Genomic DNA, 53,822 nt, shown 5'->3' with positions numbered 1-53,822 from the left:
TGAACGCCGGCGGCAAGAAGGCGGTGCTGTGGGGCACCGCGCTGGACAACCTCGCGAGCTGGAAGATGGTCACGCCGGAGGCGACCTGGCTCGAGGTCGTGCGGCTGGACCACAACCTGGGCAAGATCCACGACGTCGAGGTCGCCAGCTTCGAGCTGCGCCACTACGACGCCAGCGGCAGGACGTTGCAGCGCACCGAGCGCCTGGACATCCCCGGGCGCGTGTTCCGCAAGCAAGGGCTGGGCAAGGACGTCACCGACAAGTTCCTCGCCGGGCTGCCCGGCATCCAGAAGGAGGGCTGCGACGGCCTGATCACCAGCGCACGCTGGGTCGTGCACCGCATGCCGGCGCACGTGCGCAGCGTGTGCCTCGAGTTCTTCGGCAACGCGAAGCTGGCGGTGCCGAGCATCGTCGAGATCAAGAACCTGATGTTCGCCGAGGCGAAGAAGCCGAACGGGGCGATCCTGGCCGGCCTCGAGCACCTCGACGACCGCTACCTCAAGGCCGTGGGCTACGCCACCAAGAGCAAGCGCGGCGGCCTGCCGAAGATGGTGCTGCTCGGCGACATCGTCGGCGACGACGAGGCGGCGGTGGCGCGCGCGGCCAGCGAGGTCGTGCGCATCGCCAACAGCCGCGCCGGCGAGGGTTTCGTCGCCGTCAGCGCCGACGCGCGCAAGAAGTTCTGGCTCGACCGCAAGCGCACCGCGGCGATCGCGCGGCACACCAACGCGTTCAAGATCAACGAGGACGTGGTGATCCCGCTCGAGCGCATGGGCGAGTACACCAACGGCATCGAGCGCATCAACATCGAGCTGAGCCTGCGCAACAAGCTGCAGCTCGCCGAGCGGCTCGAGGCGTTCTTCGAACGCGGCTCGCTGCCGCTGGGGCGCAGCGACGACGCCGGCGAGATCCCCGGCGCTGAACTGCTCGAGGACCGCGTGCAGCAGGCGCTGCAGCGGCTGCGCGAGGTCAAGTCGCTGTGGCAGCGGTGGCTCGAGGGACTCGACGTGCCGCGCCCCGGCGCGCGCAGCTTCTTCGAGGACCTGCAGGACGGCACGCTGCGCGCGTCGTGGAAGACGCAGATCCGCGGCGCGCTGCGCGAGATCTTCTCCGGTGCCGCGTTCAAGCCGGTGCTCGACGAGTGCGAGCGCATCCACGCCGAGGTGCTGCGCGCTCGCGTGTGGGTCGCGCTGCACATGCACGCCGGCGACGGCAACGTGCACACCAACATCCCGGTCAACAGCGACAACTACGAGATGCTGCAGGCCGCGCACGAGGCGGTGGCGCGCATCATGGCGCTGGCGCGCAGCCTCGGCGGGGTGATCAGCGGCGAGCACGGCATCGGCATCACCAAGCTCGAGTTCCTCACCGACGACGAGATCGCCGCGTTCGCCGACTACAAGCAGCGCGTCGACCCGCAGGGCCGCTTCAACAAGGGCAAGCTGCTGCGCGACGTCTCGGGGCTGGGCGACGACGTGCGCGCCGCCGACCTGCGACACGCCTACACGCCCAGCTTCGGGCTGATGGGGCATGAGTCGCTGATCATGCAGCAGTCGGACATCGGCGCGATCAGCGACAGCGTCAAGGACTGCCTGCGCTGCGGCAAGTGCAAGCCGGTGTGTGCGACGCACGTGCCGCGCGCGAACCTGCTGTACAGCCCGCGCAACAAGATCCTCGCCACCTCGCTGCTGATCGAGGCGTTCCTCTACGAGGAGCAGACGCGCCGGGGCGTCAGCGTCGCGCACTGGGCCGAGTTCGAGGACGTGGCCGACCACTGCACCGTGTGCCACAAGTGCCTCAAGCCGTGCCCGGTGAACATCGACTTCGGCGACGTGTCGATGAACATGCGCAACCTGCTGCGCAAGATGGGGCGCAAGAGCTGGCGCCCCGGCAACGCGGCGGCGATGTTCTTCCTCAACGCGACGAGCCCGGGCACGATCAAGCTGATGCGCAGCGCGATGGTCGACGTGGGGTTCCGCGCGCAGCGCGTGGCCAACGACCTGCTGAAGAAGGTCGCGCGCCGCCAGACCGTCGCGCCGCCGGCCAGCGTCGGCGCCGCGCCGGTGCGCGAGCAGGTGATCCACTTCGTCAACAAGAAGCTGCCCGGCGGGCTGCCCAAGCGTACCGCGCGCGCGCTGCTCGACATCGAGGACCGGCACTACGTGCCGGTGATCCGCGACCCGCAGCGCACCAGCGTCGACACCGAGGCCGTCTTCTACTTCCCGGGCTGCGGCTCGGAGCGGCTGTTCAGCCAGGTCGGGCTGGCCACGCAGGCGATGCTCTGGCACGCCGGCGTGCAGACCGTGCTGCCGCCCGGCTACCTGTGCTGCGGCTATCCGCAGCGCGGCTCGGGCCAGTACGACAAGGCGGAGAAGATCATCACCGACAACCGCGTGCTGTTCCACCGCGTGGCCAACACGCTGAACTACCTCGACATCAAGACCGTGTTGGTCAGCTGCGGCACCTGCCACGACCAGCTGCAGGGCTACCAGTTCGAGGACATCTTCCCCGGCTGCCGCATCGTCGACATTCACGAGTACCTGCTGGACAAGGGCATCGTGCTGCCGCGCCCCGGCGCCTTCCTGTACCACGAACCGTGCCACAACCCGATGAAGCTCGGCGACCCGATGGCCACCGTGCGCGCACTGGTGGGCGACCGGGTGGTCAAGAGCGAGCGCTGCTGCGGCGAGAGCGGCACGCTGGGCGTCACGCGGCCCGACATCGCGACGCAGGTGCGCTTCCGCAAGGAGCAGGAGATCCGCCGCGGCGAGGCGGCGCTGCGCGCCCAGGGCCACCAGGGCGACGTGAAGATCCTCACCTCGTGCCCGAGCTGCCTGCAGGGCCTCAAGCGCTACGAGGACGACCTGGACAGCGGCCTGCTCGAGGCCGACTACATCGTCGTCGAGATGGCGCGCCAGATCCTCGGCGAGAACTGGCTGCCCGACTACGTCGCGCGCGCCAACGCCGGCGGCATCGAACGCGTGCTGGTGTGAGCCGATGAAGGTCGACGGCTGCGAGCTGTGCGCACACGACGGCGGGCGGCTGATCCACCGCGACGGCGACTGGCGCGTGGTCGGCGTCGACGACGCGGCGTTCCCGGCGTTCTACCGCGTGGTCTGCAACGCGCATGTCGCCGAGTTCAGCGACCTCGACCCCGCCGGGCGCGACCGCTGCATCGTGCTCGTCGACACCGTCGAGCGCACGCTGCGCGAACGCCTGCGTCCGACCAAGATCAACCTCGCGTCGCTGGGCAACGTCACGCCGCACCTGCACTGGCACGTGATCGCCCGCTTCGACTGGGACAGCCACTTCCCGCAGCCGGTGTGGGGCGCGGCGCAGCGCGCGGCCGACGCGGCCGCGCTGGCGCGCGTGGCCGCCGCGCTGCCCGAGCTCGACCAGCGCCTGGCCGAGCGGCTGCGCTATGCTTGACTCGACTTCGACTTCGCCTCAGGAACCTCGCCATGGCCGGCCTTGACCGCAACACCCCGAAACCGACCGAGGTCACCGTGCACCAGCAGTCGCGCGCGCTCGAGATCGCGTTCGACGACGGCGCGCGCTTTCGCATCCCGTTCGAGCTGATGCGCGTGTACTCGCCCTCGGCCGAGGTGCAGGGCCACGGGCCGGGGCAGGAGGTGCTGCAGACCGGCAAGCGCGACGTCGAGATCGTCGGCGTCGAGCCGGTGGGGCACTACGCGATCCAGCCCACCTTCTCCGACGGCCACTCGTCGGGCATCTTCTCGTGGGAGTACCTGTACCACCTCGGCGCGAGGCAGGGCGAACTGTGGCAGCGCTACGAGCAGCGCCTGTGCGACGCCGGCATCGACCGCGACGCGCCGATGGTCGAGAAGGCCGGCGGCGGCTGCGGGCATCACTGAGCGCCGTGGCGCGATGAGCCAGACCCACTTCGGCTTCGAGACCGTCGACGAGCGCGAGAAGGCGCGCCGCGTGCGTGGCGTGTTCGACTCGGTGGCGCCGAAGTACGACCTGATGAACGACCTGATGTCGCTCGGGCTGCACCGCGCGTGGAAGGCGTACGCGGTCGCGGTGGCCGACGTGCGCCCAGGGCAGCAGGTGCTCGACATCGCCGGCGGCACCGGCGACCTCGCGCGCGCCTTCGCGCGCAAGGCCGGCCGCGACGGCTGCGTCGTGCACACCGACATCAACCTCGCGATGCTGACCACCGGTCGCGACCGCCTGCTCGACGAGGGCCTGGCGCTGCCCACCGTGGCATGCGACGCCGAGCGGCTGCCGTTTCGCGACGGTCGCTTCGACCTCGTCAGCGTCGCCTTCGGCCTGCGCAACATGACCCGCAAGGAGCAGGCGCTGGCCGAGATGGGGCGCGTGCTCAAGCCGGGTGGACGGCTGCTGGTGCTCGAGTTCTCCAGGGTCGCCAAGCCGATGGAGAAGGCGTACGACTGGTACTCGTTCAACGTGCTGCCGCGGTTGGGCCGCTGGGTGGCCGGCGACGCCGACAGCTACCGCTACCTCGCCGAGTCGATCCGCATGCACCCCGACCAGGCGACGCTGAAGGCGATGATGAAGTCCGCCGGCTTCGGCCACGTCGACGTGCACAACCTGACCGGCGGCGTCGTCGCGCTGCACGTCGGCATCAAGTGCTGAACCGGCGCCGCGGCTGCGCCGCCGTGCCGGGCGAGGCGCCCTGGATGAACCCGAGGCCCGCCGCAGCGATGCGCCGCGCCGCGGCGTCTGCAGCACTGGTGGCGCTGTCGGTCGCGTCGTCGATCGGGTTGGTGGCCTGCGGCGACCCGGGCAAGCGCGACCGCGCCATGCAGGCCGCGGCGCGCGTCAACGGCGAGACGATCACGCTGCCGCAGATCCAGCAGGTGTTGCAGCAGCGCGCGGTGCCGGGCGAGCAGGCCGACGCCGCAGCCAAGGTCGTGCTCGAGCGGCTGATCCACCAGTCGCTGGCGGTGCAGCGCGCGCAGCAACTCGACCTCGACCGCGACCCGAAGGTGCAACTGCAGCTCGACCTGGCGCGGCGCGAGGTGCTCGCGCGCGCCTACCTCGAGCGCGTCGGTGCCGCCGCCGCCGCGCCGGACGCCGACGCGGTGCGCCGCTACTACGACGAGCACCCGGCGCTGTTCGCGAAGCGGCGCATCTTCCAGTTGCAGGAGATCGCGATCGAGGCGCGCCCCGAGCAGGTCGACGCACTGCGCGCGCGGCTGGGCGAGGGCGGTGGCGTCGATGCGTTCGCCGACTGGCTGCGCGCCAATGGCTACCGCTTCGCCGCGGTGCAGGCGGTGCGCGCGGCCGAGCAGCTGCCGCCGGCGCGCCTGGCCGCGCTGGCCGCGCTGCGCGACGGGCAGGCGCTGTTCACCGCCGCGCCGAACGGGGTGCTGGTGGCGATCGTCGCCGGCTCGCGCGAACAGCCGGTGACGCTCGAGCAGGCGCGAGCGGCCATCGAGCAGCGCCTGCTCGCCGAGCGCCGCCGTGCGCTGGTGCGCGACGACCTGGGCGCGCTGCGGCGCGAGGCCAGGGTCGAGTACGTCGGCCGCTTCGCGGAGTCGCCGCCGCCGGCGATCGACCCGGCGGCCAGCGATGCGGCGAGTGACGCTTCCGAGCCGGTGCGCTGACGCCGCGACGTGCCCGGCGCGCCCGGCGTGCGCCTACCGGCGCCCGTAGGTGTCCTCGAAGCGCACGATGTCGTCCTCGCCGAGGTAGCTGCCCGACTGCACCTCGATGATCTCGAGCGGCACCTTGCCCGGGTTGGCCAGCCGGTGCACCTCGCCGAGCGGGATGTAGGTGCTCTGGTTCTCGGCGAGCAGGATCTTCTTGTCGCCGACCGTGACCTCGGCGGTGCCGCTGACGACGATCCAGTGCTCGGCGCGGTGGTGGTGCATCTGCAGGCTCAGCGACGCGCCGGGCTTGACCATGATGCGCTTGACCTGGAAGCGCGCGCCGTCGTCGACGCTGTCGTACCAGCCCCAGGGGCGGTGCACCTTGCGGTGCAGCGCGTGCTCGCCGCGCTGCTCCTGGCCCAGGCGCTCGACGACCTTCTTCACGTCCTGGCTCTTCGCTCGGCTGGCCACCAGCACCGCGTCGGCGGTCTCGACGACCACCGCGTCGTCGATGCCGATCACGCTGACGAGCCGGCTCGACGCGTGCACCAGCGTGTTGCGGCAGTCGGCGACGATCGCGTCGCCGACGGCGGCGTTGCCGGCGCCGTCCTTCGGCAGCACCTGCCACACGGCGTCCCAGGCGCCGAGGTCGTTCCAGCCGGCTTCGAGCGCGACCATGCGGATGCCGATGTCGCTGCCCGGGCAGCGTTCCATCACCGCGTAGTCGACCGACTCGGCGGGCACCGCGGCGAACTCGGCCGCACCCGGTCGCACGAAGAGCGCGTCGCCGCGTCGCGCGTCCCACGCGGCGCGCGTCGCGGCGGCGATGTCCGGGCGGAAGCGCTCGAGCGCCGCCAGCCAGGTGCTGGCGCGCAGCACGAACATGCCGGCGTTCCAGTAGTAGCCGCCTTCGGCGAGGTAGCGGCGCGCGGTGTCGGCGTCGGGCTTCTCGACGAACGCGGTCACCGCCGGCGCGTCGCCGGCGTCGGGCGACGCGGCGCGGATGTAGCCGTAGCCGGTCTCCGGGCGCACCGGCGGCACGCCGAGGATCGCGATCTCGCCGTGCGCCGCGATGCGCGCCGCATCGCGCAGTGCGCGCGTGAACGCCGCCTCGTCGGCCACCGTCTGGTCGGCCGGCGTCACGGCGAGCACCGGGTCGCGGCCGTCGTCCATCGCCTGCAGCGCGGCCAGCGTGAGCGCCGGCGCGGTGTTGCGCCCGGCCGGCTCGAGCAGCACCGCCGCCGGTTCGAGCCGCTGCTCGCGCAACTGGTCGAGCACGAGGAAGCGGTGCTCCTCGTTGCCGACCACCATCGGTGCGCCGACGGCGACGCCTTCGCCGGCCAGCGCGGCCAGCCGGCGCGCGGCCTGCTGGAACAGGCTCTCGTTGCCGGCGAGCACGAGGAACTGCTTCGGGTAGCCGGCGCGCGACAGCGGCCACAGCCGCGTGCCGGAGCCGCCGGCCATGATCACGGGTTGCACGTCAACGGGGTTCATCGCGGTATCGGGGCCTTTGGAGAAAACGCCCGGCCGCCCAGGGTCTTTGCGACCCAGGCGCGGCGCGGCCCGGGTGCAGCCCGGCGCCGCGGGCGGTCAGGCGGGGGTGGCATAGCCGTCGGGGTTGCGCTGCTGCCAGCGCCAGCTGTCGGCGCACATGCGCGCCAGGTCGTGCCGGGCGCGCCAGCCGAGCAGCTGCTGCGCGCGCGTCGGGTCGGCCCAGCAGGCGGCGACGTCGCCGGCGCGGCGTGCCACCACGTCGTAGGGGATCGCCCGTGCGCTGGCCTGCGCGTAGGCGCGCACCACCTCGAGCACGCTGTGGCCGCGGCCGGTGCCGAGGTTGACGGTGAACGAGCCCGGCGCGTCGAGCAGCCGGTGCAGCGCGGCGACATGGCCTTCGGCGAGGTCGACGACGTGGATGTAGTCGCGCACGCCGGTGCCGTCGGGCGTCGGGTAGTCGGCGCCGAAGACCTGCAGCTTCGCGCGCCGGCCCACCGCCACCTGCGCCACGTAGGGCATCAGGTTGTTCGGGGTGTCGCGCGGGTCCTCGCCGATCAGCCCCGAATCGTGCGCGCCGACCGGGTTGAAGTAGCGCAGGCAGGCGGTCTGCCAACCGGGGTCGGCGACGCCGAGGTCGGCCAGCAGCTGCTCGCCGACCAGCTTGGTGCGCCCGTACGGGTTGGTCGCCGACAGCGCGAAGTCCTCGCGGATCGGCAGCGTCGCCGCCTCGCCGTAGACGGTGGCGCTGGAGCTGAACACGAAGCGCTTCACGCCGTGGCGCTGCATCGCCTGGCACACCGTGACCAGCCCGCCGACGTTGTTCGCGTAGTACGCCAGCGGCTTGGCCACCGATTCGCCGACCGCCTTGTACGCGGCGAAGTGCACGACCGCGTCGAAGCGGTGGCGGCCGAACAGGTCCTCCATCGCCGCGGCATCGCACACGCTGGCACGCTCGAACTCCGGGCGCTCGCCGGCCAGGCGCCGCAGCCGCTCGAGCACCTCGGGCGAGCTGTTGCTGAAGTCGTCGACGCCGACCACGTCGAAGCCGGCCGCGTGCAGCGCGAGCCAGGTGTGCGACGCGATGTAGCCGGTCGCGCCGGTGAGCAGCACGCGGGCGGACGGGGGGGCGGGCGGCATGGCGCGCATTGTCCACGCGTGCGGCGCGTGCCCTGCGCAGCCGCGGCGTGCAGCACCGCACACGCGGCGCGGCCGTGCACGGGGGCTGCCTACAATCCGCGCATGCTGCAAGCCCTCGCGTCGCTGGTCGCCCCGGCCATGATGGAACGACTGACGCTGGTGACGAACCACGTGCTGGCGGCCGAACCGGCGGCCACGCAGCGGCTGGCCGTGCACCGCGGCCGGCGGCTGCAGGTCGAGCTCGCCGGCTGGCCGGCGCTGCTGCCCCCGCCGCCGCGGCTGGCGTTTCGTGTCACGCCGGCGGGCCTGCTCGAGTGGAGCGCCGACGACGACGCCGCGACGGCCGACCTGCACGTGCGCGTCGACGCCGCGAACCCGGCGCTGCTGGCCGCGCGCGTGATGGCCGGCGACACCCCCGCCGTCGAGATCGCAGGCGACTCGGCGCTGGCCACCGACGTGCACTGGCTGATCGACAACGTGCGCTGGGACGTCGAGGCCGACCTCGAGCGGCTGTTCGGCGCGCGCGTCGCGCGCGAGATCGCCCGCGCCGGCTCGGCGCTGGCGCGCGCGCTGCGCGCGGCGCTCAAGGCCGGCGCCGAGGTGACCACGCGGCTGCGCCCCGGCGGCGCCGGGCGCGGCGGCCCATGAGGCAGCTCGCGCGGCTGGTCGTCATCGTCTTCACCGTCCTGCGCTTCGGGCTGGACGACATCGCGCTGTCGGGATTCCGCCAGCGCTGGGTGCGCGCGCTGGCGCGGGTCATGACCATCGGCCGGCGCCTCGACGAGCCGCGCGGCGTGCGGCTGCGCCGTGCGCTCGAGCGGCTCGGCCCGATCTTCGTCAAGTTCGGCCAGGTGCTGAGCACGCGGCGCGACCTGCTGCCGCCGGACATCGCCGACGAGCTGGCCAAGCTGCAGGACCGCGTGCCGCCGTTCCCCGGCCAGCAGGCGCGCACGCTGGTCGAGCGCGCGTTCGCGTGGCCGATCGACGCCGTGTTCGCGCGCTTCGACGCCGAGCCGGTGGCCAGCGCGTCGATCGCGCAGGTGCACTTCGCGCAGCTGCGCGACGGCCGCGAGGTCGCGGTGAAGGTGCTGCGCCCGGGCATGCTCGGCGCGATCGAGAGCGACCTCGCGCTGCTGCACCGGCTGGCGCGCTGGGTCGAGCGCGTGTCGGTCGACGGGCGGCGCCTGAAACCGCGCGAGGTGGTCGCCGAGTTCGACGGCTACCTGCACGACGAGCTCGACCTGGTGCGCGAGGCGGCCAACGCCGCGCAGCTGCGGCGCAACATGCAGGGGCTGAACCTGGTGCTGATCCCGGAGATGATCTGGGAGCTGTGCACCTCGGGCGTGATCGTGATGGAGCGCATGGACGGCATCCCGATCAGCCAGGTGCAGCGGCTGCGCGACGCCGGGGTCGACATCCGCAAGCTGGCGCGCGACGGCGTGACGATCTTCTTCACCCAGGTGTTCCGCGACGGCTTCTTCCACGCCGACATGCACCCGGGCAACATCCAGGTCTCGGTCGCGCCGGCCACCTTCGGGCGCTACATCGCTCTGGACTTCGGCATCGTCGGCACGCTCACCGACGTCGACAAGGACTACCTGGCGCAGAACTTCATCGCCTTCTTCCGCCGCGACTACAAGCGCGTCGCCGAGCTGCACGTCGAGAGCGGATGGGTGCCGCCGGCCACCCGCGTCGACGCGCTCGAGGCCGCGGTGCGGGCGGTGTGCGAGCCGCACTTCGACCGCCCGCTGAAGGACATCTCGCTCGGCCAGGTGCTGATGCGGCTGTTCCAGACCTCGCGGCGCTTCAACGTCGAGATCCAGCCGCAGCTGGTGCTGCTGCAGAAGACGCTGCTCAACATCGAGGGGCTGGGGCGCGAGCTCGACCCCGAACTCGACCTGTGGAGCACCGCCAAGCCGTTCCTCGAGCGCTGGATGAACGAGCAGGTCGGCTGGCGCGGCTTCGTCGCGCGGCTCGAGAACGAGGCGCCGCGCTACGCCCAGCTGCTGCCCGAGCTGCCGCGGCTGGTGCACCGCACGCTGCACGAACGCCGCGCCGACCCGGCTCCGCTGCTGCGCACGCTGATCGCCGAGCAGCGGCGCACCCGGCGCCTGGTGCAGGCGCTGGCGCTGGCCTTTGCCGGCTTCGTCGTCGGCGGGGTGCTGGCGCAGCTGTGGCTGCACTGGCCGCGCGGCTGAGCCGGTGCCGGCGCGCCCCGGGGCTTGAAAGCCTCGCGATGGGCCCCGAACTGTAGAATTTGCAGTTTTGCGCGGGGTGGTCGCGGGGGCGGGTGTGCCGGCCGCGTGCCGTCGCGCCGTGCCGTGCGCCGCGTCCGCCGGCCTCACGTTCAGGAGCTCGACCATGCCGATCTACGCCTACCGTTGCGCGTCCTGCGGCCACGCGAAGGACGTGCTGCAGAAACTGTCCGACCCGGTGCTCAGCACTTGCCCGGCGTGCGGTGCCGAGGCCTTCGCCAAGCAGGTCACGGCGGCCGGGTTCCAGCTCAAGGGCTCGGGCTGGTACGCGACCGACTTCCGCGGCAACGGCGGCGGAGCCAAGCCGGCCGACGGCGCGCCGGCGCCGGCCGTCGGCGACGCCAAGCCCGCGGCCAGCGACAGCGCGCCGAGCGCGGCGAGCGCCGCGGCCGGCGGCTGCGGCGCGTCTTGCGGCTGCGCCTGAGCGCGACCGCGCCGGCCCGCCCCCCGCCCACGTCCGAAGGCCGCAGGTGAAAAAGATCCTCATCGCCGGCCTGCTGGTGTGGCTGCCGCTGACCATCACGGTGTACGTGCTGCTGTCGCTGATCGGCCTGATGGACGGCGTGTTCGGCTGGCTGCTGTCGGCCGCCGCCGCGGTGGCGCCGCTCAGCGCGCAGTCGGGCATCGAGCGGCTGCGCGACTGGCCGGGGCTGGGCGTGCTGGTGATGCTGCTGGTGCTGCTGGCCACCGGCGTGTTCGCGACCAACTACTTCGGCCAGTGGTGGCTGCGCCAGTGGGACCGGCTGGTCGGCAAGATCCCGATCGTCAAGTCGATCTACAACTCGGTCAAGCAGGTCTCGGACACGCTGTTCTCGAGCAACGCCAACGCGTTCCGCGAGGCGGTGCTGGTGCAGTACCCGCGCGCCGGCGCGTGGACGATCGCCTTCGTCACCGGCCGCCCCGGCGGCGAGGTCGCCGAACACCTGCAGGGCGACTGGCTGAGCATCTACGTGCCGACCACGCCGAACCCGACCTCGGGCTTCTTCCTGATGCTGCCGCGCGCCGACGTGATCGAGCTCGAGATGAGCGTCGACGCAGCGCTGAAGTACATCATCTCGATGGGCGTCGTCGTGCCCACCGCGGCGGCCGCGGCGCCGCGGCTGCCGGTGGCGCGAGATCCGGTCGGCTGAGCGCGCGGCGCAGCGCTCGGCCCGCGCCCGCCCGCCGGCCCCAGCCGCCACCCCTTCCGCACGGCGCCGCGGCGCCCACCAAGCACATCGACACGGAGCGATCGACCCCATGAGAACCACCTACTGCGGCCTCGTCAGCGAGGCGCTGATGGACCAGACCGTGACGCTGATGGGCTGGGCGCACCGACGCCGCGACCACGGCGGCGTGATCTTCATCGACCTGCGCGACCGCGAGGGCGTCGTGCAGGTGGTGTGCGACCCGGACCGCGCGCAGACCTTCGCCACCGCCGAGGACGTGCGCGGCGAGTACTGCCTGAAGGTCGTCGGCCGCGTGCGCTCGCGCCCGGCGGGCACCGAGAACGCGAACCTGGTCAGCGGCAGGGTCGAGGTGCTGGCGCACGAGCTCGAGGTGCTCAACCCCAGCGTCACGCCGCCGTTCCAGCTCGACGACGAGAACCTGTCGGAGACCGTGCGGCTGACGCACCGCGTGCTCGACCTGCGCCGCCCGCACATGCAGAAGAACCTGATGCTGCGCCACCGCGTCGCGATGGAGGTGCGCAAGTTCCTCGACGCGAACGGCTTCGTCGACGTCGAGACGCCGATGCTGACCAAGAGCACGCCCGAGGGCGCGCGCGACTACCTGGTGCCCAGCCGCGTGCATGACGGTCACTTCTTCGCGCTGCCGCAGTCGCCGCAGCTGTTCAAGCAGCTGCTGATGGTGGCCGGCTACGACCGCTACTACCAGATCACCAAGTGCTTCCGCGACGAGGACCTGCGCGCCGACCGCCAGCCCGAGTTCACGCAGATCGACATCGAGACCTCGTTCCTGACCGAGGACGAGATCCGCACGATGTTCGAGGGCATGATCCGCAGCACCTTCGAGCACGCGATCGGCGTCGCGCTGCCCGCGTTCCCGGTGATGAAGTACGCCGACGCGATGCACCGCTTCGGCAGCGACAAGCCCGACCTGCGCGTGCAGCTCGAGTTCACCGAGCTGACCGACGTGATGGCCGACGTCGACTTCAAGGTGTTCAGCGGGCCGGCGACGACGCCGGGCGGGCGTGTCGTCGCCCTGCGCGTGCCCGGCGGCGGCGAGATGAGCCGCGGCGAGATCGACGCCTACACCGAGTTCGTCAAGATCTACGGCGCGAAGGGCCTCGCGTGGATCAAGGTCAACGACCTCGCGAAGGGCCGCGAGGGGCTGCAGAGCCCGATCGTGAAGAACCTGCACGAGCGCGCGATCGCCGCGATCCTCGAGCGCAGCGGCGCGGCCGGCGGCGACCTGCTGTTCTTCGGCGCCGACAAGGCGAAGGTCGTCAACGACGCGATCGGCGCGCTGCGGCTGAAGATCGGCCACAGCGAGTTCGGCCGCGCACGCGGCCTCGTGCAGGGTGACTGGGCGCCGCTGTGGGTGGTCGACTTCCCGATGTTCGAGTACGACGAGGAGGCGCAGCGCTGGAGCGCGATGCACCACCCGTTCACGAGCCCGAAGGACGGCCACGAGGACTGGCTCGAGACCGACCCCGGCCGCTGCCTCGCGAAGGCCTACGACGTGGTGCTCAACGGCATCGAACTCGGCGGCGGCTCGGTGCGGATCCACCGCGAGGAGGTGCAGAGCAAGGTGTTCCGCGCGCTGAAGATCGACGCCGACGAGGCGCGGGCGAAGTTCGGCTTCCTGCTCGACGCGCTGCAGTACGGCGCGCCGCCGCACGGCGGCATCGCGATCGGCCTGGACCGCTTCGTGATGCTGATGACGCGCGCCGAGTCGATCCGCGACGTGATCGCGTTCCCGAAGACGCAGCGCGCGCAGTGCCTGCTCACCGGCGCCCCCGGACCGGTCGACGAGAAGCAGTTGCGCGAGCTGCACATCCGGCTGCGCAACCCGCACAAGGGCTGACCCGCCTGGCTTGATGCGCATCAAGCCAGGCCCGGTGCGCCGCCGGCATGCTGCGCCATGCCTGCCGCGCGCACCCCGGTGACCACCTGGCTGGCGGCGGTGCGGCCGGGTTTCCTGGTGATCACGCTGGCCAGCGCGATGCTCGGCGTGGTCGTCGCCTGGTCGTGCGGCTGCGGCCGCGACCTGCCGGCGGCGGCCGCGACGGTGCTGCTGGCGCTGCTCGCGCACGCCGCGGTGAACCTGTACAACGACTATGGCGACGCGGTCGGTGGGTCGGACGCGGTCAACCACGCTCGCATCGCGCCGTTCACCGGCGGCTCGCGCCTGGTGCAGGACGGCGTGCTCGGCGCCGCGCAGATGCGCGAGGCGGCGCAGATGCTGGCCATCGTCGTGGTCGGCGGCGGGGTGTGGCTGGCCGCGCGTGCGGGCCCCGGGCTGCTGGCCGTCGGCATCGCCGGGCTGGCGCTGGGCTGGGCCTATTCGAGCCCGCGCGTTGCGCTGATGGCGCGCGGATGGGGCGAGGTGGCGGTGGCCGCCGGCTGGTGGCTGGTCGTCGTCGGCGCCGACTTCGTGCAGCGCCAGCGTTTCGACGCGATCCCGGCGGTCGCCGCGGTCAGCCCGGCGCTGCTGGTCGCCGCGGTGCTGTGGGTCGCCGAGTTCCCCGACGCCGAGGCCGACGCGCGTGTCGGCAAGCGCACCCTGGTGGTGCGCCTCGGCCCGGACGCGGCGGCCTGGACGTACGTCGCGCTGGTCGCCGCGGCGCATCTTTGGGCGTGGGCCTGGTGGCGCGCGCTGTGGCTGCCGACGCAAGCCGGCTGGGCGCTCGCGTCGGCGCTGCCGGCTGCCGGTGCGTCGGCGTGGCTGCTCGCGCACCGGCGCACGCCGTCGCGGCTGCGCCCGGCGATCGTGCTGACGCTGGTCGCCGCGGTGCTGCACCCGCTGCTGCTCGGCGCGGCCTTCGTCGCGGTCGCGGCGCTGCGCTGACCGCTCGACCGCACGCGGCCAAAATGGCGTGATGAACGCGAACCCGCTGCACAGCGATGCGGACCACGAAGATGGCTGAACCGCGCCGCCACAAGATCCCCGAGTCGGTGCTGGTGGTGATCCACACGCCGGCGCGCGAGGTGCTGCTGATCGAGCGCGCCGACAAGCCCGGGTACTGGCAGAGCGTCACCGGCTCGAAGGACAGCCCCGACGAGGCGCTGGTGCAGACCTGCGTGCGCGAGGTCGCCGAGGAGACCGGCATCGCGATCGGCGGCGACGAGGTGCCGCTGGCGGCGCTGCGCGACTGGGGTTTGTCGAACCGCTACGAGATCTACCCCGTGTGGCGCCACCGCTACGCGCCGGGCGTGACGCACAACACCGAGCACGTGTTCGGGCTGACGCTGCCGCAGCGCGTGGCGGTGCGGCTGAACCCGCGCGAGCACCTGCGCTTCGAATGGCTCGGGTGGCGCGAGGCGGCCGACCGCTGCTTCTCGCCGAGCAACGCCGAGGCGATCCTGCAGCTGCCGCGCTTCCTGCCCGACCCGACTCCCCGAGACCCGCGGTGACCGCCCTCAAGCCGCTGCAATCGACGCTGCTGCCGCCGGCTTCCGGCGACAGCCAGGTGCTGCGCGTGGCCACCTACAACATCCACAAGGGCGTGCGCGGCGTGGGCCCGCGCAAGCGCCTGGAGATCCACAACCTCGGGCTGGGCATCGAGGCGCTCGACGCCGACCTGGTGTTCCTGCAGGAGGTGCGGCTGCACCACGCGCGCGACGCGCGCCAGTTCGACCGCACCTGGTTCGGCTGGCCGCAGCAGGGGCAGGCCGAGTTCCTCGCGCCCGAGGGGTACGACGTGGCCTACCGCACCAACGCGGTGACGCGCCACGGCGAGCACGGCAACGCGCTGCTGTCGCGCTGGCCGATCGGCGAGCCCGGCCACCACGACGTGTCCGACCACCCGTTCGAGCAGCGCGGCCTGCTGCACGTGCCGGTGCAGTGGCACGGCGTCACGCTGCACACGGTGGTCGCGCACCTCGGGCTGATCCACGCCAGCCGCGTGCGCCAGGTGCAGCGTCTGGCCGCCTACATCGACGCGCACGTGCCGCGCGGTGCGCCGCTGCTGGTGGCCGGCGACTTCAACGACTGGGGCGAGAAGCTCGACGCGCCGATGGGCGAGGTCGGGCTGTCGCGCGCGCTGGCGGCGCACCTGCCGGCGACGCACCGGCTGACCTTCCCGTCGCGCGTGCCGGTGTTCGCGCTCGACCGCGTGTACATGCGCGGGCTGGCCTGCCGCTCGACTTTCGTGCCGCGCGGCGGCGCCTGGGCGCGCATGTCGGACCACCTGCCGCTGGTGGTCGAGCTCGAGATGCGATGAACACCGCCGGCAGCGCCACCTGCCTGCACGCGCCGTCGCGGGGCCCGGGCGGTCCGCGCGGCGTTCGCGTCGGCGCGGGCGGACCCTCGCGCGCACGCTCGCCCGGCGCGACGGGCGGCGCACGCCGCCTGGATCGCTGACGTGGACGTGCGCACCGGCGAAGCGCCGCCCGCGCCCTCGGGCCGGCCGGCACCGGCACTGCACCACGACCTGCGCTGGTACGAGCACCCGCGCGCGCTGTTCAGCGGCGGCAACCGGGTGCGCCTGCTGCGCGGCGGCGACCAGATGTTCCCGGCGATGTGCGAGGCCATCGCCCGCGCGCAGGCCGAGGTGTGGTTCGCGACCTACATCTTCCACCACGACGCGGCGGCCAAGGCGGTGGCCGACGCGCTTGCCGGCGCCGCGCGGCGCGGCGTCGACGTGCACGTCGTCGTCGACGGCTTCGGCAGCCTCGAGGCGCTGGACACGCTGCGGCGCTGGTGGGCCGGCAGCGGCGTGCGGCTGGCGGTGTTCCGCCCGCTCGAGAGCTGGCGCGCGCTGCTGCAGCCCGAACACCTGCGGCGCCTGCACCAGAAGCTGTGCGTCGTCGATGGCGAGGTCGGCTACGTCGGCGGCATCAACGTCATCGACGACCGCCACGACCTGCGCCACGGCCCCACCGACGAGCCACGGCTGGACTACGCGGTCGAGGTCGCCGGCCCGGTGGTCGCGCCGGTGCTGCAGACGGCGCAGGCGGTGTGGCATCGCGCGTCGTTCGGTCACGAGTGGTCGGACCAGATGCTGGCCGTCGCACGTAGCGGCGCGCCGCTGGCGCGCGTGCGTTCGATGCTGCGCGAGGTGCGCATCGTTGCCGGCGACAGCGTGCTCGCCGACAGCCCCGACGCGCCGATGCTCGCCGCCTTCGTGGTGCGCGACAACCTGCGCCAGCGCCGCGCGATCGAGCGCAGCTACATCGACGCGTTCCGCCGCGCGCGCACGCGCATCGACCTGGTCAGCCCGTACTTCTACCCCGGGCGCGTGTTCCGCCGCACGCTGCGCGACGCGGTGCGCCGCGGCGTGCGCGTGCGCCTGCTGCTGCAGGGCAAGGTCGACTACCGCATCGCCGGCATGGCCGCGCGCTCGCTGTACACCGAACTGCTGTCGCGCGGCGTGCACATCCACGAGTACCAGGCGGCGTTCCTGCACGCCAAGGTGGCGCTGGTCGACGACGACTGGGCCACCGTCGGCAGCTCGAACATCGACCCGATGTCGCTGCTGCTCAACCTCGAGGCCAACGTGATCGTGCGCGACCAGGGTTTCACGCGCGAGCTGGCCGGCGAGATCGAGCGCGCGGTGGCCGCGTCGCGCGAGGTCACGCACCCCGCGTTGCCGCGCGGCTGGTGGGCGGTGCTGCAGCGCGGCTTCGTCGCCTGGGTCGCGCGCACCTACCTGCGCGTGGCCGGGATCGGCGGGCGGTACTGACGCTGCGCGCGCCGGGCGCGCGCGTCAGCGGGCCCGTCGGGCCAGCGGGTCGTCGCCGTAGCGGTTCGGCCCCCGGGTGCCGCGCATCAACCCGTTCTCGATCAGCAGCCACAGTCCGCCGATCACCGGGATCAGGCCAACCAGCACCCACCACGCCGACTTGTCGCGGTCGTGCCAGCGCTTGATCGAGATCGCCAGCGACGGCCACAGCAGCACCAGCGTGACGACGGCGGCGGCCGGGTCGGGCGCCATGCCGGCGATGCGCAGCAGCGCGGTCAGCAGCACGCCGATGCCCAGTATCGCACCGACGCCGTACAGCCACCAGGTGCGCCGCGCGATGCGTCCGCGCGGGCTGAAGAAGATCTGCTCCGGCTCCAGCGGCGGGGGCGGTCGGTGGGGGTCGGTGGCGGACACGGTGCGATGCGGGCGGTGGCGAGACACGGCGAGCATAAGCGCGCCGACGCGCCCCGCCCGTACCATCAAGCGGTGCACGCGACCTCGACGGCTCCCGAGGCGCCTCGCGGCGACGACCTGGTGGTCGTTCGCCCGCAGGGCCTGTACTGCCCGGCGGGCGACTTCCACATCGACCCCTGGCGCCCGGTCGAGCGCGCGGTGATCACGCACGCCCACGCCGACCACGCACGCCGCGGTCACGCGCACTACCTGGCCTCGGCCGCCGGCGCCGGCGTGCTGCGCGCGCGGCTCGGCGAGGGCATCGCGCTGCAGACGCTGGCCTGGGGCGAGGTGGTCGAGCACCGCGGCGTGCGCCTGAGCCTGCACCCGGCGGGCCACGTGCTCGGCGCGGCGCAGGTGCGTCTCGAGCACCGCGGGCGCGTGTGGGTGGTCTCGGGCGACTACTTCCTCAGCGCCCACGACGAGGCGAACCCGACCTGCGACGCGTTCGAGCCGCAGCGCTGCGACGTGTTCGTCACCGAGTGCACGTTCGGGCTGCCGCTGTACCGCTGGCGACCGCAGGCCGAAGTGTTCGCCGACATCGACGCCTGGTGGGCCGCCAACGCCGCGGCCGGCCGCGCGAGCCTGCTGCTGGCCTACAGCTTCGGCAAGGCGCAGCGGCTGCTGGCCGGCGTCGACGCCGGCATCGGCCCGATCGTCGTGCACGGCGCGCTCGACGCGGTGAACGCGGCGTACCGCGCGCACGGCGTGGCGCTGCCGCCGACGCACGCGGTGCAGGTGCTGCCAGCGGCCGACCTGCGCCGCGCGCTGGTGGTCGCGCCGCCGTCGGTGCGCGGCAGCGCCTGGCTGCAGCGCCTCGGCGAGTTCAGCGACGCGTTCGCCAGCGGGTGGATGCACCTGCGCGGCGCGCGCCGGCGCCAGGCGCTGGACCGCGGCTTCGCCCTGTCGGACCACGCCGACTGGCCCGGACTGCAGCGCGCGATCGCCGCCACCGGGGCGCCGCGCGTGATCGTCACGCACGGCCACGAGGCGGCGATGGTGCGCTGGCTGCGCGAGCAGGGCCTGCAGGCCGGCGCGTTCGCCACCGAGTACGGCGACGAGGCGCTCGGCGACGCGGCACCGGCGTGAACGCGCGGCGCCCCGTGCGCGCCCGTGCGCTTCAGGGGGCGACGCGCAGCACCTCGCCGAGGCCGGCGGTGATGCCGTGGTTGGTCACGTACACCGTGCCGTCGCGGTCGACCGCGACCGACGTCGGTCGGTCGAGCCCAACGAGCACCGTCGTGCGGGCGCAGTCGGGCGCGACGCGCGTCAGCTGCCCCGAGTTGGGTGCAAAGAACATCCCGCCGGTGGCGTGTTCGACGACGTACAGGTCGCCACCCGGCGCGAACGCCAGGTCGGTGATCGCCTTGAACCCGGTGCAGTGCACCGCGGGCGCCTGCCCCGGCACGACGCGGTAGACGCCGGCGACGCCCTGCACGAACGGGAACCCGGTGAGCAGGCCGACGTACAGCGCGCCGTCGGGGCCGCGCGCGACGCTGGTGGGCACGGGTTCGATCATCGGCGGGCCGACCGGGGTCGGGTTGGGCAGCGCGGGAAACACCGCCAGCGTCTCGACCGCGCCGTCGGCGGCGACGCGCAGCAGCGCGTTCGCGCCGGCGTCGACGACCAGCCGGCCCCCCGGCTCGGCCAGCACGCCGTAGGGGTTCGAGTCGACCGCGCCGCCGCCCGGGTTCGCGGCCGCCTCGTGGGCCAGCACGTCGGCCACCACGCGCCACCGGCCACTGGCGGCCAGGTGCAGCAGCGTGCCACTGTAGGTGCCCCCCAGCGCCTGCTGGAACGCCGCGTCGCCGCCGAGCCCCATCGTGACGTAGGCGCCGCCGATGCCCAGGAACGAGACGTCGGTCGGGCCGCTGGCCGCCGAGCCGTCGGGCAGCGCGTGCGACTCGAATCCCTCGGCCACGCGCGACTGCTGGCCGCGCCACAGCCGCGAAACGGCGCCGCTGCGGCCGAAGCAGCGCAGCTCGCCGGGGCCGCCGACGACGCAGTTGCCGTCGCCGCCGCGGCCGGCTTCGGCCACGTGCAGCGCGCCGTTCGGCGCGAACGCCATGCCGCGCGGGTTGTCGAGCCCGCTCATCACCACCGTGTACGGCGACTGCGCGAGGGCGCCGCCGGCCAGGGCCAGCGCGGCGATGCAGGTCGCCGCGAACGAGACCACCGGGGAACGTTGCATGTTGCCTCCTGTGCGTGTGGCCGCGCCTGCCGAGCGCGGTGCCGCATTGGTGCCTGCGCCTCCAGGTCGGTCAATCCCCACGATGCGAAGGCTTGTGCCTTGGGGCGAACGGGCGAAGATCCGCGGCGTCGATACCGGCGAGGGGTCGCATCCTCGCCCGCGGCGACCCAGCCCAACGCGATGCGCAAGCGAGCCTGTCCGCTGTCCAAGGTCTACGGCCTGCTCGAACCGGGCCCGGTGCTGCTGCTGGCCACGATGCACCGCGGCCGCGCCAACGTGATGACGCTGTCGTGGCACACGATGCTCGAGTTCGAGCCGCCGCTGGTGGCCTGCGTGGTCAGCGACCGCGACCACAGCTTCGCGGCGCTGCGCCGCACGCGCGAGTGCACGCTGAACGTCCCCGCCGTCGACCTCGCGGCGGCCGTGGTCGGCTGCGGGAACACCAGCGGCGCGCGCGTCGACAAGTTCGCCCGGTTCGGCCTGACGCCCGTGCCGGCGTCGCAGGTCGCGGCGCCGCTGGTCGGCGAGTGCTGGGCGAACCTGGAGTGCCGCGTCGCCGACACCCGGGCGGTCAACCGCTACGGGCTGTTCGTGCTCGAGGTCGTGCAGGCCTGGATCGACCCGCGCGCCAGCGACCCGCGCACGCTGCACCACCGCGGCCGGGGGCGCTTCATGGTCGCCGGCGAGACGATCGCGCTGCCGTCGAAGATGCGTTGAGCGCGCCGGCCTCGACGCGCCGGCCTCAGCGCGGTGCGGCGAGCGCGCAGCGCGCGACCTGCTCGAGCGCCGCCGCGGGCGTGTCGACGTGCACGACGCCGTCGACGCGCGCCGCGCCCTCGAGCCCGACCACCAGCTTGCCGAACTGGCGGCCGAAGGCGACCTCGCTGAGCGTGCCGAAGTTGTCGCCGATCGCCACCAGGCACAGCGCGGCGCGCGCGATGACCGCGTTGCGCGCCTCGCCGATGCCGGTGGCAAGCACCACGGTGGCGTAGGCGTTGGCCTCGGCCGGGTCGGCGTCGGGCAGCACGCCGATGGCGACGCCGCCGACTTCGGCGGCGCCGCGGCAGGCGCCTTCCATCACGCCGGCGCGGCCGCCGCACACCAGCGCCAGGCCCATGCACGCGATGCCGTGGCCGACCGCGTGCGCCGCGGCCACCTGCGCCGGCGTCGCCGCGCGCGGGCCGATCACGCCCACCGGCACGCGCAGCGGGCGCTGTCGCTGGCGGCGCGCGACCTCGTCGACCAGCGCCTGCACGGCAGGCGGCAGCGGCGGCGTCACAGGTGCCTCTCGTGCCGCGCGCCGAACCAGGCGCCGACGGTCATGATCGTCGAACACGCCGCGGTGATCAGCAGCGCCAGCGCCGCCGCCGCGGGGAAGTCGGAGCCGGTCTCCGAGATCAGGCTGTACAGCTGCAGCGGCAGGATCTCGAGCCGCGTGCCCACCAGCGCCAGCGCGGTGCCGTAGGCGCCGAACACCACCGCGGCGATCAGGCAGCCGCTGGCGACGACCGGTGCCGCGAGTTGCGGCAGCATCACCTGGCGGAACGCCTGTGCCGGCGTCGCGCCCAGCGACTGCGCCACCTCGAGCTGCGCGCGGTCGAAGTTGACGAACACCGGCAGCACGCCCATCACCACACGCGGGATCAGGTAGTACGACGACGCGAACGCCAGGCCGGTGGGCGTGAACAGCGCCTTGCCGAGCACCGCGGCGTCGGCGCCGGCCAGCGCCAGCAGCTGCGTCACCAGGCCGGCGCGGCCGTAGGTCAGGATGAAGCCGTAGGCGACGATCAGCCCGGAGAAGGTCAGCGGCAGCGCGATCACGAACGCCAGCAGCGTGCGCCGGCGCTCGTCCATGCGCGACAGGTGCAGCGCCACCGCGACGCCGACCGCCAGCGACAGCGTCGACGCCACCAGTGTCAGCACCGCGCTGCCCAGCAGCGACGGCCAGAACGTGGGCATCGCGACGACGCGCGCGAACGCGTCGAGCCCCTCGCTCAGCGCGTCGACGACGACGGCCGCCACCGGCAGCGCGAAGAACAGTGCCAGCAGCAGCACCGCCGGCGCCGCGAGCAGCGCGAACGTGGCGCGGTTCATGACTCGTGCGCCGCCGCGTCGGCACCGAACCCGTCGGCCGCCCGACCCGCGTCGCCGCGCCCCGGCCAGGCCGACGCCGCGCATCCGGCTCGGCCGGTGCGCTGGCGTCGCGGCACGGGGTCCGCCAGGGCTCCTGCCCGACCCGTGGGGTAGGCGGCCGCCGTCCGCTTCGGGGGCGGGCTCATCGCACCCCGGTGGCCGTGACGTACCCCTGGTCGATCTCGGCCTTCTTCGCCGCCGCGGCGCGCACGTCGAGCGGGCGCACCTGCGGCGCGGCCGGCATCTTGTCGGCCACGCTGGCCGGCAGCGCGACGCCGGGCACGCTCGGGCGCACGAAGCCCTCGGCGAAGATGCCCTGGCCGAAGTCGCTCATCACGAAGTTCAGCCACAGCTTGCCGGCATTCGGGTTCGGCCCCTTGTCGACCAGGCTGATGCCGTACGGCGCCGCCGCCGACGCCTCCTTCGGGATCACCACGGCGACCGCGTCGCCGAGGCCGTCGGTGTACTTCGCCTTCAGGCCGTCGTTCTCGTACGAGATCCAGATCGGGATCTCGCCCTTGACGAACTGCGCGTACGGCGTGGTGCCGAGAACGCGCAGCACGTTGCCGGCCTGGTGCAGCCGGCCCAGGTAGTCGAGCCCGGGCTTGACGTTGTTCATGTCGCCGCCGTTGCCGAAGTTGGCGGCGAAGGTCAGCACCTGGCCGACGCCGGTCGAGCGCGGGTCGAGGTAGACGACGGTGTTCTTGTACTCGGGCTTGAGCAGGTCGGCCCACGACTGCGGCACGTTCTTCACCAGCTTGGTGTTGACGATGAAGGCGATGGTCAGCGAGTGGATCGTGAACCAGCGCCCCTCGGGGTGGCGGAACACGTCGGGCAGCTTGTCGAAGTTGACCGGCTTGAACGGCGCGACCAGCCCCTTGTCGGCGGCGTCGACCGCCGAGGCGGCGAAGTAGTACGCGGTGTCGGCCTGCGGGCGGTTGCGCGCCTTGTCGAGCGCGACCACGGTGGCCGCCGAGCCGAGGTCGTTGTAGACGATCTCGACCTCGGGGTAGCGGTTCTTGAAGGCGCGGAACTGCGCCGCCCAGTTGGCCCAGGTCGGCCCGGTGTCGAAGCTGACGACCATGCCTTCCTTGCGCGCCGCCTCGTACAGCGCCTTTTCGCCCGGGTACAGCTCGGGCGAGTTGGTCACGTTCTGCTGCGCCCACAACGGTGCGCCCACGGCGGCCAGCGCACCGGCCACCAGCACATGTCTGCGCGTGCTCATCACGATCTCCTTCGCTTCAGGGGTTGGACAGGAACTGAACCGCCGCCACCGGGATGCGCACCCGCGACAGCGCCGCGCGCGAGGTGGTCTCGAGCTTGAGCACCGCCTCGCCGATGGACAGGTCGAGCTGCCGCGTGGCGCCGAAGAAGCGATCCTTCAGCACGCGCACCTCGAACACGTTGGTGTCGTCGCCGGCGCCGTCGGCCAGCGGCTCGAGCCGTTCGGGACGGATCAGCGCCTTCAGCGGCGCGCCGTCGCGCAGCCCGTGCGGCGGTGTGCGCAGCCGCCCGAGCGCGAAGTCGCCGTGCTCGGGGCCGGCGGCGCGGCCTTCGAGCACGTTGGCGCGGCCGACGAAGCCGGCGACGAAGCCGTCGACCGGGCGGTCGTAGATCGCCGCCGGCGTGTCGCACTGCACCAGCCGGCCGTCCTTCAGCACCGCGATGCGGTCGGCCAGCGACAGCGCCTCGTCCTGGTCGTGTGTGATCAGCAGCGCGGCGATGTTCTGCATCTTCTGGATGCGACGCACCTCGTCGCGCATCGCCACGCGCGTGGCGGCGTCGAGCGCCGACAGCGGTTCGTCGAGCAGCAGCGCCTTCGGCTCGAAGGCCAGCGCGCGCGCCAGCGCGACGCGCTGCTGCTGTCCGCCCGACAGCTGCGCCGGCAGCCGCTCGGCCATGCCGGCCAAGCCCACCATCTCGAGCATCTCGTCGGCGCGGCGGCGGCGCTGCGCGACGTCGATGCCGCGCACGCGCAGCGGGTACGCGACGTTCTCCCACACGCGCATGTGCGGGAACAGCGCGTACGACTGGAACACGATGCCGCAGCCACGCGAGGCCACGCTGGTGTGCGTCATGTCCTGCCCGCCCAGCCGCACCACGCCCGACTCGGGGCGGAAGAAGCCGGCGATGAGCTTGAGCAGCGTGGTCTTGCCGCAGCCCGACGGGCCGATGCAAACCACCAGTTCGCCTTGCTGCAGCTGCAGCGTGAGGTCGAAGATGCCGGCCTTGCCACCGGGGTAGCGGTAGGTCACGCGGTCGAGTTCGACGGCCACGGGCATCGGTGGGTCCTCAGCGGGTCCTCAGCGCGAGGCGCGTCGCGCGCTGCGTCGACAGCGCACCGCCCACCGATGCGGCGAGCGCCAGCACCAGCAGGATCACCGTGGCCGCGCAGGCGAAGCCGGTGGCCCCGTAGAACGCCTGCAGCAGCACCACCGGGTAGGTGCGGTTGAGGAAGCCGGCGACCAGGTTCGAGAACTGGAACTCGCCGATCGACAGCGCCGCGACGACGATCAGCCCCGACAGGATCGAGTGCCGCAGCGACGGCAGCACGATGTGGAAGAAGCGCTGCACCCCGCTGCTGCCGAGCGATTCGGCCGCCTCCTCGAGCACGTGCAGCCCCAGGCGCTGCATGTCGGCCACGACGGCCTGCAGGAAGTAAGGCAGGCCGAGCACGATGTGGCCGGCGATCAGCAGCCACACGCTGCCCAGCCACGGCAGCTGGTCCGACGAGAACACGAGGATGAAGCCGAACGCCAGCACCAGCGGCGGCAGCGCCACCGGCAACTGGTACAGCGCGCTCGCGAAGGCGCGGATGCGCGGGCTGCGCGCGCGGAACACCGCGTACGCCAGCGGCAGGCCGATGGCCAGGCAGGCGGCGCAGGTGACGCCGCCGACGAGCAGGCTGGCGGCGAAGGCGCGGCGAAAGCTCGGGTCGTTGGCGACCTCGCGGTACCAGCGGCCGGTGAAGCCGGTGGGCAGCAGCGTGTTGAGCCACAGGTCGCCGAACGAGCCGACGAACAGCAGCGCGATCGGCGTGACGAGGTACGCCAGGTACAGAACGGTCACGACGCGCGGCAGCATCGTCGCGGTCAGCGGTGGAGGCGGCAGCGTGTCGCGATCGGGGCGATGCGCATCGTGCTTCTGTCGGCGTGGTCGGCGTGCGAACCGCGCGACTGTGCCATCGCCGCGTGACGCACCCTTGACGATGGTCAAACCGGTCGGATCGACCACCGGCGCCCCGCCGCGGGGGTCAGTCGCGCGCGCGCACCCGCTGCCCGTCGCGCATCGTGCTGCCGGGATAGAGCAGCACGGTCTCGCCTTCGCGCACGCCGCCGTCGAGCCAGGCGGCATCGGCGTTGCGTTCGCGCAGCGCGACCTCGCGCGAGCGCGCGCGACCCCCCTCGACGACGAACACGCGCCAGCGCGCGCCGTCGCGCACCAGCGCCGCGCTGGGCACCAGCAGCGCGCGGTCCTGCGCCGCGACGACGATGCGCGCGTCGACGCGGAAGCCGTCGCCCAGCGCCGGCGCGCCGCGCGCGGCGTCGGCGTCGAGGTCGACGATCACGTTGACGCGCTGCTCCTCGATGCCCAGCGCCGAGACCTTGGTGAACGCCACCGGCTCGATGCGCGCGACGCGCCCGGGCAGCGTCGGCGCGCCGGCGCCCAGCGACAGCGACACCGCCGCCCCGGGTGCGATGCGCAGCGCGTCGCCCGACAACACGTCGACCACCGCCTCGAGCGCGCCGGTGTCGCCGATCTCGAGCAGCGGCTGGCCCACGGCCACCGGCGCCGCGCTGTCCAGGTGCAGCTTCACGACGCGCCCGGCCACCGGGCTCCGCAGGTCCCAGCGCCCGGCCGCGGGCGCCGCGGTCGGATCGGCGCGGCCGAGCGCGGCGCGTGCCTCGGCGAGCGCGAAGTCGGCGGCGCGCAGCTCGGCGCGGCCGGCGTCGAGCGCGCGCTGCGCCGCCTGCTCCGCGAGCACCGCCTGGTCGCGTGCCGACGCGGCGATGAAGTTGTCGCTGGCCAGCTGGCGTGCGCGGTCGGCCTCGAGCCGCGCCTGCACCAGCGCGGTCTCGAGCCGCGCGACCTGCGCCGCGACGGCGCTGCGCGCCGCGCCGGCGCTGCCCACGCGCTGCTGCAGCACATTGCGCGTGCGCACGTCGATCATCTGCGGCGCCACCGGCACCAGCGTCGCGACGACCTGGCCGGCCTCGACCGCGTCGCCGACCTGGAGCGTCGGGCGCGCCAGCTCGGCGGCGGTCGGCGCGGCGACCAGGTAGCGTTCCTTCAGGCGCAGCCGGCCGTCCTCCTCGATCGCCTGCTCGAAGCGCCCGAGCGCGACGGTGGCGGTCTCGACGCGCAGCGGCCGCGGCTCGAAGGCCCACCAGCCCAGCGCCACCACCGCGGCGACCAGCGCCGCCGCACCGGCCCAGCGCGTGACGCGGGGCCTGCCGTTCTTCTTCATCGTCGCATTCATTCGCGCACCTTCAGCACCGCGACCAGGTCCAGGCGGTCGACGTGGCGGCGCACCAGCAGCGCGCTGGCCACGCCCGCCGCGAGCACCGTCAGCGCCGCCACCGCGTAGGTCGACGGTTCGATCACCACCGGAAAGTCGATGTTGTCCGACGACATCAGCCGCATCAGCAGCGTCGCCAGCGCCCAGCCCAGCGCCGCACCCACCGGCAGCGCCAGCAGCAGCTCGGCGCCGAGTTCGGCGAGCAGCAGCACCGAGACCTCGCCGCGCGTCATGCCCAGCACGCGCAGGCTGGCCAGCTCCCAGGCGCGCTCGCTCAGCGCGATGCGCGCCGCGTTGTAGATGATGCCCACCGCCATCGCGATCGCGAACACGGTGAGGATGCCGCTGAACACGCCCATGTTGCGCGAGGTCGTCTCGTCGAACGCGACCATCGTGCCGGCCTTGTCGAACACCGCGTTGATCGCCGGCGCGGCCTTCACCGCGGCCCAGAACTCGCCCATGCGGCGCGGGTCGACCTGCAGCGCCGCGTCGGCGACGCCGTCGCCGTCACGCGCCAGCCGGTTCATCGCCTCCAGCGCCATGTACAGCTGCTTGCCGAACATCGTGTGCACGACGTCGACCACCTCGACCTCGGCGCGCGTGCGGTTCCACAGCCGGAACTCGACCTCGACGCGGTCGCCGACGCGCGCGTCGAGCGCACGCGCCAGCAGCCCCGACAGCACCACGCCCTGCGCCGGCATCGCCACCGCACCGCGCTGCTCGTCGACGACGCGCATCAGTTGCGCGTCGGGCGCGAAGCCCGACAGCAGCGTGTCCTCGGCGCGGCCGCGCAGCCGCACGCGCACCGGCTCCATGCGGTAGCCCTCGGCGTCGATCACGCCCGGCAGTCGCCGCAGTTCGCGCACCACGGTGGTCGACACCGGCTGGTGGAAGTCGACCAGCACGTCGCCCTGCTGCACCTGGCGGAACTGCACGTCGACGATGTGCGCGATCGCGTCGAGCCAGAACGCGCCCGAGATCTGCAGCGCCACCGCCAGCGCGATGCCGGTGACGGTCAGCGCGGCGCGCAGCGGCCGGCGCTCGAGGTTGCGGATCACCATCAGCGCGGCGGCGCCGACGTGGCGGCCGAAACCCAGGCGCTCGACCAGCGTCGGACGGTACACCGGCGGCGCCGGCGGCTGCATCGCCTGCGCCGGCTTCAGGCGCACCACCGCGCGGATCGCGGTCCAGGCGCCGAGCGCCGCGGCCGCCGCCGAGATCACCGCCGACACGCCCACCAGCCAGGGCGTGGTCACGTAGGCCAGGCGGCCGAAGCGGAACACCTCGTCGTACAGCCCCAGCATCAGGCGGCCGATGACCACGCTCAGCGCGAGCCCGGCGACCACGCCGATGCCGGCGACGACGATCGCCAGCTTCACGTAGTGCCAGCCGATCGCGCCGTCGCCGTAGCCCAGCGCCTTCAGCGCCGCGATCTGGCCGCGCTGCGTCGCCACCTGGCGGCTGAGCACGACGTTGAGGATGAACATCGCCACCGCGAGGAAGATCGCCGGCAGCACCGTGCCCATCACCTTCAGCTGCGCCAGCTCGTCGTCGACGATCTGCGCCGACATCTGCTCGTCGCGCGCCACCGCGCCGATCGCGCCGTAGGGCTCGAGCAGGCGGTCGACCCGTTCGATCACCGCGTCGGCCGTTGCGCCGGCGTCCAGCCGCAGCGCGAGCTGGTTGAACGCGCCGTCCATGTCGAAGGCGTGCGCCATGCGCTCGGCGTCGATCCACCAGATGCCGAAGTACGCGTCGTCGGGCGCGCCGCCGCGCGTGGCGAACACGTACTCGGGCGTGGCCACGGTGCCGACCACGCGCACGCGCTCGAGCTTGCCGTTGAGGATCGCGCGCGCCGTGTCGCCGGGCGACAGGCCGCGCGCCACCGCGAAGCGGTCGCTGACCACCGCCTCGAGCGTGCCGTCGGCCTCGGGCCAGCGCCCGCTCTTGAGCGTCAGCGCGTTCAGCCCCTGGCGACCGGCGTGCACGCGCGCGAGGTCCAGCCCGATGAAGCGCCCGGTCACCGGCGCGTCGACGCCGGCGACGTCGACCTGCGCGTCGAACAGCACCTCGAGCTTGACCTCGGCGACGCCGTCGACCGTCGCCAGCCGCTCGCGCAGCGACAGCGGCGCACGTTTCACGGCGGCGAACACGTCGGCGAGGCGGTTGTCGCGGTAGAAGGCGTCGCGCGACGACTGCAGCGACGCGTGCACCGAGAACATGCCGACGAACCCGGCCACGCCGATCGCGACGACGACGGCGATGGTCAGCACCTGCGCGCGCAGCCGCGCGAGGTCGCGCCACAGCTTGATGTCGATCGCCTTCAACGGGCCCTCACCACGACAGCGTCTCGGCCGCGACCTTGTGCGCGTTGACCCGCTCCTCGACGATGCGCCCGTCGGCCAGCCGCAGCACGCGGTCGGCGATGCCGGCGATCGGCGCGTTGTGCGTGATCACGATCGTCGTCGTGCCGAGCTCGCGGTTGACGCGCTCGATGGCCTGCAGCACGACGATGCCGGTGGCGCAGTCGAGCGCGCCGGTGGGCTCGTCGCACAGCAGCACGTCGGGGCGCTTGGCGATCGCGCGCGCGATCGCCACGCGCTGCTGTTCGCCGCCCGACAGCTGCGAGATGAAGTGGTCGAGCCGCTCGCCCAGGCCGACCAGGCGCAACGCGTCGGCCGGCTCCATCGGGTCGTCGGCGAGGTCGGTGACCAGCGCGACGTTCTCGCGCGCCGTCAGGCTGGGGATCAGGTTGTAGAACTGGAACACGAAGCCCACGTGCTCGCGCCGGTAGCGCGTCAACTCGGCGTCGCCGGCCACCGTCAGGTCGTGGTCGTGCCAGCGCGCGACGCCGCCGCTGGCGTTGTCCAGCCCGCCGAGGATGTTCAGCAGCGTCGACTTGCCGCTGCCCGACGCGCCGAGCAGCACGACGAACTCGCCGCGGCGGATCTCCAGGTCGACGCCGCGCAGCGCGTGCACCGCGGTGTCGCCTTCGCCGTAGACCTTGGTCAGGCCGCGTGCGACGAAGACCGGCTCGGCGTGCGGCGCGGTGCCGGCCATCACAGCATCAGCTGGATCTCGCGCGTGTCGTCGCCGGGCACCGCGGCGCCGACGGTGAAGCCCAGCGTGCGCGCCAGGTCGAGCATGCGCACGTTCTCGACGAGCACGGTGGCCACCAGCCGGCGCGTGCCGTGCGCGCGCAGGTAGGTGATCATCTTGTGCAGCAGCCGCTCGCCCAGCCCCGCGCCCTTCAGGTCGGAGCGCACGATGATGCCGAACTCGGCGTCGACGTTGTCGGGGTCGGCGACCGCGCGCACGATGCCCAGCGTCTGCTCGTTGCCGTCGGCGTCGGGGGCGGTGGCGACGAACGCCATCTCGCGCGCGTAGTCGATCTGCGTCAGCCGCGCGAGCTCGCTGCGCTCGATGTTGCGCCGGCTGTAGAACACGCGCATGCGGATGTCCTCGGGGGCGAGGTGCTGCAGGAACTCCAGGTGCTGCGCCTCGTCCTCGGGGCGGATCGGGCGCAGCGTCAGCGTGCGTCCGTTCCACGCGATCGTCTCGACCAGCTCGGCCGGGTACGGGCGGATCGCGAAACGCGCCGCGCCGCCCGGCGTCTTGGCGCCGACGCGCACGCGCGCGTCCAGCGCGATCACCCCCTGCTCGTCGACCAGCAGCGGATTGATGTCGAGTTCGGCGACCTCGGCGTGGTCGGCCACCAGCTGCGACACCGCGACCAGCGCGCGGTGCAGCGCGTCGCGGTCGGCCGCCGGCGTGTCGCGGAAGCCCTGCAGCATGCGCGCGACGCGCGTGCGGTCGACCAGCGCGCGCGCCAGCGGCACGTTCAGCGGCGGCAGCGCGATCGCGCGGTCGGCGAGCAGCTCGACCGCGGTGCCGCCGGCGCCGAACAGGATCGTCGGGCCGAACACCTCGTCGACGCTGGCGCCGACGATCAGCTCGCGCGCGTGGCCGCGGCGCACCATGGCCTGCACCGTCACGCCGTCGATCGTCGCGTCGGGGCGCAGCCGGCGCACGCGCTCGAGCATCGACGCCAGCGCCGCGCGCAGTTCGTCGGCCGTCGCCAGGTTCAGCGCGACGCCGCCGACGTCGCTCTTGTGCGAGATCTGCGCCGACAGGATCTTCAGCGCCACCGGCCAGCCGATCGCCTCGGCGGCGGCAACGACCGCGTCGGGCTCGCCAGCCACGGCGCGCGTCTCGACCACCGGGATGCGGTACGCCGCGAGCACCGCCTTGGCCTCGGGCTCGGTGAGCATCTCGCGCCCGGCAGCGAGCGCGTCGGCGATCACGGCGCGCGCCGCGGCGACGTCGACCGCGGCGTCGCCGGCCTGCGCCGGCGGCGCCTCGATCAGCTGCGCCTGGTGGTGGCGGTACTGCACCAGCATCTGCCAGGCGCGCACCGCCTCTTCGGGAGTGTCGTAGCTGGGGATGCCGGCGTCGCGGAACAGCCGCCGCGCCTGCACCACCGCGGTGTCGCCGAGCCAGCAGCTGAGCAGCCGCGCCGGGTTGCGCTTGGCCAGCGGCAGCAGCGCGTGCGCGATCTCCGCGGCCGGCACGATCGCGGTGGGCGCGTGGATGAACAGCACCGGTGCGCCGGCGGGGTCGGCGAGCAGCGCCTGCAGCGCTTCGACGTAGCGCTGCGCCGGCGCGTCGCCGATGATGTCCACCGGGTTGCCGCGCGACCAGTTGGCCGGAAGCTTCGCGTCCATGCGCTCGATCGTGGCCGCGTCCAGCGGCGCCAGCCCCAGCCCGAGCTGCGCCGCGGCGTCGGCGGCCATCACGCCGGCGCCGCCGCCGTTGGTCAGGACGAACACGCGCGACAGGTGCTCGTCGGGGTCGGCGCCGAGCACGCGGCCGCGGAAGCGCGCCAGCGTCTCGGCGGCGAGAAACAGCTCGAGCAGCGTGTCCACGCGCAGCATGCCGGCGCGCGAGACGGCGGCGTCGAAAACCAGGTCCGACCCGGCCAGGGCGCCGGTGTGCGAGCGCGCCGCGGCCTGGCCCGCGCTCGAACGCCCGGCCTTCACCAGGATCACCGGCTTGTTGCGCGCCGCGGCGCGCGCCGCCGACATGAACTTGCGCGGCGAGCTGACCGACTCGACGTACATCAGGATCGCGCGCGTCTTCGCGTCGCTGGCCAGGTAGTCGAGCATGTCGCCGAAGTCGACATCGGCGCTGTCGCCGAGCGAGGCGAAATGCGAGAAGCCGATCTGGCGCGCGTGCGCCCAGTCGAGCAGCGCCGTCATCAGCGCGCCCGACTGGCTGACGAAGGCGATGTCGCCGGGCGACGCGCCCAGGTGCGCGAAGCTGGCGTTCAGCCCGATGTGCGGCGACACCAGCCCGATGCAGTTGGGGCCCAGCACGCGCAGCAGGTGCGGGCGCGCGGCGTCGAGCACGGCCTGCTTCTGCTGCGCGTCGAGCCCGGCGGTGATGACCACCGCGGCGCGCGTGCCGCGCGCGCCGAGCTCGCCGATCAGCCCCGGCACCGTGGCCGCCGGCGTGCAGATCACCGCCAGCTCGGGCGCGTGCGCCAGCGCCGCGACGCTGGCGGCCACCGGCACGCCGTCGAGCTCGGTGAGCTTGGGGTTGACCGGGTACAGGGCGCCGCGGAAGCTGCCGTGCAGGTTGCGCCAGACGGTCGCGCCGACGCTGCCCGGGCGTTGCGACGCGCCGATGACGGCCACCGAGGCCGGGTCGAACAGGGAATCGAGGTTGCGAATGCTCATGGCGGGCGATGCAGGATGTGGTCGCGATGGCGAGACCGGCAGTGTCGCCGCAGTGGCGGTCGCGACGATGTCGGTGCGTCGAGATGTTGCAGTGCGGTAACAGGATCGACTTGACTTCAGTCAACCCGTGGTCCGACGCCTCGGCGCCCCCGCGTTCCGCGGTCCGGCTTGACCTGGAGCAAGTGTCACGGGCGCGCCGGGCCTAAGGTTGATGGTGCTGCGCCGGCTCGCGCAGCGCAGGCCGGGCGATGCCGGCGGAGGGTACGACGTGGTCGCTCAGGGTGCGCATTCCGGGGATTTCGACTACCGCAGCCGCAGCGGCGCGCCGCGCGACGACCTGCCGGCGCACCTGGCGCAGCAGACCTTCGCGGTGGTGCTCGCCGGCGGGCGCGGCTCGCGCCTGAAGCAACTCACCGACTTTCGCGCCAAGCCGGCCGTGCCGTTCGCCGGCAAGCTGAAGATCATCGACTTCGCGCTGTCGAACTGCATCAACTCGGGCATCCGCCGCGTCGCGGTGCTCACGCAGTACCGCGCGCAGAGCCTGATCCGCCACATCGAGCGCGGCTGGGGCTTCCTCGAGATCAGCCTGGGCGAGTTCATCGACGTCGTGCCTGCGCAGCAGCAGCAGGGCGAGACCTGGTACCGTGGCACCGCCGACGCGGTGTTCCAGAACCTGGACCTGCTGCGCGAGTCGCGCGCGCGGCTGGTGCTGGTGCTCGCCGGCGACCACGTCTACAAGATGGACTACGCGCTGATGCTCACCGAGCACATGCGCCGCGGCGCGGCGGTCAGCGTGGCCTGCACCGAGGCGCCGCTGGAGTCGGCGAGCGAGTTCGGCGTGATGGCCGTCGACGCCGGACAGCGCGTGGTCGAGTTCGCCGAGAAGCCGGCGCGGCCCGCGCCGATGCCGGGGCGGCCGACGCATGCGCTGGTCAGCATGGGCATCTACCTGTTCGACGCCGAACTGCTGGTGGCCGAACTGCAGCGCGACGCGCTCGACGACACGTCGAGCCACGACTTCGGCCGCGACCTGATCCCGCGCCTGGTCGCGCAGGGCCGCGTGCACGCGCACCGCTTCGCCGACAGCTGCGTGAACATGGTCGGCGACGTGCCGTACTGGCGCGACGTCGGCACGCTCGACGCGTACTACGAGGCGAACATGGACCTCACGCACGTGGTGCCCGAGCTGAACCTGTACGACGACGCGTGGCCGATCCTCAGCCTGCAGAAGCAGCTGCCGCCGGCGAAGTTCGTGTTCGACGACCACGACCGCCGCGGCATGGCGGTCAGTTCGCTGGTGTCCAGCGGCTGCATCGTCAGCGGCGCGACGGTGCGCCGCTCGGTGCTGTTCTCGAAGGTGCGCGTCGGCGACGGCAGCCTCGTCGAGGACTCGCTGGTGCTGCCCGACGTCGTCGTCGGCCGCGGCGTGCGGCTGCGCCGCTGCATCGTCGACAAGCACTGCCGGCTGCCCGACGGCTTCGTCGCCGGCTTCGACGCCGCCGCCGACGCCGCGCGGTTCCACGTCACGCCGCGCGGTGTCACACTGATCAGCCTCGACATGCTCGGCCAGAGCGTGCACGCCCGCAACTGATCCGCCCGACCAGGAGCCCCGCCCTTGATGAAGATCCTGCTGCCCGTCGACGGCACCCCGACCTCGCTCGACGCGGTGCGCCACGCGCTGCGCCTGCGCGACGAAGGCCTGAACGCCAGCTTCGTGCTGGCCAACGTGCAGGCCACGCCGACGCTGTACGAGATCGTCACCGCGCACGACCCCGAGGTCATCGACGAGGTGCGCCGCGGCGCCGGCGCCGACCTGCTCGCCGGCGCCGCCGCGCTGCTCGACGCCGCCGGCGCCGACTACGACACCGAGGTCGCCAGCGGCGAGCCGGCCACCGTGCTCGTCGAGATCGCCGAGCGCCACGGCTGCGACGCGGTGATCATCGGCGCCGAACGTCACGGCGGGCTGCGCAGCGTGCTGATCGGCTCGGTGTCGCAGTCGCTGTTGCACGACAGTCCGGTGCCGGTCACCGTGGTGCATCGCACCGAGGCCGAGGAGGCCGGCGGCGAGGCGCCGGCCGATGACGCCGGCGACGCCGGGGACGGCGACTGAGCCGACCCGTCGCGGCCGGCGACACCATGGGTGCAGCGACCGCCGAACGCAGCGCGCCGGCGTTCGACGCGCTGCGGTCGGCGCGCGCGATGGGCGAGGTGCTGCGCGACGGCACCGCGAGCGCCGCCGAGCTGGCGCAGCGGCAGGCGCAGCGCCTGCGGGCGCTGCTCGACGCGGCGCGGCGCGGCTCGCGCCTGTACGCGCAACTGCACCGCGGCGCCGACGCGCACACGCCGCTGGCGGCGCTGCCGGCGGTCACCAAGCCGGCGCTGATGCAGCGTTTCGACGACTGGGTCACCGACCCCGCGCTGCGCCTGGACACGCTGCGTGCCTTCGTCGCCGACCCCGACCGCGCCGCAGACGCGTGGCTCGGCCGCTACACGGTGTGGGAGAGCTCGGGCTCGAGCGGCGAGCCGGGGCTGTTCGTGGAGGACCCGCAGGCGATGGCGGTGTATGACGCACTCGAGTGGCTGCGTCGCGCCCGCGCGCCCGCCGGCGGCTGGTTCGACCCGCTGCGCCTGGCGCGGCGCCAGGCGCTGGTGGTGGCCACCGGCGGCCACTTCGCGAGCCACGTGTCGCTGCAGCGGCTGCGGCGGCTGAACCCGTGGCTGGGCGCGACGCTGCGCAGTTTCTCGATCCTGCAGCCGCTCGACGCGCTGCTGGCCGAGCTGCAGGCCTGGCAGCCGGCGGTGCTGGCGACCTACCCGACCGCCGCGTCGATGCTCGGCGACGCGGTCGACGCCGGCGCGTTGCGCCTGACCCTCGCCGAGCTCGACACCGGCGGCGAGACGCTCGGCGCCGCGCTGCGCGCGCGGTTGACGCGCCAGTTCGGCTGCGCCGTGCGCGACCACTACGGCGCCTCCGAGTTCCTGTCGATCGGCTGGGAGTGCGCGCACGGGCGCATGCACATGAACACCGACTGGGTGATCCTCGAGCCGGTCGACGCGCGCGGCCGCCCGGTGCCGCCGGGACAGCTGTCGCACACCACGCTGCTGACCAACCTGGCCAACCATGTGCAGCCGCTGATCCGCTACGACCTCGGCGACCGCCTGCGCTGGCACGACGCGCCTTGCCCCTGCGGCAGCGCGCTGCCCGCCGCCGAGGTCGTCGGCCGTTGCGACGACGCGCTGCGCATGCGCGGCGACGACGGCCGGCGCGTCACGCTGCTGCCGCTGGCGCTGACCACGGTGCTCGAGGACAACGCCGGCGTGTTCGACTTCCAGCTGCGTCAGCGCGACGCGCGCACGCTGGTGCTGCGCCTGGGCGGCGACGCCGCGCGCAGCGCTGCGGCGCGCGAGCGCTGCCACCGCGCGCTGCGTGCCTACGCCGCGGCGCTGGGCCTGCGTCGGCTGGCCATCGTCGACGAGACGGGGCACGCACCGGCGCATGGGCGCAGCGGCAAGGTGCAGCGCGTGATCGCCGCGCGCTGACCACCATCGGCCGGCGCGCGGCCGGCCGGCGGCGCACAATCGCGGCCCATCGCAGCCGTCCCCGACGCCGCCCATGACCGACCCCGACGCCGTGCAACGCTGGCTCGACGAGCGCCAGATCACCGAGATCGAGTGCCTGACGCCCGACATGTCGGGCCAGGCGCGCGGCAAGATCGTGCCGCGCCACCGCTACGACCCCGCCGCCGGGCTGCGGCTGCCCGAGGCGGTGCTGACGATGACCGTCACCGGCGACTACCCGGAGAAGGACTACACCTCGGTCGCCGATCCCGACATGCGGCTGCTGCCCGACGCCGCGACGGTGCGCCCGGTGCCCTGGGCCAAGGAGCCGACCGCGCAGATCATTCACGACTGCGTGCGCTTCGACGGCACGCCGGTCGAGCTGTCGCCGCGCAGCGTGCTGCGCAGCGTGCTGCGGTTGTACGAACAGCGCGGCTGGAAGCCCGTGGTCGCGCCGGAGATGGAGTTCTACCTGGTGCAGATCGAGCCCGACGAGGACATCCCGCTGAAGCCGCCGATGGGGCGCACGCAGCGCAGCGAGGCAGGGCGGCAGAGCTTCTCGATCGACTCGGTCAGCGAGTACGGCGACATCTTCGACGTGCTGTACGACTGGTGCGAGGCCGAGGGCATCGCGCTGGACACGCTGATCCACGAGATGGGCACCGCGCAGATGGAGATCAACCTGGACCACGGCGACCCGCTGGCGCTGGCCGACCAGGTGTTCCTGTTCAAGCGCACGGTGCGCGAGGTGGCGATCCGCCACCAGATGTACGCCACCTTCATGGCCAAGCCGATGCAGGGCCAGCCCGGCAGCGCGATGCACCTGCACCAGAGCGTGCTCGACGCGGTGACCGGCGCGAACATCTTCAGCCGCGCCGACGGGGAGCCGTCGGCGGCGTTCTTCCACTTCATCGGCGGGCTGCAGCGGTACCTGCCGGCGGCCACACCGTTCTTCGCGCCGTACGTCAACTCGTACCGGCGGCTGTCGCGCTTCACGTCCGCGCCGATCAACCTGAGCTGGGGCTACGACAACCGCACCTGCGGCTTGCGCGTGCCGCGCTCGGACCCGCAGTCGCGCCGCGTCGAGAACCGCCTGGCCGGCGTCGACACCAACCCGTACCTGGTCACCGCGGCGACGCTGGCCTGCGGCTACCTCGGCATGGTCGGCCAGATCACGCCGAGCGAGCCGCTGTCGGGCAGCGCCTACGAGCAGCCGCACCAGCTGCCGCGCCACCTCGACGACGCGATCGAGCAGATGCGCCGCTGCGAGCCGCTCGCCGAGCTGTTCGGCACACACTTCGTCGAGACCTACGCGGCGATCAAGGACGCCGAGTACCGCGAGTACTTCGACGTCATCAGCCCCTGGGAAAGGCGCTTCCTGCTGCTCAACGTGTGACGTCGGTGCGCAGCGGGGCCGCCGACCGGCGGCCCCGCGTCCGGCCGGTCAACGCGGCCGCGGCAGCCCGATCACCGTGCCCTCGCGCCGCGCGTCGGCGGCGCCGTACTGCTTGCCGGTGCGCTGGTCGATCAGCACCGCCTGCACCGAGCCGATGTCGGTCAGGCCGACCGTGTAGCCGAGCGTCCGCAGCGCGTCGATGCTGGCCGACGGGAACCAGGGGTCGACCGAGATCGCGCTGCCGGCGCCGGTGACCGACAGCCGCGGCGCGTCGATCGCCTGCTGCAGCGTCATCCCGTGGTCGACCAGGTTCATCGTCACGTTGATCACCGAGTTGATGATCGTCGCGCCGCCCGGCGAGCCGTAGGCCAGCACCGGCTTGCCGTCGGGCGCGAACAGCATCGTCGGCGCCATGCTGCTGCGCGGGCGCTTGCCCGGCTGCACGTCGTTGAAGCCGGGCCCGCCGGTGAACGGGTTGACCGAGGTCAGCGGGTTGGTGTTGAAGTCGGTCAGCTCGTTGTTGAGCAGGAAGCCGTGGTTGCGGAAGCTGCCGTCGGGGCGCCTGTAGCCGGCGAACACGCCGATGCCGTAGCCGGACTCGATGGTGTTCGTGTACGAGACGACGTTGCCTGCCTTGTCGACCACCGAGAAGTGCGTGGTGCCGTTCTCGGGCCCGGTCTCGGGGTTGGACACCGCCAGGCGCAGCGGCGCGGCAGCACCGGCCAAGTCGTAGTCGCGCGGGTCGGAGGCCGGCGCCGGACTCGGCAGCAGCCGCACGCCGGGGGTGATCAGCGCGCTGCGCAGCCCGACGTAGGTCGGGTTCAGCAGCCCGCGGGCCGGCACCGGCACGAAGTCGGCGTCGCCCATCCACACCGCGCGGTCGGCGAAGGCCAGCCGCATCGCGTCGGCCATCACGTTCGCGGTCCACGGCGAGGCGAAGCCGAAGCCGGCGCCGGCGTCGCCGATCGGGAAGCGTTCGAGCATCTTCAGCACCTGCAGCACCGTCAGCGCGCCCGACGACGGCGAGGGCATCGACTTGATGCGCCAGCCGCGGTAGGTGCCCTCGACCGGTTCGCGCAGCGCGGCGTCGTAGGCCTCGAGGTCGGCCAGCGTCATGCTGCCGCCCTTGCCGTTCGGCGCCTGCGGCCGGCTCCAGGTCTGGCCCTCGACGACGCCGAGCGCGATGTCGCAGCCCTTGGCCAGGTCGACCTTGTAGAAGCAGTCGGCGCCGTGTTGCGCGATCAGCCGGAAGGTCTCGGCCAGCGGCTTGTTCGTCACCAGCGAGCCGACCTCGCGCGACTGCCCGCCCGGGCAGAAGTACTCCGACGACTCGGGCGAGTTGCGCGCGCGGCTGGCGGGGTTGGCGCAGGCCGTGCTCGAGACGAAGCGCGGCGTCGCGGCGAAACCCTGGTCGGCGAGTTCGATCGCCGGCTGCAGCACCTGCGCGAAGCCCATCGTGCCGTAGTCGCGCAGCGCCGTCTCGGTGCCGCGCACCATGCCCGGCACGCCGACCGCGACGCCCTGCAGCGAGGCGCTGGGCACGCCGACGAACATGTCCGGCGTCGCGCCGGCGGGCGCCTTCTCGCGGCTGTCGATGATCACCGTGCGGCCGCTCTTCGCGAGGTGGATCATCATGAAGCCGCCGCCGCCGATGCCGGCCGACTGCGGCTCGACGACGTTCAGCGCGTAGGCGATCGCAACCGCGGCGTCGATCGCGTTGCCGCCCTGCTCGAGGATCTTCGCGCCGGCCTCGGCGCCATAGGGGTTGGCGACGGACACCACACCCTGGCGGAACGCCTTGCCGGCCCACGACGGCGGCTTGCCCTGGGACTGCGGGGGCAGCACCACCGACGACTCGACGCCGGGCGTCTCGTTGCGCGCCGCGGCGTCGCTCCAGGCCAGTGGCCCGCAGGCGAGCAGCGCAGCCAGCGCGAGGCGCGACAGGGGTGCGCTCGGGTTCGGGTTCGGCAGGGTCATCTTCGGGTCTCCACGGCAGGGGGTTGTCGGGCCGGCGGCGCGGTCGCGGCGACGTCGGCGGGCTGCGATGCTCGCCGCCGGCTTGACCTGGCGCAACCCGAGGGGCCTTCGATGTTGGGGATTGACCGCCCGCCGCGGCGCCGGCAGCCAGCCGCGTGCTGGCGGTCAGTTCGGCGACTTCGCGCCGCGCCCGGTGAACAGGCTCGCCAGCGCACCGAGCGCCGCGGCGCCGGCCATCAGCGCGATGCCGTGGCTCCAGCCGCCGTCGGCGGCCCCGGCGTCGCGAGCGCGGTCGAGCGCCCAGCCCACCAGCGGCTGCAGCACGCCGGTGCCGAGGAAGATGCCGACGTTGACCACCGACGTCGCGATGCCCGAGTACTGCGGCGGGTTGGCCTCCTTGGCCATCGTCCACGACAGCGTGAACCCGGGCACCAGCAGCCCCATCAGCGCGCACCACGCCAGCGTCGCGGCGAACGGCCACGACACGCCGGCCAGCCACGGCAGCCAGGTCAGCGCGTAGGCGAACACCACCACGCGCATCAGCCCGCGGCGGCTGCCCAGGCGGTCGGAGATCACCCCAATGGCCAGCGCGCCGAACGCCACGCCCAGCAGCAGCGCGCTGGTGTGCTGCGCCGCCTCGACGCGGCTCAGCCCGTGCACCTGCTGCAGGTAAGGCACCCCCCACAGCCCGGCAAACGCCAGGTAGCTGCTGCCGACGCCGACGTTGACGACGAACGCCGGCCAGGTCGCCGGGTTGGCGAGCACGCGCGCGAGCGCCTGCGCCCACGGCACGCGCGCGGCGCCGGCCGCCGGCGGCGCAGCACCCACCGGCGTCGGCAGCCCCAGTTCCTGCGGCGTGTCGCGCACGCGCCACCAGGTGGCCAGCGCGAGCAGCGCCGACAGCAGCGCCAGCGCGACGAACACGCTGCGCCACGACGCCCACGTGACGACCCACGCCAGCGGTGCGCCGGCCGCGACGGCGCCGAGGTTGCCGGCGAACATCGTCACGCCGACCAGCGTCGCGAAGCGGCGCGGCTCGAACCAGGTCGCCGACACCTTCAGTACCGCGATGAAGGCCACCGACACGCCCACGCCGACCAGCGTGCGACCGACCGCGGCGATCTCCCACGCCGGCGCCAGCGCGAACAGCAGCGACCCGGCCGCGGCCACCCCCGCGCCGCCGGCGAGGATGCGGCGCGGCCCCAGCGTGTCGGCGAGCACGCCCACCGGGATCTGCAGCAGCGTGTAGACGTAGAAGTAGGTCGCCGCCAGCGTGCCGAGCACCGCCGAGCCGATCGAGAACGAGCGCGTCAGCTCGCCGGCGATCGCCGCCGGCGCGGTGCGGTGCACGAACGACAGCACGTAGCTCGCCAGCGCGAGCGCGAACACCGCCCACGCGGCGCGCCGCGCGCGCACGGTCAGCGGACGTTCCATCGGCCGCGGCGGCGCATGGGCGTCACTGCGCGGTCCAGCCACCGTCGACCGGCAGCGCGACGCCGGTGATGCCCGCGGCCGCTTCGCCGCACAGGAACACCGCGACGTCGCCGATGCGCCCGGGCGGCAGCAGCGTCAGGTTGGGTTGCTTCTCGCGCAGCAGGTCGCGCACCGCGGCGTCGCGGTCGCCGCCGAAGCGTGCCGCGCGCGCCTCGATCTGCGGCACGATGATCGGCGTGTCGGTCCAGCCGGGGCAGATGCAGTTCACGGTGATGCCGTCGGTCGCGGTCTCGAGCGCGACGCCCTTGCTCAGGCCGACGAGCCCGTGCTTGGCCGCCAGGTACGCGGCCTTGTTCACCGACGCCACCAGGCCGTGCACCGACGCGATGTTGACGATGCGGCCCCAGCGGCGCGCGCGCATGCCCGGCACCGCGGCGCGCATCGTGAAGAACGCCGCCGACAGGTTGACGGCGACGATCGCGTGCCAGCGGTCGGTGGGAAAGGCCTCGATCGGGCTGGTGTGCTGGATGCCGGCGTTGTTGACCAGGATGTCGATGGGTCGCAGCGCCGCCTCGGCGCGTTGCACGAGGCCGGCCGCGGCGTCGGCGTCGAGCAGGTCGGCCGCGACGTAGGCGCAGCGCACGCCGTGCGCCGCGGCGAGCCGCGCGGCCACCGCGTCGCCCTGCGACCGAGGCTCGATGCCGTGCAGCACGACGTCGGCGCCGGCAGCCGCCAGACGCTCGGCGACGGCCAGCCCGATGCCCTGGGTCGCGCCGGTGACCAGCGCACAGCGTGCGTTCAGCATGTCATGGATTCTGCGTGACCCGTGCGTCCCACTCGCGCAGCGTCGTCTTCAACACCTTGCCGTAGTGGTTCTTCGGCAGCTCGGCGACGAAGCGGTAGTGCCTGGGCCGCTTGAAACGCGCGATGTGCTGCAGGCAGTGCGCGTCGAGCGCGGCGGAATCGACGTCGCCGCGCGCGACGACCCAGGCGACGACCACCTCGCCCCACTCGGCGTCGGGCCGCCCGATCACCGCCGCCTCGGCCACTGCCGGGTGCGTCAGCAGCGCCTCCTCGACTTCGCGCGGGTAGATGTTGCTGCCGCCGCTGACGACGAGGTCCTTGCTGCGGTCGAGCAGCGTCAGGAAGCCGTCGCCGTCGAGCCGGCCGACGTCGCCGGTGTACAGCCAGCCGTCGCGGATCGTGCGCGCGGTGGCCTCGGCGTCGTTCCAGTAGCCATTCATCACGACGTCGCTGCGCACGCAGACCTCGCCGCGCTCGCCCACCGGCAGTTCGCGTCCGCCGGCGTCGCGCACGCTCAGCTCGACCATGCTCTGCGCCACGCCGACCGAGCCCAGCCGCTCGCGCCAGCGCGGGTGCTCGCGGTCGACGATCAGGTGTTTCGGCAGCACCGTGATCGTCATCGGGCACTCGCCCTGGCCGTAGATCTGCGCGAAGTGCGGCCCGACCGCGTCGAGCGCGTCGACGATGTCGGCGAGGTACATCGGCCCGCCGCCGTAGACGATCGTCGCCAGCCCCTCGGGGCGCGAGCCGCCGGCCTTCGCGGCGTCGACGATCCGGCGCACCATCGTCGGCGCGGCGAAGAACGATGCGCGCCGCCAGTGCGCGGCCAGCGCCAGGCACTCGGCGGCGTCGAAGCCGCCGGATGCGGGCACGACGTTCAGGCCACCTTGCAGGACGTACGGCAGGTGGTACAGGCCGCCGCCGTGCGACAGCGGTGCCGGGTGCAGCATCACGTCGCCGGGCGCCACCGGCTGCACCGCGGCGAGGAAGGCCAGCGTCGAGCCGCGCAGCTGGCGCGGCGCCAGCGTCACGCCCTTGGGCCGGCCGGTGGTGCCGCTGGTGTAGAACAGCCATGCGGGGTCGGTGTCGCCGCGTTCGGCGACCCCCGGCTGCGGCAGCGCGGTGTCGTGAAGGAAATCGAAGCGCTGATGCACGCCAGCGTCGACGCCGGCGTCGCGCAGCGCCGCGCGCACCTCGGCGGCGGCGTCATCGTCGACGAACAGCCAGCGCGCGCCGCTGTGGCCTGCGATCCACGCCAGCTCGCGCGCGTGCAGCTTGGCGTTGACCGGCACGGCGACCCCACCGGCCCACCACGTGCCCCACAGCAGCGGCAGGTACTCAGGGCGGTTGTGCATGAACAGCACGACGCGGTCGCCCGGCGCCAGCCCCTGCGCGTGCAGCCAGGCGGCGGTGCGCGCCGCCTGCGCGGCGAAGTTCGCGTAGTCGGCCCGCACGTCGGTGCCGAGCGCGATCGCGGGGCGCTCGGGGTGCAGCTTCGCGCTGCGTTGCAGCCACAGGGCGAGGTTCATGGCGAAGGCCACCTCGGTGCCACGGGGCCGGTAGAGTACCGACATGTCCGACGCTGCGGCCAGTCGTAGAAACACCCTGGAGGATCCCCTCGCCGCCGAGGCGCGGCTCGGTGTCGAGTTGTGCCCGCTCGGACTGCTGCTGCTGCGCGAGCGGCGCATCGCCTGGTGCAACGAGCGATTCGCCGCCGACTTCGGCTACACCAGCGAGGAGCTGCTCGGGCACTGCACCGCGATGCTGTACCCCAGCCAGGACGAGTACGAACGCATCGGCGACCGCGGCCTGAAGGTGATGCGCGCCGGCGGCGAATACCGCGACGAGCGTCTGATGAAGCGCCGCGACGGCATGCTGCAATGGTTTCGCGTGCACGGCCGCGCACTCGACCGCGCGCGGCCTTTCGACGTCACGTCGGGGGTGTTCGAGCCGCTGGCTGCCGGCGTCGACGTGCAGCGGCTCACGCCGCGCGAACGCGAGGTGCTCGCGGCGATCGGTCGCGGGCTGACGGCCAAGCAGTGCGCAAAGGAACTGGGCATCAGCCCGCGCACCGTCGAGAAGTTCCGCGCCCGGCTGCGCGAGCGCTTCGGCGCGCACAACGCCGCCGAGCTGGTCAGCCGCGTCAGCGGGCTGCCGGACTGAGCCCGGCCGCGTTCACATGAACAGGTGCTCGCCGGCGTTCTCGCCGCCGAGGATCACGTAGTTGACCTTCTTCAGGTCGGCGAGCACGCGCCCGCCGGCGTAGCTGATGCTGCTCTGCAGGTCTTCGCGCATCTCGCGCAGCGTGTCGGGCAGCCGGCCCTTGATCGGCTCGAGGATGCGCTTGCCCTCGACGTGCTTGTACTCGCCCTTGTTGAAGTCCGACGCGCTGCCGTAGTACTCCTTGTACAGCTTGCCGTCGACCTCGACCGTCTGCCCCGGGCTCTCCTCGTGGCCGGCGAACAGCGACCCGATCATCACCATCGCGGCGCCGAAGCGCACGCTCTTGGCGATGTCGCCGTGGTGGCGGATGCCGCCGTCGGCGATGATCGGCTTGGTGGCCACGCGCGCGCACCACTTCAGCGCCGACAGCTGCCACCCGCCGGTGCCGAAGCCGGTCTTCAGGCGCGTGATGCACACCTTGCCCGGGCCGATGCCGACCTTGGTCGCGTCGGCGCCCCAGTTCTCGAGGTCGATCACCGCCTCGGGCGTGCCGACGTTGCCGGCGATCACGAACGCGCTCGGCAGCTTCGCCTTGATGTGCTCGATCGTGCGGCGCACGCCGTCGGCGTGGCCGTGCGCGACGTCGATCGTCACGTAGTCGGCGCCGACGCCGCTGGCGGCGAGGCGGTCGATGACCTCGTGGTCGGCCGGCTTGACGCCCGAGCTGATCGACACCAGCAGCTTCTTCTCGCGCATCGCGGTGGCGAACGCGACGCTGTCGAGGTCGAAGCGGTGCATCACGTAGAAGTAGCCCTCGCGCGCGAGGAACTCGGCGATGCCTTCGTCGACGACGGTGCGCATGTTCGCCGGCACCACCGGCAGCTTGAAGCGCCGGCCGCCGAAGTCGACCGACGGGTCGCACTCGGCTCGGCTCTCGACGCGGCAGCGCCGCGGCAGCAGCAGGATGTTGTCGTAGTCGAAGATGTCCATGGTCAGGCTCCTGGAAGTCGGCGAGACGAGCGCTTGACCTGGAAACCCGGTCTCTTGGCGGTGCCAAAAGAAAACCGGGCGCCAGAATTTGGGCCCGGTGGCGCATTCTACGCAGCCTGCGGCCTCCCGGACGCGTTTCCTAGAATGCCCCGATGACCGCCGACGCCGCGCTGCTGCGCAACCTGAACCCCGAACAGCTCGCGGCGGTCACGCTGCCCGCGCAGCCTGCGCTGATCCTGGCCGGTGCGGGCTCGGGCAAGACGCGCGTGCTGACCACGCGCATCGCGTGGCTGATCGCCACCGGGCAGGTTTCGCCGGGCGGCGTGCTCGCGGTGACGTTCACCAACAAGGCCGCCAAGGAGATGCTGACGCGGCTGCAGGCGATGCTGCCGGTGAGCGTGCGCGGCATGTGGATCGGCACCTTCCACGGCCTGTGCAACCGCTTCCTGCGCGCGCACTGGAAGCTCGCCGGGCTGCCGGCGACGTTCCAGATCCTCGACGCGGCCGACAGCGTCGCCGCGGTCAAGCGCGTGATCAAGGCGATGAACCTCGACGAGGAGCGCTACGTGCCCAAGCAGGTGGCCTGGTTCGTCGCCGGCTGCAAGGAGGAGGGCCGGCGTCCGCGCGACGTCGACGTGCGCGATGCGCACACGCGCAAGCTGGTCGAGATCTACCAGGCCTACGACGACCAGTGTCAGCGCGAGGGCGTGGTCGACTTCGCCGAGCTGATGCTGCGCACCTACGAGCTGCTGCGCGACAACGACCCGCTGCGCGAGCACTACCGCCGGCGCTTCCGCCACGTGCTGGTCGACGAGTTCCAGGACACCAACCGGCTGCAGTACGCGTGGCTGAAGATGTTCGCGCCGCCGGCCGCGCGCACGCCCGACGTCGACGACGCGCAGGGCGTGTTCGCGGTCGGCGACGACGACCAGAGCATCTACGCGTTCCGCGGCGCACAGGTCGGCAACATGGCCGACTTCGAGCGCGAGTACCGCGTCGAGCGGGTGATCCGGCTCGAGCAGAACTACCGCTCCTTCAGCCACATCCTCGACAGCGCCAACGCGCTGATCAGCCACAACCGCCGCCGTCTGGGCAAGACGCTGCGCACCGACGCCGGCCCCGGCGAGCCGGTGCGCGTGTTCGAGGCCACCAGCGACTACGCGGAGGCGCAGTGGCTGATCGACGAGGCGCAGCAGCTGCACCGCGGCGGCATGCCGCGCAGCGAGATCGCGGTGCTGTACCGCTCGAACGCGCAGAGCCGCGTGATCGAGAGTGCGCTGTTCAACGCCGGCGTGCCGTACCGTGTCTACGGCGGCCTGCGCTTCTTCGAGCGCGCCGAGATCAAGCACGCGCTGGCGTACCTGCGCCTGATCGAGAACCCGAACGACGACACCAGCTTCCTGCGCGTGGTCAACTTCCCAACGCGCGGCATCGGCTCGCGCACCGTCGAGCAACTGCAGGACGCCGCGCGCGCCAGCGGGCGCAGCCTGCACCAGAGCGTCGGTGCCGTCGCCGGCAAGGCCGGCGCCAACCTGGCGGCGTTCGACGCGCTGGTCGGCGCGATGCGCGAAGCCACCCGAGGGCTGACGCTGCGCGAGATCATCGAGCACGTGCTCGACGCCAGCGGCCTGCGCGACTTCTATCGCACCGACAAGGAAGGTGCCGACCGCCTCGAGAACCTCGACGAACTGGTCAACGCCGCCGAGGCCTTCGTCACGCAGGAAGGTTTCGGCAAGGATGCGGTGGCGCTGCCGCTCGACGAGCAGTCGCCGGGCGCACTCGCCGCCGGGGCGGCGGCGCCGGCGGCGGCACTGGCACCCGACGCCGAAACCGGCGAGATCGTCAGCCCACTGGCCGCGTTCCTGACCCATGCCGCGCTCGAGGCTGGCGACAACCAGGCGCAGGCCGGGCAGGACGCGGTGCAGTTGATGACGGTGCACGCGGCCAAGGGGCTGGAGTTCGACGCGGTGTTCATCACCGGGCTCGAGGAGGGGCTGTTCCCGCACGAGAACGCGCTGTCGGATCCCGACGGGCTCGAGGAGGAGCGGCGGCTGATGTACGTCGCGATCACGCGCGCGCGCCAGCGGCTGTACCTGAGCTTCAGCCAGACGCGGCTGCTGCACGGGCAGACGCGCTACCACGTGCGCAGCCGTTTCCTCGAGGAGCTGCCCGAAGGTGCGCTGAAGTGGCTGACGCCGCGTGTGGCCGGCTTCGGCTCGGGTTTCGCGCGCGAGGTGCAGCAGGCGTGGCAGCGCGGCGCCGGCCCGGGGTCGATCGTCGGCGCCGGCCGCGTCGAAGCGGCACTGCCATCGACCCCGCGTGCAACGACCAGCGACGGCGCGGTGCTGCGCGTCGGCCAGAGCGTGTTCCACGCCAAGTTCGGCGAAGGCGTGGTCGTGACGCTCGAAGGCCGCGGCGCCGACGCGCGCGCGCAGATCAACTTCGGCCGCCACGGGCTGAAGTGGCTCGCCCTGGCCGTGGCCAAGCTCACGCCGGTGCACTGACGCGCCGGGTCACTTCTTCGCGGCAGGATCCTCGGGCGGGCCCGACACCGCATCGATGCCGGCGCCGATCGCCTTGCCGGTGATCTCGACCCCGGCCGACACCACGCTGGCGCCGACGCTGACGACCGCGCCGACCGCGGCGCCGGCCACGCCGACGACGGCGCAGCCGCCGGTGACGACCGCGAGACCGACCGCGCAGACGAGGACAACGGCACGCTTCATCGCGCCGATTGTCGCCACCGCGGCGCGGTTGCCACCGCCCGTCGCCGCGCGCGGCGCCCGCTCAGCCGCCCAGCGCGGCGAGCAGCGACCGCGAGCGCGCACGCAGCGTCGCGCAACTCGACCCGGCCCCCAGCTGCAGGCAGTGCAGCGCGTAGCGACGGTCGGCCTGCAGGCGTTCGAGGTGCACGCTGTGTCCCTCGGTGGCCATCAGCCACTTGAAGTCCACCCAGTCGAGCAGGTCGGGGGCGCTGGCCACGGTCGTCATCGTCTCGGTCCGTTCACGGTGTAGACATTAGAGCCTGCCAAGGCCGCGCATATCCCCATCAGAGGTGAGAGTCGCCTCTAATCCGCGCGCTCGGCGCCGGCGCGCGGCAGGTACTGTGACGAAGTCACGCCCATCGACACGTAGATGCTCGTCAGCGCCTCGATGCCGACCTCGGCCGGCGTGACCCAGTGCTCGGGCACCCACAGCAGCCCGCCGCCCACCGGCACGGGCGCCGTGGGCACCAGCACCGCGATGCAGCGCCGTCCGTCGATCAGCACCGGCTCGGCGCTCGACAGCAGCGCCAGAGCGGTGGCGCCTCCCGGGCCGCCGAAGTGGCACCACACCGGGCGCATCGACTTCAGTCCCCCCTCGTCGTCTCGCCGCGAGAACAGCTCGACCATGCGGCGGATCACCCCGTAGACGCTGCTGACCAGGGGGATGCGCGTGACCAGCCCGTCGACCAGCCGCGCGGCGCCGCGCTGCAGCCCGGTCTCGACGAGCACGCCGAGACCGAACACCAGCGCCGCAACCACCGCGACGCCCAGCAGGTAGCCGACCACCTCGGACCCGGTCACGCCGAAGCCGATCGCCTTGACGACGCCGCCGACCAGGCTGTCGGGGCCGAGCCAGCGCAGCAGCACGTTGGCCGCCCACACGAAGATCGCGATCGTCGCCGCCAGCGGCAGCGCGGCCAGCAGCCCGGTGGCGAAGATGCGGATCAGGGTGCGCGTGCCAGAGGTCATGAGGCGTCCTTCGAGGGCGTCGGCGCCGCGGCGGCGCACGGGGCCGGCGGATTATCCCGACGCTTCGTCGGCACCAGACGCAGTTCGTCGCCTGGCACGGCGGCCCGGTCGCATGCCGCTGGCGAGGCGCCACGCGGGCGACGACACTGCCCTCATCGAAGTCGTCGACCGCCCACCGGAGTCCGCCATGAACGCCGCCACCCGCCTCAGCCTGATGCCCGCCGTCCTGGCCGTTGTCGCGGCCGCCGCATGGGTCGTCGATGCCGGGAGCGCGCCGGCCGTCGAACGGCCGCCCGCCGACGGGGCAGTGAACCGCGTGGTCGTCACCGCGCCGCGCCTGCCGGCCGACGCCGGGGTGCATCGCGTGGTGGTCACCGCGCCGCGCGCGGTCGCCGACGAGGCGGTGGTGCACCGGGTGGAGATCACGGCGACGCGGCTGCACCCCGAGGCGACGCTGACCGCCGACGCCGTCTCGCCGCAACCGCGGGCGCTGTGACCCGCAGCCCGGCCCAGCCGCGGCCGCCGTGACCCGCGGCCCGGCCTGGCCGCGCACGCCGGGCACGTCGCACCGGGGCCTACACTGGGGCGAACGCAGCCCCCGCGACGCCGCCCGATGATCGACAGCACGTCCCCGTCCCCATCCACCGGGCCGGCAACCACGAAGGACGCCGAAGACGCCGCCCGCCGCCAGCGCGAACGGGTCGAGAAGTACCTCGGGCAGGCGCCGGTCGCTGCCAGCGGCGCCGTCACCGTCGACGCCGGACGACTCGAGTACCGCAGCGTCGCCGAGTTCCTGCCGGTGCGCGCCGGTGGCATCGAGGCCAGGCGTGGGGACCCCGAGGCGGCGGTGTTCACCACCGCCTACGTGGTCGGCGACGACGCGCTGCGGCCGGTGTGCTTCGCATTCAACGGCGGCCCCGGATCGGCGTCGATCTGGCTGCACCTCGGTGCGCTCGGTCCGAAGCGCGTCGTCGTGCCCGACGACGCCCGCATGCCGCTGCCGCCGTTCGAGGTCAGCGACAACCCGCTGACCTGGCTGCGCCACTTCGACCTGGTGTTCGTCGATCCGCCGCACACCGGCTGGTCGATCAGCGTCGATGACGACACGCGCAAGAAGCATCTGAGCGTCGACGGCGACGCCGCGGCGATCGCCGACGTGATCGAGGGCTGGCTCACGCGCCACCGGCGCTGGGGCGCACCGGTGTTCGTCGCCGCGGAGAGCTACGGCACGACGCGCGCCGCGGCGCTGGCTGACAGGCTGCTGGACGCCGGCGTCGCGCTCGCCGGGCTGGTGCTGGTGTCGTGTGCGATGGACCTGCAGGCGCTGGTGTTCGCGCCGCGCAACGACCTGCCGTACGCGCTGTTCCTGCCGGCGTTCGCCAACACGGCCCAGTACCACGGCAGGCTCAAGGGGACGCCGGGTGCGTCGAGCGACGCGGCGCGCGCTGCCGCCGAGGCCTTCGTCGCCGACGACTACCTGGCCGCGCTGCACGCCGGCGCCCGGCTCGACGGCGCGCGGCGTTCTCGCGTCGTGCGGCGGCTGGCCGAACTCACCGGGCTGCCGCGCGGGCTGGTCGAGCGGCGCAACCTGCGCATCGACGACGAGACTTTCTTCGTCGAACTGCTGCGCGACCAGGGGCGCATCGTCGGACGGCTCGAGTCGCGCTCGACCGGGCCGATGGCCGCGCGCCAGCGCACCGACTGGGAGTTCGATCCCGGCATCGATGCGATCGCCGCGCCGTACACCAGCGCCGCGCTGCGTTACTTCACCGAGGGGCTGGGCTTGCACGAGGGCGCGCAGGCGGGCCAGCGCTACGAGGTGCTGTCGCTCGATGCACACCGTCGGTGGGACTGGAACCGCAAAGGCGAGGGCGGCGAGCCGCAGCGCGGCAACGCCTTCGCCAGCACCAGCGACGACCTGTCGCGCGCACTGCGCCGCCAGCCGCACCTGCGGGTGCTGGTGGCCAGCGGGCGCTACGACCTGGGCACGCCGTACAGCGCCAGCGACTGGTCGCTGGCGCAGCTCGACGTGCCGCCCGAGGTGCGCGCGCGCGTCACGCACCGCTACTACGACGCCGGCCACATGATGTACACGCGCGAAGCCGACCTGCGCCGGCTCGCCACCGACCTCGCGGACTGGGTCGAGACCGTCCTGGCGCGCGCGTGATCGCGCCGCGCAGCGCGAAGTTCCTGGGCACAGACCCTGATCTCGGGGCGCGTCGCATCGGGTAGGCTCATCGAGGCCGTTCGCCGCATGCGCCGCGGCGGCAGCGATGCCGGTGGCGCGGCGCAGTGTATGGTTGCGACCCCGCCGCCGGGCCCAGGCCCGGCTGACCTCCACGATGCCCCGATGACCCGTCGCACCTGCGAGACGCGCGCATGAATCCCGCCGACACGCTGTGGTCGCTGGCCGGCGGCGCCTGGGCGATCGGCCCGGACACGCTGCTCGGGGCGACGCTGCTGCTGGTCGCCGCCGCGCTGCTCGGCGAGGTCGTGTGGCGCGCGCTGCGCTGGCCGCGGCTGATGGGCTACGTCGTTGTCGGCGCGGTGCTCGCGCTGGCCGGCGCCAGCGCCGACCCGGCACGTCCGGCGGTGCGGCTGGTCGTCGACGTCGCGCTGGCGCTGCTGCTGTTCGAGGCGGGCACGCGGCTGAACCTGCGCTGGCTGGTGCGCAACCCGTGGCTGCTGGCGACCAGCGTCGCCGAGTCGGTGCTGTCGGCGGTGGCGGTGTACGCGGCGGCGCGCGCCTTCGGACTCGACCCGCAGACGGCTGCGGTGCTGGCGCTGATCGCGATGAGCGTCTCGCCGGCGGTGGTGCAGCGCGTGGTCGGCGAGTGCGGTGCCGCCGGCCAGGTCACGGAACGGCTGATGGCGTTGACCGCGCTGAACACGCTGTTCGCGGTGCTCGCGATCAAGGCGCTGTCGGCCGGGCTGCTGCTCAGCCGTCCCGACACCTGGCAGGCCGCGCTGCCGGCCGTGACGATCTCGTTCGCCGGCTCGTTCCTGCTCGGCGTCGCGCTCGGGTCGGTGATCGCGCTGATCGCGCGCCGGCTGGACCTGCGCAACGAGAACGCGGTGATGCTGCTGTTGGGCTTCGTGCTGCTGGCCATCGTGATCGCCAAGGCGCTGTCGCTGTCGACGCTGTTGGTGCCACTGCTGGCCGGGCTGTGGCTGCGCAACCGAAGCGATCGGCCCTGGGTGTGGCCGCGCCACTTCGGCAGCGCCGGCGGCGTGTTGGTGTTGGCGCTGTTCGTCGCCGTCAGCTCGGCGTGGTCGCCGCTGGACTTCCCGAAGGCGTTCGGCATCGCCGCGGCGCTGGTCGCGGTGCGCTGGCTGGCCAAGGCGGCGGCGGTGTTCGCGCTGGCGCGGCCCAGCGGGCTGGCGTGGCGCCAGGCGGCCAGCCTGGGCGCGTGCCTGCTGCCGATGTCGGCCACCGCCTGGGTGCTGGCCATCGACTTCGGCGCGACGCACCCCGAGGCGGCCGCGCCGCTGATGCCGGTGCTGCTGACCAGCCTGGCGCTGGTCGAGCTGGTGTCGCCGCTGGTGCTGCTGTACGCGTTGCGCTTCGCCGGCGAGCTCGACGCGCCCGAGGGCACCGTGTCGGCACGCATCGCCGAGGGCAGCCGATGAGCCTGGGCGAGTTCGCGGCCTCGAAGGCGTTCACGCTCGGCGTCGAGCTCGAGCTGCAGATCGTCAACCGCCACGACTACGACCTCACGCCGGGCGCCGCCGACCTGCTGCGCCTGGTCGCGCGGCACAAGATGGCCGCCGACGTCAAGCCGGAGATCACCAGCAGCATGATCGAGCTGTCGACCGGCGTGTGCGAGCGCCACGCCGACGTCATCGAGCAGCTGCACGAGGTGCGCGACGTGCTGGTGCAGTGCGCCGAGCGGCAGAACCTGCGCCTGGCTGGCGGCGGCACGCACGCGTTCCAGGACTGGAGCAAGCGCCGCATCTACGACACGCCGCGTTTTCACCACGTGTCGCAGCTGTACGGGTACCTGTCGAAGCAGTTCACGGTGTTCGGCCAGCACGTGCACATCGGCTGCCCGAGCCCCGACCAGGCGCTGTGGCTGCTGCACGCGATGTGCCGCTTCGTGCCGCACGTGATCGCGCTGTCGGCGTCGTCCCCGTACGTGCAGGGCTCGGACACCGGCTTCCAGTCGGCGCGGTTGAACTCGGTGTTCGCGTTCCCGATGTCGGGCCGCGCGCCGTTCGCGCTGACCTGGGACGCGTTCAAGGCGTACTTCGAGAAGATGACGCACACCGGCGTCATCGAGTCGATGAAGGACTTCTACTGGGACATCCGACCGAAGCCCGAGTTCGGCACGATCGAGGTGCGCGTGATGGACACGCCGTTGACCGTCGAGAAGGCCGCGGCGATCGCGGTGTACCTGCAGTGCATCGCGCGCTGGCTGTTGCTCGAGCGCCCGTTCGAGCCGCACGAGGACGACTACCTGGCCTACACCTACAACCGTTTCCAGGCCTGCCGCTTCGGCCTCGACGGCGAGGTCGTCGACCCGCACACCGCCGAGCACCAGACGCTGCGCGCGCTGATCGCGCAGACGCTGCGCGACGTCGAGATGCACGCCATCGAGCTGCGCGCCGAGCGCGGGCTGGCGCTGATCCGCGAGCAGCTCGCCAGCGACCACGGCACCGACGCCGGCTGGCTGCGCCAGGTGCAGGCGCAGGAGCAGTACCTGCCCGAGCTGGTGCGCCGGCAGTGCCTGCGTTTCGAGGGGCGCTGAGCGAGACTCCGCTCAGCCGCTGCGGTTGCGCGCGCGCACCGCGTCGCGCCGGGCCTCGATCGCCGCGGCCTCGAGCTGCCGGTTGTGCGCGCGGGCCCGTTCGCGCTCGAGCGCCATCGCGTCGCCGAAGGCCAGCGCGTAGCCGTCGCGCATCGTCGCCTTGTAGGTCTCGAGCATGCCGGGCGCAGCGCCGAGCATCTCGCGCGCCAGCGCGCGCGCCTCGTCGAGCAGGCGTTCGGGCGGCACGACGCGATTGACCAGGCCCCAGGCGTCGGCTTCTGCGGCGCCGAGCCAGCGCCCGCTCAGGCTCAGCTCGTGCGCGCGGTACGGGCCGATCGCGCGGGCGAGCCGCTGCGACAGGCCCCAGCCGGGGGCGATGCCGATGCGCGCGTGCGTGTCGGCGAAGCGCGCCTCGGTCGACGCGAGCAGCACGTCGCAGGCCAGCGCCAGCTCGAAGCCGCCGGTGACCGCGACGCCGTTGACGGCGCCGATCACCGGCCCGGCGAAGCGGCCGATCGCGGCCACCGGATCGCGCGGCGCGATGCCCGTCTCGCCCTCGCCGAGTGCGGCGTCTCCGCGGCCGAGCTCCTTCAGGTCGAGCCCGGCGCAGAACGCGCGCCCGGCGCCGGTGACGATCAGCACGCGCACCGCCGGGTCGGCGGCGAGCCGGTC

The 53,822-nt window shown here is 73.1% G+C and carries 48 protein-coding genes (1 of these 48 running past the window's edge); 26 read left to right on the top strand and 22 right to left on the bottom strand.

Annotated features, from left to right (window positions below):
• The 5 genes from PKC53_RS03870 to PKC53_RS03850 form a co-directional block, all read left to right on the top strand.
• Positions 1-2,993: FAD-binding oxidoreductase (locus tag PKC53_RS03870; protein WP_324426506.1), on the top strand; the 2,993-nt coding region annotated here is incomplete at its 5' end.
• 4 nt (positions 2,994-2,997) lie between these two features.
• Complete coding sequence (locus tag PKC53_RS03865) at positions 2,998-3,429, top strand: HIT family protein (protein WP_324426504.1); 432 nt, start codon at positions 2,998-3,000, stop codon at positions 3,427-3,429.
• A gap of 32 nt (positions 3,430-3,461) precedes the next feature.
• Positions 3,462-3,875 carry a DUF971 domain-containing protein gene (locus tag PKC53_RS03860; protein WP_324426502.1) on the top strand — a complete coding sequence of 138 codons (414 nt, stop codon included), beginning with the start codon at positions 3,462-3,464 and terminating at the stop codon, positions 3,873-3,875.
• Between the two features lie 13 nt (positions 3,876-3,888).
• A complete protein-coding gene (ubiE, locus tag PKC53_RS03855; RefSeq protein WP_324426500.1) occupies positions 3,889-4,620 on the top strand; it encodes a bifunctional demethylmenaquinone methyltransferase/2-methoxy-6-polyprenyl-1,4-benzoquinol methylase UbiE in 732 nt (243 codons plus the stop codon).
• Between the two features lie 44 nt (positions 4,621-4,664).
• On the top strand, positions 4,665-5,594 hold the full coding sequence (locus tag PKC53_RS03850; RefSeq protein WP_324426498.1) for an EpsD family peptidyl-prolyl cis-trans isomerase: 930 nt from the start codon (positions 4,665-4,667) through the stop codon (positions 5,592-5,594).
• A 33-nt stretch (positions 5,595-5,627) separates the two neighbouring features.
• On the opposite strand, the gene PKC53_RS03845 is transcribed toward PKC53_RS03850, so the two are convergent.
• Together PKC53_RS03845 and galE are read right to left on the bottom strand one after the other, a co-directional pair.
• Positions 5,628-7,073: a mannose-1-phosphate guanylyltransferase/mannose-6-phosphate isomerase gene (locus tag PKC53_RS03845; protein WP_324426495.1), complete on the bottom strand. Its 1,446-nt coding sequence runs from the start codon at positions 7,071-7,073 to the stop codon at positions 5,628-5,630.
• Positions 7,074-7,169: 96 nt separating this feature from the next.
• Positions 7,170-8,210, bottom strand: coding sequence for a UDP-glucose 4-epimerase GalE (gene galE, locus PKC53_RS03840; protein ID WP_324426493.1), 1,041 nt, complete (start codon positions 8,208-8,210; stop codon positions 7,170-7,172).
• Between the two features lie 102 nt (positions 8,211-8,312).
• Between galE and PKC53_RS03835 the strand changes: the two genes are divergently transcribed.
• The 9 genes from PKC53_RS03835 (at position 8,313) to clsB (ending at position 17,312) form a co-directional block, all read left to right on the top strand.
• Entirely contained in the window at positions 8,313-8,858 is a 546-nt protein-coding gene (locus tag PKC53_RS03835; RefSeq protein ID WP_324426491.1) for a hypothetical protein, read from the top strand.
• On the top strand, positions 8,855-10,408 hold the full coding sequence (gene ubiB / locus PKC53_RS03830) for a ubiquinone biosynthesis regulatory protein kinase UbiB (RefSeq protein WP_324426489.1): 1,554 nt from the start codon (positions 8,855-8,857) through the stop codon (positions 10,406-10,408). The genes PKC53_RS03835 and ubiB overlap by 4 nt, the downstream gene beginning before the upstream one ends.
• Before the next feature lie 163 nt (positions 10,409-10,571).
• On the top strand, positions 10,572-10,889 hold the full coding sequence (locus tag PKC53_RS03825) for an FmdB family zinc ribbon protein (RefSeq protein WP_324426487.1): 318 nt from the start codon (positions 10,572-10,574) through the stop codon (positions 10,887-10,889).
• Positions 10,890-10,935: 46 nt separating this feature from the next.
• Complete coding sequence (locus PKC53_RS03820; protein ID WP_324426485.1) at positions 10,936-11,595, top strand: DUF502 domain-containing protein; 660 nt, start codon at positions 10,936-10,938, stop codon at positions 11,593-11,595.
• 109 nt (positions 11,596-11,704) lie between these two features.
• Positions 11,705-13,492, top strand: a complete 1,788-nt coding sequence (gene aspS, locus PKC53_RS03815) for an aspartate--tRNA ligase (protein ID WP_324426483.1) — start codon at positions 11,705-11,707, stop codon at positions 13,490-13,492.
• 57 nt (positions 13,493-13,549) lie between these two features.
• Complete coding sequence (locus tag PKC53_RS03810) at positions 13,550-14,476, top strand: prenyltransferase (protein WP_324426481.1); 927 nt, start codon at positions 13,550-13,552, stop codon at positions 14,474-14,476.
• 71 nt (positions 14,477-14,547) lie between these two features.
• The gene (gene nudB / locus PKC53_RS03805; protein ID WP_324426479.1) at positions 14,548-15,042 is read left to right on the top strand and encodes a dihydroneopterin triphosphate diphosphatase; all 495 of its coding nucleotides are present in this window, start codon (positions 14,548-14,550) and stop codon (positions 15,040-15,042) included.
• The gene (locus tag PKC53_RS03800; protein WP_324426478.1) at positions 15,039-15,851 is read left to right on the top strand and encodes an endonuclease/exonuclease/phosphatase family protein; all 813 of its coding nucleotides are present in this window, start codon (positions 15,039-15,041) and stop codon (positions 15,849-15,851) included. Before nudB ends, PKC53_RS03800 begins: the two co-directional genes overlap by 4 nt.
• Positions 15,852-15,992: 141 nt before the next feature.
• A complete protein-coding gene (clsB, locus tag PKC53_RS03795; protein ID WP_324426476.1) occupies positions 15,993-17,312 on the top strand; it encodes a cardiolipin synthase ClsB in 1,320 nt (439 codons plus the stop codon).
• Positions 17,313-17,336: 24 nt separating this feature from the next.
• On the opposite strand, the gene PKC53_RS03790 is transcribed toward clsB, so the two are convergent.
• Complete coding sequence (locus tag PKC53_RS03790) at positions 17,337-17,726, bottom strand: DUF805 domain-containing protein (protein WP_324426474.1); 390 nt, start codon at positions 17,724-17,726, stop codon at positions 17,337-17,339.
• Positions 17,727-17,798: 72 nt separating this feature from the next.
• Here PKC53_RS03790 and PKC53_RS03785 point away from each other — a divergent pair, with 72 nt between their 5' ends.
• Positions 17,799-18,854 carry a ligase-associated DNA damage response exonuclease gene (locus tag PKC53_RS03785; RefSeq protein ID WP_324426472.1) on the top strand — a complete coding sequence of 352 codons (1,056 nt, stop codon included), beginning with the start codon at positions 17,799-17,801 and terminating at the stop codon, positions 18,852-18,854.
• A gap of 31 nt (positions 18,855-18,885) precedes the next feature.
• Here the strand turns inward: PKC53_RS03785 and PKC53_RS03780 are convergent, their stop codons facing one another.
• Complete coding sequence (locus PKC53_RS03780) at positions 18,886-19,956, bottom strand: ScyD/ScyE family protein (RefSeq protein ID WP_324426469.1); 1,071 nt, start codon at positions 19,954-19,956, stop codon at positions 18,886-18,888.
• A gap of 180 nt (positions 19,957-20,136) precedes the next feature.
• Here PKC53_RS03780 and PKC53_RS03775 point away from each other — a divergent pair, with 180 nt between their 5' ends.
• A complete protein-coding gene (locus PKC53_RS03775) occupies positions 20,137-20,673 on the top strand; it encodes a flavin reductase family protein (protein WP_324426467.1) in 537 nt (178 codons plus the stop codon).
• A 25-nt stretch (positions 20,674-20,698) separates the two neighbouring features.
• Here PKC53_RS03775 and PKC53_RS03770 read toward each other — a convergent pair whose 3' ends face one another.
• The 9 genes from PKC53_RS03770 to PKC53_RS03730 form a co-directional block, all read right to left on the bottom strand.
• On the bottom strand, positions 20,699-21,235 hold the full coding sequence (locus PKC53_RS03770) for a lysine decarboxylase (protein WP_324426465.1): 537 nt from the start codon (positions 21,233-21,235) through the stop codon (positions 20,699-20,701).
• Entirely contained in the window at positions 21,232-22,050 is an 819-nt protein-coding gene (locus PKC53_RS03765; protein WP_324426463.1) for an ABC transporter permease subunit, read from the bottom strand. Before PKC53_RS03765 ends, PKC53_RS03770 begins: the two co-directional genes overlap by 4 nt.
• Before the next feature lie 181 nt (positions 22,051-22,231).
• A complete protein-coding gene (locus tag PKC53_RS03760; protein ID WP_324426461.1) occupies positions 22,232-23,314 on the bottom strand; it encodes an extracellular solute-binding protein in 1,083 nt (360 codons plus the stop codon).
• A gap of 16 nt (positions 23,315-23,330) precedes the next feature.
• Positions 23,331-24,371, bottom strand: coding sequence for an ABC transporter ATP-binding protein (locus PKC53_RS03755; RefSeq protein WP_324426459.1), 1,041 nt, complete (start codon positions 24,369-24,371; stop codon positions 23,331-23,333).
• A 10-nt stretch (positions 24,372-24,381) separates the two neighbouring features.
• Positions 24,382-25,173 (bottom strand): ABC transporter permease subunit, encoded by a 792-nt coding sequence (locus PKC53_RS03750; protein ID WP_324426457.1) that lies wholly within the window; start codon positions 25,171-25,173, stop codon positions 24,382-24,384.
• Positions 25,174-25,342: 169 nt separating this feature from the next.
• Positions 25,343-26,569 carry an HlyD family efflux transporter periplasmic adaptor subunit gene (locus tag PKC53_RS03745; protein ID WP_324426455.1) on the bottom strand — a complete coding sequence of 409 codons (1,227 nt, stop codon included), beginning with the start codon at positions 26,567-26,569 and terminating at the stop codon, positions 25,343-25,345.
• Positions 26,566-28,935 (bottom strand): ABC transporter permease, encoded by a 2,370-nt coding sequence (locus PKC53_RS03740; protein WP_324426453.1) that lies wholly within the window; start codon positions 28,933-28,935, stop codon positions 26,566-26,568. The genes PKC53_RS03745 and PKC53_RS03740 overlap by 4 nt, the downstream gene beginning before the upstream one ends.
• Positions 28,936-28,942: 7 nt before the next feature.
• A complete protein-coding gene (locus tag PKC53_RS03735; RefSeq protein WP_324426451.1) occupies positions 28,943-29,668 on the bottom strand; it encodes an ABC transporter ATP-binding protein in 726 nt (241 codons plus the stop codon).
• Positions 29,668-32,346 (bottom strand): bifunctional acetate--CoA ligase family protein/GNAT family N-acetyltransferase, encoded by a 2,679-nt coding sequence (locus PKC53_RS03730; protein WP_324426449.1) that lies wholly within the window; start codon positions 32,344-32,346, stop codon positions 29,668-29,670. The genes PKC53_RS03735 and PKC53_RS03730 overlap by 1 nt, the downstream gene beginning before the upstream one ends.
• Positions 32,347-32,614: 268 nt before the next feature.
• Here PKC53_RS03730 and glgC point away from each other — a divergent pair, with 268 nt between their 5' ends.
• The 4 genes from glgC to PKC53_RS03710 all read left to right on the top strand — a co-directional run bounded on the left by glgC (position 32,615) and on the right by PKC53_RS03710 (position 37,300).
• The gene (glgC, locus tag PKC53_RS03725; RefSeq protein WP_324426447.1) at positions 32,615-33,937 is read left to right on the top strand and encodes a glucose-1-phosphate adenylyltransferase; all 1,323 of its coding nucleotides are present in this window, start codon (positions 32,615-32,617) and stop codon (positions 33,935-33,937) included.
• Positions 33,938-33,964: 27 nt separating this feature from the next.
• On the top strand, positions 33,965-34,456 hold the full coding sequence (locus PKC53_RS03720; protein ID WP_324426510.1) for a universal stress protein: 492 nt from the start codon (positions 33,965-33,967) through the stop codon (positions 34,454-34,456).
• Positions 34,457-34,482: 26 nt separating this feature from the next.
• On the top strand, positions 34,483-35,886 hold the full coding sequence (locus PKC53_RS03715; protein WP_324426445.1) for a phenylacetate--CoA ligase family protein: 1,404 nt from the start codon (positions 34,483-34,485) through the stop codon (positions 35,884-35,886).
• Positions 35,887-35,959: 73 nt separating this feature from the next.
• Positions 35,960-37,300 carry a glutamine synthetase family protein gene (locus tag PKC53_RS03710; RefSeq protein ID WP_324426443.1) on the top strand — a complete coding sequence of 447 codons (1,341 nt, stop codon included), beginning with the start codon at positions 35,960-35,962 and terminating at the stop codon, positions 37,298-37,300.
• A 48-nt stretch (positions 37,301-37,348) separates the two neighbouring features.
• Here the strand turns inward: PKC53_RS03710 and ggt are convergent, their stop codons facing one another.
• From ggt to PKC53_RS03690, 4 genes are all read right to left on the bottom strand, one after another.
• Positions 37,349-39,277, bottom strand: coding sequence for a gamma-glutamyltransferase (gene ggt, locus PKC53_RS03705; protein ID WP_324426440.1), 1,929 nt, complete (start codon positions 39,275-39,277; stop codon positions 37,349-37,351).
• 165 nt (positions 39,278-39,442) lie between these two features.
• On the bottom strand, positions 39,443-40,711 hold the full coding sequence (locus PKC53_RS03700) for an MFS transporter (protein ID WP_324426438.1): 1,269 nt from the start codon (positions 40,709-40,711) through the stop codon (positions 39,443-39,445).
• 22 nt (positions 40,712-40,733) lie between these two features.
• Complete coding sequence (locus tag PKC53_RS03695) at positions 40,734-41,516, bottom strand: 3-hydroxybutyrate dehydrogenase (RefSeq protein WP_324426436.1); 783 nt, start codon at positions 41,514-41,516, stop codon at positions 40,734-40,736.
• 1 nt (position 41,517) lies between these two features.
• Complete coding sequence (locus PKC53_RS03690; protein WP_324426434.1) at positions 41,518-43,044, bottom strand: AMP-binding protein; 1,527 nt, start codon at positions 43,042-43,044, stop codon at positions 41,518-41,520.
• Positions 43,045-43,087: 43 nt separating this feature from the next.
• On the opposite strand from PKC53_RS03690, the gene PKC53_RS03685 reads away from it, so the two are divergent.
• Positions 43,088-43,678 carry a LuxR C-terminal-related transcriptional regulator gene (locus tag PKC53_RS03685; RefSeq protein WP_324426432.1) on the top strand — a complete coding sequence of 197 codons (591 nt, stop codon included), beginning with the start codon at positions 43,088-43,090 and terminating at the stop codon, positions 43,676-43,678.
• Between the two features lie 12 nt (positions 43,679-43,690).
• Here PKC53_RS03685 and PKC53_RS03680 read toward each other — a convergent pair whose 3' ends face one another.
• Positions 43,691-44,668 (bottom strand): GMP reductase, encoded by a 978-nt coding sequence (locus PKC53_RS03680; RefSeq protein WP_324426430.1) that lies wholly within the window; start codon positions 44,666-44,668, stop codon positions 43,691-43,693.
• A 152-nt stretch (positions 44,669-44,820) separates the two neighbouring features.
• Between PKC53_RS03680 and PKC53_RS03675 the strand changes: the two genes are divergently transcribed.
• A complete protein-coding gene (locus PKC53_RS03675) occupies positions 44,821-47,172 on the top strand; it encodes a UvrD-helicase domain-containing protein (protein ID WP_324426428.1) in 2,352 nt (783 codons plus the stop codon).
• 9 nt (positions 47,173-47,181) lie between these two features.
• Here the strand turns inward: PKC53_RS03675 and PKC53_RS03670 are convergent, their stop codons facing one another.
• The 3 genes from PKC53_RS03670 to PKC53_RS03660 form a co-directional block, all read right to left on the bottom strand.
• Positions 47,182-47,394 carry a hypothetical protein gene (locus tag PKC53_RS03670; RefSeq protein ID WP_324426426.1) on the bottom strand — a complete coding sequence of 71 codons (213 nt, stop codon included), beginning with the start codon at positions 47,392-47,394 and terminating at the stop codon, positions 47,182-47,184.
• 61 nt (positions 47,395-47,455) lie between these two features.
• Positions 47,456-47,659, bottom strand: a complete 204-nt coding sequence (locus tag PKC53_RS03665; RefSeq protein ID WP_324426424.1) for a hypothetical protein — start codon at positions 47,657-47,659, stop codon at positions 47,456-47,458.
• Positions 47,660-47,736: 77 nt separating this feature from the next.
• A complete protein-coding gene (locus PKC53_RS03660) occupies positions 47,737-48,402 on the bottom strand; it encodes a DUF502 domain-containing protein (RefSeq protein ID WP_324426422.1) in 666 nt (221 codons plus the stop codon).
• A gap of 112 nt (positions 48,403-48,514) precedes the next feature.
• On the opposite strand from PKC53_RS03660, the gene PKC53_RS03655 reads away from it, so the two are divergent.
• The 4 genes from PKC53_RS03655 to PKC53_RS03640 all read left to right on the top strand — a co-directional run bounded on the left by PKC53_RS03655 (position 48,515) and on the right by PKC53_RS03640 (position 53,150).
• Positions 48,515-48,898: a hypothetical protein gene (locus tag PKC53_RS03655; protein WP_324426421.1), complete on the top strand. Its 384-nt coding sequence runs from the start codon at positions 48,515-48,517 to the stop codon at positions 48,896-48,898.
• A gap of 117 nt (positions 48,899-49,015) precedes the next feature.
• Positions 49,016-50,569, top strand: a complete 1,554-nt coding sequence (locus tag PKC53_RS03650) for a peptidase S10 (protein WP_324426419.1) — start codon at positions 49,016-49,018, stop codon at positions 50,567-50,569.
• Positions 50,570-50,781: 212 nt separating this feature from the next.
• Positions 50,782-52,032, top strand: a complete 1,251-nt coding sequence (locus tag PKC53_RS03645) for a cation:proton antiporter (protein ID WP_324426417.1) — start codon at positions 50,782-50,784, stop codon at positions 52,030-52,032.
• Positions 52,029-53,150, top strand: coding sequence for a YbdK family carboxylate-amine ligase (locus PKC53_RS03640; protein WP_324426415.1), 1,122 nt, complete (start codon positions 52,029-52,031; stop codon positions 53,148-53,150). The genes PKC53_RS03645 and PKC53_RS03640 overlap by 4 nt, the downstream gene beginning before the upstream one ends.
• A 12-nt stretch (positions 53,151-53,162) precedes the next feature.
• Here the strand turns inward: PKC53_RS03640 and PKC53_RS03635 are convergent, their stop codons facing one another.
• Positions 53,163-53,822: the 3' portion of an enoyl-CoA hydratase gene (locus tag PKC53_RS03635; RefSeq protein ID WP_324426413.1), read on the bottom strand. Its footprint extends 129 nt past the window's final position; the window shows 660 of its 789 coding nt (coding positions 130-789); its start codon lies off the right edge, out of view; the stop codon is at positions 53,163-53,165.

The organism is Azohydromonas sp., assembly GCF_035325925.1.
Lineage (GTDB): Bacteria > Pseudomonadota > Gammaproteobacteria > Burkholderiales > Burkholderiaceae_C > Calidifontimicrobium.
The sequence above is the reverse complement of the archived record's forward strand: the minus strand, read 5'-3'. Positions and strand labels throughout refer to the sequence as shown.

Coding starts and splice junctions, on each gene's coding strand:
- PKC53_RS03645 (WP_324426417.1), top strand. CDS start 50,782: ATGAATCCCGCCGACACGCTGTGGTCGCTGGCCGGCGGCGCCTGGGCG.
- PKC53_RS03775 (WP_324426467.1), top strand. CDS start 20,137: ATGCGCAAGCGAGCCTGTCCGCTGTCCAAGGTCTACGGCCTGCTCGAA.
- PKC53_RS03650 (WP_324426419.1), top strand. CDS start 49,016: ATGATCGACAGCACGTCCCCGTCCCCATCCACCGGGCCGGCAACCACG.
- PKC53_RS03765 (WP_324426463.1), bottom strand. CDS start 22,050: ATGAACCGCGCCACGTTCGCGCTGCTCGCGGCGCCGGCGGTGCTGCTG.
- PKC53_RS03825 (WP_324426487.1), top strand. CDS start 10,572: ATGCCGATCTACGCCTACCGTTGCGCGTCCTGCGGCCACGCGAAGGAC.
- PKC53_RS03755 (WP_324426459.1), bottom strand. CDS start 24,371: ATGCCCGTGGCCGTCGAACTCGACCGCGTGACCTACCGCTACCCCGGT.
- PKC53_RS03680 (WP_324426430.1), bottom strand. CDS start 44,668: ATGGACATCTTCGACTACGACAACATCCTGCTGCTGCCGCGGCGCTGC.
- ubiB (WP_324426489.1), top strand. CDS start 8,855: ATGAGGCAGCTCGCGCGGCTGGTCGTCATCGTCTTCACCGTCCTGCGC.
- PKC53_RS03675 (WP_324426428.1), top strand. CDS start 44,821: ATGACCGCCGACGCCGCGCTGCTGCGCAACCTGAACCCCGAACAGCTC.
- galE (WP_324426493.1), bottom strand. CDS start 8,210: ATGCCGCCCGCCCCCCCGTCCGCCCGCGTGCTGCTCACCGGCGCGACC.
- PKC53_RS03715 (WP_324426445.1), top strand. CDS start 34,483: ATGGGTGCAGCGACCGCCGAACGCAGCGCGCCGGCGTTCGACGCGCTG.
- PKC53_RS03865 (WP_324426504.1), top strand. CDS start 2,998: ATGAAGGTCGACGGCTGCGAGCTGTGCGCACACGACGGCGGGCGGCTG.
- PKC53_RS03720 (WP_324426510.1), top strand. CDS start 33,965: ATGAAGATCCTGCTGCCCGTCGACGGCACCCCGACCTCGCTCGACGCG.
- PKC53_RS03735 (WP_324426451.1), bottom strand. CDS start 29,668: ATGGCCGGCACCGCGCCGCACGCCGAGCCGGTCTTCGTCGCACGCGGC.
- PKC53_RS03665 (WP_324426424.1), bottom strand. CDS start 47,659: ATGACGACCGTGGCCAGCGCCCCCGACCTGCTCGACTGGGTGGACTTC.
- nudB (WP_324426479.1), top strand. CDS start 14,548: ATGGCTGAACCGCGCCGCCACAAGATCCCCGAGTCGGTGCTGGTGGTG.
- PKC53_RS03710 (WP_324426443.1), top strand. CDS start 35,960: ATGACCGACCCCGACGCCGTGCAACGCTGGCTCGACGAGCGCCAGATC.
- PKC53_RS03835 (WP_324426491.1), top strand. CDS start 8,313: ATGCTGCAAGCCCTCGCGTCGCTGGTCGCCCCGGCCATGATGGAACGA.
- PKC53_RS03670 (WP_324426426.1), bottom strand. CDS start 47,394: ATGAAGCGTGCCGTTGTCCTCGTCTGCGCGGTCGGTCTCGCGGTCGTC.
- PKC53_RS03850 (WP_324426498.1), top strand. CDS start 4,665: ATGAACCCGAGGCCCGCCGCAGCGATGCGCCGCGCCGCGGCGTCTGCA.
- PKC53_RS03860 (WP_324426502.1), top strand. CDS start 3,462: ATGGCCGGCCTTGACCGCAACACCCCGAAACCGACCGAGGTCACCGTG.
- PKC53_RS03780 (WP_324426469.1), bottom strand. CDS start 19,956: ATGCAACGTTCCCCGGTGGTCTCGTTCGCGGCGACCTGCATCGCCGCG.
- aspS (WP_324426483.1), top strand. CDS start 11,705: ATGAGAACCACCTACTGCGGCCTCGTCAGCGAGGCGCTGATGGACCAG.
- ubiE (WP_324426500.1), top strand. CDS start 3,889: ATGAGCCAGACCCACTTCGGCTTCGAGACCGTCGACGAGCGCGAGAAG.
- PKC53_RS03760 (WP_324426461.1), bottom strand. CDS start 23,314: ATGAGCACGCGCAGACATGTGCTGGTGGCCGGTGCGCTGGCCGCCGTG.
- PKC53_RS03810 (WP_324426481.1), top strand. CDS start 13,550: ATGCCTGCCGCGCGCACCCCGGTGACCACCTGGCTGGCGGCGGTGCGG.
- PKC53_RS03690 (WP_324426434.1), bottom strand. CDS start 43,044: ATGAACCTCGCCCTGTGGCTGCAACGCAGCGCGAAGCTGCACCCCGAG.
- PKC53_RS03695 (WP_324426436.1), bottom strand. CDS start 41,516: ATGCTGAACGCACGCTGTGCGCTGGTCACCGGCGCGACCCAGGGCATC.
- PKC53_RS03660 (WP_324426422.1), bottom strand. CDS start 48,402: ATGACCTCTGGCACGCGCACCCTGATCCGCATCTTCGCCACCGGGCTG.
- PKC53_RS03655 (WP_324426421.1), top strand. CDS start 48,515: ATGCCGCTGGCGAGGCGCCACGCGGGCGACGACACTGCCCTCATCGAA.
- PKC53_RS03640 (WP_324426415.1), top strand. CDS start 52,029: ATGAGCCTGGGCGAGTTCGCGGCCTCGAAGGCGTTCACGCTCGGCGTC.
- PKC53_RS03700 (WP_324426438.1), bottom strand. CDS start 40,711: ATGGAACGTCCGCTGACCGTGCGCGCGCGGCGCGCCGCGTGGGCGGTG.
- PKC53_RS03750 (WP_324426457.1), bottom strand. CDS start 25,173: ATGCTGCCGCGCGTCGTGACCGTTCTGTACCTGGCGTACCTCGTCACG.
- PKC53_RS03745 (WP_324426455.1), bottom strand. CDS start 26,569: ATGAATGCGACGATGAAGAAGAACGGCAGGCCCCGCGTCACGCGCTGG.
- PKC53_RS03730 (WP_324426449.1), bottom strand. CDS start 32,346: ATGAGCATTCGCAACCTCGATTCCCTGTTCGACCCGGCCTCGGTGGCC.
- PKC53_RS03845 (WP_324426495.1), bottom strand. CDS start 7,073: ATGAACCCCGTTGACGTGCAACCCGTGATCATGGCCGGCGGCTCCGGC.
- PKC53_RS03685 (WP_324426432.1), top strand. CDS start 43,088: ATGTCCGACGCTGCGGCCAGTCGTAGAAACACCCTGGAGGATCCCCTC.
- ggt (WP_324426440.1), bottom strand. CDS start 39,277: ATGACCCTGCCGAACCCGAACCCGAGCGCACCCCTGTCGCGCCTCGCG.